Below are 57,671 nucleotides of genomic sequence, written 5' to 3' on the forward strand. Positions count from 1 at the left end.
CCGAGTCGCGGAGCGGAACCGTCTTCGTTGCTGCCAGACTTGCCGCCACGCCCTGCTCATGCGACACTGAAACCGATGACGTCCCTGGCCGCCTACCACCATCTACGCTCCCGTCTGCATCTCGCCCTTGCGTTGAACGCCGTCGTCATCGTCGGTGAATTCGCCGGAGGCTGGTTGTTGAACAGCATCGCCCTCATGAGCGACGCGGGCCACAATCTGGTCGACCAGGGATCGCTGTTTCTTGCATTGTATGCGCACCTCCTCACCTCGAGACCCGCCACTGAATCCCGGACCTTCGGCTACCACCGGGCCGGGATGATCGCCGCCTTCCTGAACTCGTTCATCCTGCTGTTGACCGCCGGTGGAATTCTGATCATTGGCATCACGCGTCTGTTCGAACCGGTCGTCGTCAACGGCGCCTGGATGATGGGCATCGCGACCGTCAGTTTCGCCGCCAATCTCGGCATCGCCCTGCTGCTCCAACAAGGCGCCAAGGACGATCTCAACATCCGTAGCGCGTTCTGGCACATGCTGGCCGACGCCTGGGTCTCGCTCGGCGTCATCGTGAGCGGCGGGGCCATCCTGCTCACGGGCTGGACCGTGCTCGATCCTCTCATCAGCATCTTCGTCGTAGCCGCCATCGTTCACGGATCCTGGCCGATCTTCAAGGAATCGCTTGAGGTCCTGCTGGAATCGACACCGCCCGGCATCAACGCCTCGAACGTCACCGCGACGATCGAATCCATCCCGGGTGTGGCGAACGTCCACGACCTTCACATTTGGGCCATCGAACCTCGGCTGATCATGCTCACGTGTCACATTCTGACCGAAGATTCCATGGACACCACGGCGCTGTTGAAGACGATCCGTGATCGGATCACAGGAGACTTTGGGATCAAACATATGACCATTCAGTTGGAGACCAGCTGCGCCCATCCGGATACGGTGCACTGCAATCTCAACACGTTGAGGGACCAGCATTCAGCCGTCGCCTCCGCGCACGTCCACCACTAATCCGATGCCATGACCTCTTCTCCTGTGCCGTTTTATCTGCTGTGCGGGTCCCTGGGAGCGGGCAAGACCACGCTTCTGATGCGGCTGCTCGAACATTGGAAGTCGGCCGGGAAACGGGCGGGTGTCCTCATGAACGAGGCCGGCGAGGTCAGTATCGACGGTCCGCGTGCCGGCACCATCGCCGAACAGGTGATGAACCTGGCGGGTGGATGCGTCTGCTGCGATACGAAGGAAGACCTCTCGTGGGGTATTGCGCAGCTGGTTCACGATCATGCATCGGACTTGATCGTCCTGGAATGCTCCGGTTTGGCGGATCCGGTCGAAGTCGTGGACGCCGTCACCGATCTGTACACGTCGCGGCTCGCCACGCTCGAACGGGTCATCGCGCTGCTCCATCCGGTCGCCGGAGAGGAAAGCCACTCCAGCCGATTCGTCACCACCCAGGCCATCCGGTGCGCGGACGAGTTGATTCTGAACAAGCGCGACCTGTATGTCCCCGGGCATTGGGAACAGTTCAAAGAATCGATCGTCCGGAACAATCCGTTCGCCCGGCTCTGGGAAACCAGCCATGCCCGAATCGATCCGGACGCGCTCCTGGCGCCCCGCACGTCCATCAAGCCGTCCCACACCAACGTAGTCTTCGGTACAGCACGGCCGCCTGGCGAACAGGTGCGTGCGCGCTATCATCCCATCGCGACCACCGTGCGTCTTCCCGGTCCCGTCAACCGCGGGCGCCTGTTGGATTGGGCGAAGACTCTGCCCAAGGACTTGGAGCGGGCGAAAGGATTCTTCCGCTTTCTCGGAGACCACAACCTGCAGGAATTACAGTATGCGCCGCCGGCGTCCGCCACCGTCACACCGATCATGTTGCTGGACGAACCAAATCACGCCGTCGTGATGATCGGACGCAACTACGACGTGGACCGCTGCGTCGACGGTCTCCTGGCCTGCATCGAACAGCCGGCAACGAGCTAACTCACTGTTTCGCGACAACACCGACGGAGGGGGTGGAAGGAAGCGGACGGCGGCGGAATCTCGGCCATTGAAGCAGCGCCCAAGCCGTCGCCGCCCCGAACAGGCCGCCCAACAGCCAGCCGCCCAGTACGTCCGTCAGGTAGTGGGCGCCGATGAAGACGCGGGCCAGCCCGATCACCGCCACAAGGGGCCAGCTGATCCAGGCCGATCGCGGGTATAGCACATGGAGGAAGGCGGCCGCCGCTGCGGTGTTGATTGCATGATTGGAGGGAAACCCGAAGGCTTTCCCGCAGGTCTCGATCTGGTGAATGTCCGGCAGCGCAACACAAGGCCGCGGCCGGGCCACCAACCCCTTAATACGGGCACCTAGAAAATCGGCGACCCCGATCACGCCGCCCAAGAGAGGAGCGGCGATGATCATTTCCTGCCGGGACAGCCACAGCCAGTACCCCCCCAGGATGACGGCAGGGCCCCAGAGGAGGTCGGGGGAGGACAGTGAGAGCGCCAGCCAGTCCAGGATACCTGACCGCCCGGCAAGGCCGTTGACGGCGCGGAAAAGAGCTTCATCCCAACTCACGCGGGCATCTTAACATGAGGCAGGACAATCGGCGATATCGGGAGCGCGCTCGTAATGAGGTGGTTCAAGCGGCTCGTTGGCAAGGCTGCCGCGAGCGAGAGCCCGAGGCGCACGGTTCCAGATACGTTGCGTGTTAGCGATACGATGCCGATGAACCACTCGAACCGCTTCAGCGGGTCCGAAAGTGAATACGGACCGTCAATTCGCCGTCGACAGGATCATCACCCTTCATCTGCGGATCGAATGTCCACTTGTTGAGTGCGGCGATGCCGGCCTGTGTCAGCTCCCGATGCTTGGCGGGCTCCAATACGATTACCGTGGTCTTGGCAGCCTTGGAAACCAACACCCGGGCTTTCATCCAGTCATCGAGAATGGTGCCTTCGAGCGCGGGAGGAATCCGGGGCCAGGGCGTGGATTTTGGCACCGGCCCAAGTTGCTGGTCCTTGTTGAGCGACAGCCCATGCACATGGACTTCCGGCAATTCCAACACGTCTTCCTGGTGATCGCTCTGATGGGTAGCCTCGTCACTGGCCACCGCGAACGCGGAGACTGGCAGTGTGCAGATGAGGAGGGCAACCACGTTAAGCATGGCGACACGAGTCAGAATTTTCATGATCCCTGCAGCCCGAATACGAATTTGTCATCATGCTCCACCAGATGCCCAACAAGGTCTTCCAGCAAGGCCGCAAGGAATCTGAACCACGAGGCGTACTCTTCGTTGTACGTCGAGTGATTCAGACGACTGAGAACGCCGCGGGAAGCCTTGTTCGGCATCTGCCTAGAAAAACCATTGGGCTCGGAAGAAGAACGACCTCGGCATGCCCGCATGGGCAATCCCGAGGCCGATGCTCCCCTCGCCGGAGTTATAGAAGTACTGCTCATTGAACACATTGATCAGATCGAACCCCAACAACATCTTCTGGTTGTCCCAGGGCAAGGGCACGACATGGGTGATCGAGGCATTATAGACGGTGTAGGACGGCTCATGCGATGAATTCGTCTTGGCTCCCTCCTCGGACGTCCTCAGACCGTACCCGTATAACATCTGGCCGGAGATCGTCGTCCGCTCCCACAGTCTGTAACTCAGCATGGCGTTGCTGGTCACGAACTGCGAGTGGTCGCAGAAGACGCCGCCTTTCGAATTGATGTCGTCGATCTCCGCCTGATCGAGCAAAAACTGCCCCGACTGCAGTCCATAGCCTTTACACTGTCCATAGGAGACGTTTCCGCGTCCCGTCAGATTCTCGCCGACCTGTACTTTCAATGCCCCGTCAATGCCCGCCTGCCATCCCCGTTCGAACGCGAAAAAATTCATCAAGGGGGTGGAGCCGAACTGCCCCGCATCCGACAGATATCGGGACAGCTTGTAGTATCCTGCAACCTGCAGCGTGGCATACTCATTGAGGGCGTGGTAGCTCCCGACCTCGAAATAGTGCGCCCGCTCGGATCTTGGCCGAAACCCGGTCGGATCATCCGGTGCCGCCGTGGTGTTCTGCGTGTTGAGATTGACAAAGGCAACCTGTTCGATATTCGGCGGGGTGAAGAGCCGGCCGTAATAGGCATGAAAGACGTTTGACGGGTTGTATTTGTACGTGACGCCGATACGCGGGCTGGCCTGACCTTCGTTATAGAATCCTTGAATCGCATCGCCGCGCAGACCCAGATTCAATGTCCAGTGCTCGTTTGGGCTCCACTGGTCCTGAAGCCAGAACTCCTGTCTGGTCTGAATATTCGTATTGGAAGCTTCCCGGGTGACGACCGGACCGGCCGGTGCGCCTCCGCTCGTGTCGAAGGCGAACAGCTGAGAGGAATTGTCCGCCCGGCTGTAGTCGATCTGAATCCCGCCTTTCACCAAATGCTGGCTGTTCGGAATCCAGGTATGGTCCAGACGTACACCACCCGAGTACGCCGTGCGTTTCTGGCTGGCCGTCTGCGCAGTATTGACGTCGTCTGCATAGGCCAGGGCATTCAACGCGTCGGTCTGAAAGTCCGCCACCCCGCGCCGGAAGTACAACCCCAGACCGAAGAAGTTGTTCGCATTCACGTCATGCCGCCAGACCAGCTGGCTGTACTGATTGTTCTCCTTCTGAAACTGATTGACGGACTGTGAGGCCGCCGGCGCAAATCCGGCCGGCAGTAACGCCAATACATCACCGTTCGCTTCAAGGCCGGGTATCGTCGGAATCTCATATTTCGCCACCGAACCGAGAAAAATCCAGCTGAAGTTGTTTCGATTATCGTGCTGATAGTCGCCGCGGAGATAGGTGTTATTCTTCTCGCTCTGGTTATGGTAGCTGGGCCGCCCTAATGTCGGCGGCTCGATTCCTCGGTTGGTCGTCACATAGCTGTTCAGGATATAAAACCTGGCCTTCTCGCCGAGGACTCCTCCGTATTCGAACGACGGGTTCACCGTTTCGTTGGACCCTCCGAACAGCTGCACCGACCCGAATCCCGGCTTCGTCCCGCTTTTGCTGGTGATGTCGAGGATGAGGGCGGTTTTGTTTCCATATTGGGCTTCCATGCCGCCCAAGATGAGGTCGGACCGCTCCCATGCCCGCGGGGGCACGATGTCGGCGAATGCACCGGTCACCGTATCCGGTATGGGAATGCCGTCGATACGGAACTGCTGGTTTGCGTGATCTTGACGGATGTGCGTTTGTTTCAGGGCTCCGTACGCGACACCGGGAATCGTCAATAACACTTCGTACACGTCGTTGTTGTTGCCGCGCGGCAACAGTTCCACCTCTTTCCGGCTCAATTGGTATGTCGTGCTCGACGCCTTGTACTGGATGGCCGGTAACGGAGACACGATTTCCAGTGCGATTTCCTGAGTCATCGAGAGGGTCAGCGTCACCGGAGCGGGCGGCTCGGCGCCGACCTTCACCACCATATACTCGCTCTTATAGGTGTCCTGCACGGCGCTGATCGAGAACAAGCCGTCTTCAGGCACCGTCAGGGAAAACTCTCCGGCCTGATTCGTGACGCCCTGCGTGACGACGGTTCCTTCTTGATCGCGCACCTGCACGATTGCCTGATCCACTCGACGCAGATCTTGATTCTGGACCGTACCGGTAATGATTCGAACAGGCGACAACTCTTCCGCATACAGTGATGCTGCAGACCAGGTACCCGAGACGACGCCCAACAGGGAAATTGCCAGACAGGCACGCCAACACGTATGAACGGGCGCAATGCGATGCATTGCCACCTCCTCATCCAACCGCCGATGAATGTGACTGAATCGAGCAACGCACCGGTGGCCCCCAGGAGCCAAACCAGAGCCCGTTGCGATGACCGGCGATTAGCTGCGAGGAGGTGCGCGAGAAGGACCGGCGGAGGAACACTCAGCGGACAGAAGAAGCGACTGCGGCGGGACCTCGTAGTGGCGGACTATTTCCCAAACGGTGAACACCGGCCCGCTGAAATCGAGTGATCCCGATGTATGGTGCTGCACCCATTGGCAGAGATCGGCATCCGAATGTTCATGTCCGTCGTCGTCCGCCGCTGCCAACTCATGGTGAACGTCCTGAGCGACGGCGAACGGCGCCATCGTGAGGAGTAGCAGCATGAGCCAGACGGACAGACCGCTGCGCCATACTTCGGATCGTCGGCCTTTGGGAAAAAGAGGATTCATGGAAGGCGGAGTCTCTAGCATAGTGCTCGGAACCCTGTCAAACCTATCGACTTTGTTGAGAATTATAGGCGTGACTTCAATAGTTTATACTGTGACTAGTAGACATTTCCCACACATTTCGTTATGCTGCGCCACCCACTGAACCTGGCGGAACCTACCACCATATCATGAACCGACCGCTCGATAATCAACACGTCATAGAAATCAAGGCGTTGCCTTCCCCTCGCGCCATCAAGACCAAGCTGCCCATTACCGATCACGCGGGAGCCTTGGTCGTCGAAACTCGCGAGGCGATCCGCCGAATTCTTCATGGCGCTGATCGCGACCGCCTCGTCGTGATCGTCGGGCCTTGCTCGATCCACGACCCTGATGCCGCCTATGAGTATGCCGACCGGTTGAAAGTGACGGCGGACTCCTTGCGCGATCGGCTGCTCATCGTCATGCGCACGTACTTCGAAAAGCCGAGGACGACCATCGGATGGAAAGGGCTGATCAACGATCCCCATCTGGATGGCACCTGCGATATTGCCGTCGGCATGGAATTGGCTCGAACGATCCTCCTCGAGATCAACCGGCGCGGACTTCCCTGCGCGACTGAGCTGCTTGATCCGATCAGCCCGCAATATATCGCCGACCTCATCAGCTGGACCGCGATCGGCGCGAGGACGACCGAGAGTCAGACCCACCGGGAAATGGCCAGTGGAGTCTCCATGCCGGTCGGCTTCAAGAACGGCACGGAAGGAAGCCTGCAGGTGGCGGTGAACGCGATGATCTCGGCGCGCACCCCCCATCATTTCCTGGGAATCAATGCCGACGGGCAGACCTCCATCATCAAGACGTTGGGCAACCCGGACCGGCACATCGTCCTTCGCGGCGGCGGTGGGAAAACGAACTATGACGCCGAGCATGTGGCAAAGGCCGAGACCGCGGTGGCCGGCGAAGGCATCGCGCGCCCCATCATGATCGACTGCTCGCACGACAACTCCAGCAAAGACCACCGGCGACAGGCCCTGGTCGCCCGTGAAGTGGTCCGGCAGTTTCAAGAAGGCCGCTCTTCCATCATGGGCCTGATGCTCGAGAGCAATCTGTTCCCCGGCAAGCAGACATGGCAACAGGGGAAAGCGCTCGCCCACGGTGTCTCCATTACCGACGCCTGTCTTGGATGGGGAGAGACGGAACAGCTGCTTGGGGAACTGGCCGACGCCATCGTGGCCAAGCCGGCCTAGCCGGCGCGGTCCCCACTCCCACCGACCCTGCCTGGAACCGCTCCATGCTCATCGATACCCACGTGCACCTCGACGACCCCCGTTTCGATGCGGATCGCGACGCGACGGTGGCCCGCGCGCGCGAAGCCGGTGTCGGAACCTTCGTCACCATCGGCTGCGACCTGGCGACCAGTCGGGCGGCGGTGGGCTTGGCAGGACATTATGAATCCGTCTACGCGTCGATCGGCGTCCATCCTCACGAGGTCAAGCACATCGACGACGGCTGGTACGATGAATTCCGCCGGCTCGCCGCGCATCCGAAGGTCGTGGCCTACGGCGAAATCGGGCTCGATTACCACTACAACCATTCATCCCCCCAGCAGCAACGCGATCGGTTTCGTGAGCAGGTGCGACTGGCGCGGGAATTACGTCTGCCGGTGATCATTCATACGAGGGAGGCGCAAGAAGACACCGTGAAGATCTTGCAGGAAGAAAGGGCCTCGGAGATCGGCGGAGTCTTCCACTGTTTCTCAGGAGACGCGTGGCTGGCCAAGGACGCGCTGGAGCTTGGATTTTATCTGTCGTTTTCCGGGATCCTGACCTTCAACAACGCGTCCATGCTGCGGGACATCGCCAAACAGACGCCGCTGGACCGCCTCTTGATCGAAACGGACTGCCCCTACCTTACCCCCGTACCGCACCGGGGGAAGCGAAACGAACCGGCCTATGTGTCGCTGGTCGCCAGACAACTGGCGGCGTTGCACGCCGAGCAGGCGGGCCTCACGCTCGAAGACATCGAACGAGTCACCACGGACAACGCCAAACGGCTGTTCAAAATCGCCTGAGCTGCCGCCCCCGCCGACGGGCCGACTTTGGCAGCTTCCTGGGGTTGCCCCGCTTCTCCGGACCGCGCCGCGGAGGCTCATCCCCCCTATCCAATTCTTTATGGACGATTGTCCTCACCGGAACGGACGAGAGTTTTCCGGCAAACTCGAGCGCCCCCATCACAAACGCTCCATGTCCCCGCGCATAGTCAGTGACCTCTCGATCGGAGCTGACGACGGCGCAATCGGATCCGAATTCCTGGGCAAGCCGCTGAATCACCTGGTCGGCTCGCTCCCCCCGCTTCGAATAGACGATCTGAATCCCCAGACGATCTTCCCGCCCCTCGAAGGGCTGCCCTGACTGCCAGCCGTCGAATACCACCGTCACCGCATGCCCTTTTCGGTGCCGGTAGGCCGACAGATCCCTCAGCAAACCGTCGCGGCCCGCCGCCAGCTGTGTCCCGTTGCGGCGATCCTGCCCGCCCATCGCGGCCAATAGATTGTACCCGTCGACGATGAGATGCATCGGCATCCGCAAACCCTACGCGCGGGGTCCCGGACTGTCAACCTCGACGGGCGCGCAAATCCCGCCGCACCCTTGACAAGCCGTTGGACTTCTGAGACATAGATGACATCCCCATTATGTCGAGCTTCGTCATGCCGTTGGCCCTCTGGCGCATTCTTGTCATCGCCGTTGCGATCAATTTGACCGGTCCGGGCTGCTACGATGCCCCCGGTCCCGCCACGGCGTCGGCCGAATCCACTCGTTCCGCCCCTGATCAACCGAGCGGATCCAAACGCAGCCGCAATTCGCGCATCAGCATGACGCCGACGACGCTCGGCATCACGACCATCCACAATCTCCGTACGACTGTTTCCCCAGACGTGACCCGGTTGGTCCTGGATTTGGATCATGCCACCCGTACCCCCGCCAAACCCGCTCTGCAGACGGAAGGCATCGTCATTGAGATCCCGCGCGCCGCGCTGGGAAAGTCAGCACAGGCCAAACTCACGCGAGGCTCGCTGGCCAAACCCTTCATCATCACCCAAGGCTCCGACAACTCCGTCTCCATCGCCCTGCCGGCCGGCACGTTTGAGTCCTACAGGCTGCTGTCCCTCTCGAATCCTCCCCGGCTGGTGGTTGACGTCGTGCCGTCGAAGCACATGGACATTTCGCCCGGTCCCGATCAGGTTGAGGTACCCCTGCCGTTCTCCCCGCCCGCCCAGCCGGTCCCGCCGCGCGCCAAACCGTTTACCACGGTCGTCATTGACCCCGGACACGGCGGCAAGGACCCGGGGGCGCACGGGCAGCGCGGGACGGAGGAGAAAGACATTACGCTCAAGGTAGCGCTCAAGGTGCGCGATCTTCTCGCCAAGGAGCCGGGGCTGCGCGTCCTCATGACCCGCGAGCGGGATGTTTTCGTGGAACTGGAAGACCGTGCAAAATTTGCCAACGGCAATGAAGCGGATCTCTTCGTCTCGATCCATGTCAATTCCCACCCCCAGCGTTCAGTGCGGGGCATCGAGATCTATCACTTCGGTGAAGCCAAGGATCAGCGGGCGCTTGAGGTGGCGGCGCGGGAAAACGGCACACCGCTGGGCAGCACGGGGGCCGGATGGGAATATCTGGTGGCGGACCTGCTCACGACGAGGAAGATCGAAGCATCCCTGGAACTCGCCTGGACCGCCAAGGAGGCGATGGTCTCGCACCTCAACGGCCACTATTCACTGGTCGATCACGGCGTCAAAACCGCGCCCTTTTACGTTCTGCGCTACACGAGCATGCCGAGCATCCTGGCGGAGATCGCCTATATTTCCAACTCGGCCGAGGAAGAGCTGCTTCGGAATCAGACATTCACCACCCGTGTCGCCGAATCGCTGCACGAGGGCGTGCGGGTATACCTGGCCGCATCGAAGCAGCCGCTTCGATAACCCGCGAATCACTTCTTCATTGATCTCATGGCCACCGTCAAACTGATCGTTGAATACGACGGCACCGCGTATGCCGGCTGGCAACGGCAGCCGGACCAGCCGACCATTCAAGAGGCGCTCGAAACGGCCGTACGAGGTCTGACGCAGATCGACGTGTCGATCGTGGGAGCGGGACGCACCGACGCCGGTGTCCACGCATTGGGACAGGTCGCCAGTTTTCGGATCGACAAGAACTGGACTCCGCGGGAGTGGATCAAGGGCATGAACGCCAGGTTGCCCGAGGACATCGCCGTCCGCTCCGCGGGCCTCATGCCCGACGACTTCCACGCGCGCTATGCGGCCAGCGGAAAATTGTACGAGTACCGCATTCTCAACCGGCCGGCTCGCTCGGCCGTCGATCGGCGTTACGTATGGCACCTTCACAAACCCTTGGACGCCGATGCGATGCAGCAAGCCGCCGCGTTGCTCCCCGGCTCGCGGGATTTCTCGTCGTTCGAAGGTTCGCTGACCGACAATGAAGACCCTATGTGCAACCTTCAACGGCTGTCGATCGATCGTGACGGCGAGTACCTTCTGATCCAAGCCTACGCCGACCGTTTCCTTAAACACATGGTTCGCGCCATGGTCGGGACCCTGGTAGAAGTGGGCCTCCGGCAACGAAGCGCCGAGGAAATACCGGTAATGCTTGCCGCCAAAGACCGCACCAAGGCCGGACGAACCGCACCAGCTCACGGTCTGTTTCTCCTACACGTCGATTACCACCAATAAATCTGCGCTGTTATACAGACAACCTCCAGGCGCTTTGTTATAGTTGCGCCGCCAATCATGCGTCCACATCGTCTCTGTACGGCGACCAATCCGTTGCAAGCCCGTCTCATGGTCGAAGACAGAACCAACGCGGACGCGTTCCGTGCCGTCCACCTACTCACAAAGGAGTGCCGCCGATGAAGATCACCGGTTTGATCGCGCTGTCCTGTTTCGTGGCTGCGTTGGGATTCGCTCCAGCAGCCGGAGCCGCCTCTGCGCAGCAGAACAAGATGAAAGCCTGCAACACGGCGGCCGACGAAAAGGGCTTGTCGGGAGAAGGCAAAGGAGAAGCGAGGCAAGCATTCATGAAAGAATGCCTGTCGGCTAAATCGGGCACGGGAGGGAAAACGGCTCAGCAGGAAAAGATGAAGACGTGCAACAAGGAGGCGGGAGAAAAAAAACTTGCGGGAGAAGAGCGGAAGCAGTTCATGAGCGGCTGTCTTTCAAGTTGAAACGACGGCACCGGGGGGCGCAGGTCTTCCTGTGCCCCCCGGCAGCAACGGCTCGAAGCAGGCCCGTCAATGGACAGTCTGTGCGGGATTACGATCGAGGAGGGACGACGTCGCGGTTTTCGAGCTTCTTGCGCAGTTGGATTATTTCCTGTTCGAGGGCCAGGAATCGATCGCTGATCGGATCGGGCAAATTGGTCTGGTCCATCGTCGCATCCGGCAGCCGGTCCCCCTGGCTCTTGATCACGCGGGCCGGTACCCCCACGACGGTCGAATTCGGAGACACGCTCTTGAGGACAACGGAATTGGCGCCGATTTTCACGTTGTCTCCGATGGTAATTCCTCCGAGGATCTTGGCGCCGGCTCCGACCAGGACGTGATTGCCCAAGGTCGGATGGCGCTTGCCGCGCTCTTTCCCGGTGCCTCCCAGCGTCACCCCTTGGAACAGCGTGACGTGATCACCGATTTCCGCCGTCTCGCCGATGACCACCCCCATACCGTGATCGATGAAAAATCCGGTTCCGATCTTGGCAGACGGATGGATCTCGATGCCGGTCGCCCATCGGGCAATCTGGGAAATCAGCCGGGGGATGAAGGGCACGTTGCGGACTTTCAGCCAATGCGCAACCCGGTAGGCCACCAACGCATGAAAGCCGGCGTAGGTGACGACGACCTCCATCCGGCCGGTAGCTGCCGGGTCTCGATCGAAGACCGCCTGCAGGTCCTGTCTGATGGCCTTGAACATCGAGTCAGTGTACGCCGTCACACCGGCTCAATCAAACAAACGGCGTGCGCCGTCATACCCTCCTCTTTCCCGACCGCATCCAGTCCTTCTCCGCTTTTCACCTTGACGTTGACGAGATCCTGGGCAATTCCGGAAACCTCGGCCAACTTCTTCTGCATGGCCGGCAAATGGGGCCCCAGACGGGGCGCCTGCGCAACGATCACCGTATCGATGTTGCCGATTCGATATCCTTTGCTTGTGAGCTTGGCGATGACGTCTTCCAGCAATTTCAGGCTGGAAATGCCCTTGTACTTGGGATCGGAGCTCGGATAGTGCCGTCCAAGATCACCCTCTCCCATTGCGCCCAACAAGGCATCGCACACGGCATGCACGAGCACATCGGAGTCCGAATGGCCCAGCAAGCCTTTGTTGTGGGGAATCTCTATGCCGCCCAGGATGAGCTTGCGCCCGGCCCCCAGGGGATGCACGTCATAGCCGTATCCGACTCGCCATCCTGATTGCTTCGACATACCGCTCCTTTAAATGGTGGACGAAAGGCGGGACGAGAGGATCGCCTCTCCGATGAACAAATCCTCCGGCCTCGTCACCTTGATATTTTCTCCGTTGCCTTCGACGACCGATACCGGCCGACCGAACCATTCGATGAGGTAGGCATCGTCGGTCGCCTGCACCCCTTCGAGCTGCGCTTTGCGATGGGCATCGGCGAGCCATGCCCGCCTGAACGCCTGTGGGGTTTGTGCCAGCCAGAGAGGGGTCCTGTCCACCGTCCGCTCGATGACCCGATCAGGGCCCACCTGTTTCACGGTATCCCGCATGGGAAGCGCGACGATGGCGGCACCCCCGGCTCGTGCGGCCGCCACCACCTCGTCGATCATCCCGACCGTGACGAACGGACGGACGGCATCATGGACGACCACGATCTCCGTCTCTGTTCCCACCCGGCTCAGCGCCAGACGGACCGAGTCTTGCCGTTCCTTGCCGCCGGCCACGACCTCGGTAACTTTGGTGAAGCCGTATGCGCGGACGATCTCCGACCGGCAGTAGTCGACATCGGCCTCCGGAACGGCGAGCACGATGGCGTCGATCACGGCGGCGGAATGGAAGGTGCGCAGGGAATGAACGATCAGAGGGAACCCGCCCAAAGCCAGGAACTGCTTGGGAACCGGTCCGCCCATCCGGAGTCCCCGGCCCGCGGCGGGAATCAGGGCGACGACGCGGCGATTATCCACGAGCGATCTGCAACTCCTCTCGCTCGGTATCCTCCTTGAGTCTCGTGAAGATCATACGACCAGCCGTGGTCTGGAGCACGCTGGTGACGACCACGTCGACGTTCTTGCCGATGTGCCGGCGGGCGTTGTCCACCACGATCATCGTGCCGTCGTCGAGATACGCGACCCCTTGCCCCGCCTCCTTGCCTTCCTTCAGGACGAAGACACGGATGGTTTCCCCGGGCAGTACGACCGGACGCAGGGCGTTGCACAGTTCGTTGATGTTGAGAACCCGCACTCCTTGCAGCTCGGCCACCTTGTTGAGATTCAGGTCGTTGGTGATGATCTTGGCGTTCATCTTTTTGGCTAACACGACCAACTTCGCATCGACTTCTTTGACCTGCGGAAAATCCTCGTCGATGATGCGCACGTCCACTTCCGGCATCTTCTGGACCTTGTTCAGGATATCCAGCCCGCGCCGGCCCCTGGCCCGCTTGAGGGAGTCGGAGGAGTCGGCGATATGCTGCAGCTCGTCCAGAATGAAGTGCGGCACCAGAAACGTGCCTTCGAGGAACCCCGTTTCACAGAGGTCCGCCACTCGCCCGTCGATGATCACACTGGTGTCGAGCACCTTGGGACACACCGTGTTTCCGGACAGCTCGAAGAATTTCTGCTCGGGACTCGGCAGTTTCTCTTTCCCGAAGCGGGCACCGATAACCAACCCCAGATAAGGCAATCCCAGCAGGAAGACCAATCCGCTGATGTGAAAGAGAAAGGTCTGGACGTCGAAAATCTCGCCGCCCACCCACTCCACCAAGCCTGTCAACAACAACCCTACCGCCAGCCCGGCCGTCCCTCCGATGATGATGCCGAATGACAGATTCCGCAGCGCATATTCCCCGGCGATAATCAGGCCTGCCGTGGCCATCCCGATCACGAATCCATACAACCAGTATGACGCATCAGCCCCCTCAGCCTTGACGAACAGGGCCGTACCGGCCAACGCGCTGAGAAGGACAAATATGGCTCTCGGTACCATACCCTCACCTCCCCCTTTGCAGGCCGTTGAAGAAGTCCGCCGGCAAGTGGCTCATCCCGCGGGCACTCACAACGTGCCGGCACGGCACACATCGTCTTACCCGCAATGTCGAAACCCCGCCTGACGGCCTTGTTGAACAACCAGCGTTCATATTTTCTTCGCGAACAACCCGCTACGGCTTGAGCGTAAGATAGATCGTCTGCCCCTTCCGCTTGAGCAGCACCAGCACCGATTGATCCTTGGCCAAACTGGCCGCCGCGCGTTCATAGGACTTGATGGAATTCACGGCTTTGCGATTGACCTCCAGGATGACGTCTCCTTCCCGCACGCCCGCTTGCTCGGCCGGGGTGTCGGGCTTCACACGAGTGACCACGAGGCCTCGTTCCGAGGGCTTGAGGCCGTACCGGCCCGCCAAGTCTTCATTCAACTCCCTGACATCTATATCCGAGAGGACCCCCGAGGGGGAAGCGGATTCTCCGCCGTCATCGGATCCCGGCAGGCTCATCGACTTCGGCTGCTCGACGATCGTCAAATCGAGCGTCTTGGGCTTCTTGTCCCGGATCAGCTTGACGGTGACTTTCCGCCCGATGGGGGTCTGCGCCACGGCATTTCGCAGATGCGTCGGAGAGTCCATCGGCTTGCCGTCGTACTCCACGATGACGTCGGCCCGTTCGAATCCCGCCTTCTTCGCCGGACTGTCCTCCATGACGTCGCTGACCAGCACACCCTTGGTGTCACCGATACCGAACTGCGAGGCCAGCTCCGGCGTGAGCTCCTGAATTGCGACACCCAGCCAACCCCGGACGACTTTGCCGCTCTTGAGCAGCTGATCCATGATCGATCGCGATAGATTGCTGGGCACGGCGAACCCGATGCCCATGTTGCCGCCGCTCTGGCTGAAGATCGCCGTGTTGATGCCCACGAGTTCGCCCCGGATGTTGACCAACGCCCCGCCGGAGTTTCCAGGATTGATCGCCGCATCCGTCTGAATAAAATCCTCGTACTCGGCGATCCCCATGCTGGCCCGGCCCACTGCGCTCACGATGCCCATGGTCACGCTTTGCGTCAGCCCGAACGGGCTTCCGACCGCCAACACAAATTCCCCCACTTCCAGCTGGTCCGAATCGGCGAAAGGAACCGCGGGCAACCCGGTGGCCTCGATCTTGACCACCGCGATGTCCGTCTTGGCGTCCGTGCCGATCAGCTTGCCTTTGAACTCGCGCTTATCGGACAGAAAGACCCGGATCTCGTCGGCCTTGCTGACCACATGATTGTTCGTAATGATGATCCCGTTGGTATCCACGATGACACCCGAGCCCTGCCCCCGCTCCTTGCGATCCCGCGGCGGCGTCTCGCGCTTGAAAAACTCATCGCCGAAAAACCGGCGGAAGAACGGATCATCGAATGGCGTGCCGTGGGGTCCGTCGCCGGGCTTTCCGTTTCGGGTGGCGGCAATGTTCACGACCGCCGGCTTCACCATCTTGGCGATCTCGACGAAATTCTTCGCGCTCGCGCCCGGCATGACCGGCTGAGGAGCCGTAGCGACCGGACGGACGATCGGATCAGGCGTAGGAGTCTGCTCCGGTCCCGCGCTTCCGTTCGGAAGCCACCCCAAGTCCGACGCGATCCCCACCCCGATCACGATCCCGACCGCCACCAACGCGAACGACAAGGCCCAAGACCGACTCAATTTCATGCGTGACCCTCTGAGAAAGACGATGACACCATGATCATCCTTACGAGCGCACTTCCGGAGGGAAGCTCAGTCTCCCGCCCTGCGTCCCTCCATGGCTCGAAGCACCTCGCCTGAGATCGGCTCCCATCGATGGGTTGCTATCGGACCTCTCCGGCGTAGATGCCCATGATCGTATGGAGAAACTTGACCGCGTCCGCCTTCGGCCGCTGGAACGAATTCCGCCCGATGATCGAACCGAATCCGCCGCCCTCCCGGATGGCGCGGGCCTCCTCGAAGACGTTTTGATCCTCTGCCTTCGCGCCGCCGGAAAAAATCACGATCCGGCGCCCGTCGAACGAGCTTTGGACGACATGCTTCACCCGTTCAGCCAGAGTCTTGATGGGAATCTGAGTCGACTCGTAGATTTTCTTGGCCGGCGCCTGTTCGAGATGGGCGCTGGGCAATTTCACCTTGATGACATGGGCGCCCAGTTGAGCCGCGATCTGCGCCGCATACGCCACCACGTCGATCGCCGTTTCCCCTTCCTTGCTGAGCACGGAACCGCGAGGATAGGACCACACCACCACCGCGAGGCCGTTGTCCTTCGCTTCCTCCGCGATGGCGCGCAACTGCTCGTACATCGCGTTGCAATGAGCCGATCCCGGATAGATCGTGAAGCCGACGGCCGCACAGCCCAACCGGAGCGCGTCTCTCACGCTGCCCGTGACGGAAGGCAGCGGATCCTTTTCGTCATGCAACACGTCATGATTGTTCAGCTTCAGAATCAACGGGATCTGACCGGCGAAATGGCTCGCTCCGGCTTCCAAGAACCCCAACGGAGCCGCATAGGCATTGCATCCGGCATCGATGGCCAATTGGAAATGATACAACGGATCATAGCCCGCAGGGTTTGGGGCGAAGCTCCGTGCCGGACCATGTTCGAAGCCCTGATCCACGGGAAGAATGACCAGCTTGCCCGTGCCGCCAAGTTTTCCACTCCGGAGCAGGCGCGCAATATTGGTCTTGGTGCCCGCATTGTCGCTGCCGTACCAGCTCAAAATCTCTTGAACTCTGTCAGCCATGTGTCCCTCCCAATCGGAGTGTTGAACAGTCTTTCAATTCATTACTTAATCCCAAGGACTCGGTATTGGCTCACGGGACCCGGGTCGAGGATTCTGCCGACTTCAGGCCGGCACCGGCTCGCGCCGCGTCGTCTCCCGGTGCTTAGGACTTGGCGAAAAAGGCTTCCGCCTCCCGGACGTCGTCCCGGCTCCCGATCAGGAGCGGCACCCGCTGATGCAATCGCTCCGGTTGGACGTCGAGGATCCGCTTCGTCCCCGTGCTCGCCAGACCGCCCGCTTGCTCGACGATCAGCGCCAGGGGGTTCGCCTCATAGAGCAACCGCAGTTTTCCCTCCGGCTTCTTGGCTTCGGCGGGGTACAGGTAAATGCCGCCGTTCAACAGGATGCGGTGCACGTCTGCGACCAGGCAGCCGGAGTACCGCCCGCTATAGGGGCGTCCAGTCCCCTTGTCGTCCATCTTGAGGTGATCGAAATACCGCTTCGTCCCTTCGGGCCACTTCTGATAGTTCCCTTCATTGGCAGCATAGATCCTGCCGCGAGTCGGGATGGTCATATTCTCGTGCGACAACAGATACTCGCCGAGTCCCGGATCGAGCGTAAACCCATGCACACCCTTTCCCGTCGCCACGACGAACATCGTGCTGGGGCCGAAAAGAAGATAGCCGGCTGCCAGTTGATCCGTGCCTTTCTGCAACAAATCCCGGTCGCCCGGAGGCCGGTCGTCCGGCTGATGGGTGACGATCGAAAAGATGGACCCGAGCGGCATGTTGACGTCGGTATTCGAGGAGCCGTCGAGGGGATCGAACAGGACCATGTAGGGCGCTTGTCGTCCCGGCTTCGATACGATCACCGGCTTTTCCATTTCCTCCGACGCCAGAGCGCACACGACGTCGCTCCGTTGGAAGACCTGCACGCAGGTTTCGTTGGCGATTTGATCCAGCTTTTTGACCGCTTCGTCTTGCACGTTCGTGTCTCCGCTCGTGCCGAGCACGTCGAGAAGACCGGCCAGACGAAGGTCGCGGGACAGGAGCTTGCCGACCAGTCCTACGTGCGACAAGAGGGTCGTGAAGGGGGGGCCCCCTCCAGGGACGGCGGTGTGGCTCCGATTAAAATATTGTTCAAGCGTCAGCGAATGAAGCGCCATGAATGCGCGGGACCCGTCCCGCAACCCCTAATATGAATGATGATGAACGATAATAACGAACGATTATAGCCTGTCTGCGACGGGACGGGCAACGAAACATGTCGCCTGTTTAGGGATGAGAATCCCCGCCGGGGAGCCCGCTCACCAGATCAGCCACAATGGAGCCGATGATCACTCGAGCCTTCATTCTGAGCGGGATCCGCCGGCCGTCGTTGGTCAGCCACACGCGGATGTTGCCCTGGTTCAAGAAGATCCCTTGAAACGGCATGATCACCAACAAACGGACCGCCTCCGCTTTTCCCCAGGTGCCTTTGATCGTCTCCAGCCCCTCCACCCGGACTTCCAGCTTATAATTTTTCTTGTCGTGGTGAACGCTGAGTGATTCCGTCGTCCCGGGAACGAACTGCGGAAGACTCCGCACGTAGTAGAGACAGGAGATCGCGTCGAATGTGCCCGGAGGAATGGGCAGCGTCTCCTCTACACCGTCTTTGACCGCGGTCACGCTCCCTTGATCATGATGAAAGGTGTAGTCGAAATCATTCTTGCGCTTGCCCTCCCGACGATGAAAGATCATGTGCTCAGAGAGAAACGTGTCGGGATTCACCCATGATTCCACTCGGTTATCCACCGGATAGAACCTGGTGATTTTGGGGCTCGACTGCGCCGTCATCACGAGCTTGAGCGAGGCCTGCGCGTTGCTGTTGCCTTCCGCGACTTCGAGCACGGCAGTCCCTGCGAGAATGTTGAGCCACGTCAGTTCATAGGTCAGTCGCTCGCCGACCTGCACGGCGGGAAGGAGCGGGCGGGTCTCCGCCCAGGTCAGGACCGTGGATCCCAGAAATGAGGCGAGGAGAAGGGCCGCGAGCAGCCACGGCCGTGGACACATTGAACCTGCTCGCGAAAGGAGAGACGGGACCAATGAGCTACTGTCCCAATGAGGTCTTCGCGTCGGCCAACTCATGCTCGACCGTGGTCCGGATCACGTCGAGCCGGGCCGGCGAGGTGGCCTCGAAGCGCAACACCAGCGCCGGTTGCGTGTTGGACGCGCGGATCAACCCCCATCCGTCGTCGAAAATCGCGCGCACCCCATCGATGGTGACCAGGTCGCGAAGCGGCAGGCGGTGCTGTCCGATCTCGTGCCGCGTCTTGAGATAGCCGGCAAAACGCTCGTGGACTCGTTTGACGACGTCGAACTTGACCGCATCCGGCATATCGACGCGGATTTCGGGGGTCACCGACGTTTGCGGAAGATCCGCCACGAGCGAGGAGAGCGGCCGCGGGCTCTTGGACAGAATCTCGATCAGCCGGCAGGAGGCATAGATCGCGTCATCGTAGCCGAAATAGCGATCGGCAAAAAACATGTGTCCCGACATCTCGCCGGCCAGTACGGCTTTTTCGCTTTTCATCTTGGACTTGATCAGCGAATGGCCGGTTTTCCACATGACCGGGCGACCGCCCTGCTTGGCGATATCGTCGTACAGACACTGGGAAGCCTTGACCTCCGAGATGATGGTGCTGCCCGGCTTCGCGGCGAGGATGTCGCGCGCATAGACCACGAGCAGACGATCGCCCCACAATACCTGCCCCTGTTCGTCGATGGCTCCGATTCGGTCGGCATCGCCGTCGTAACCGATTCCCACGTCCGCTTGATGTTGCTTGACCGCCGCCATCAAGTCCTGGAGATTCTCCAACACGGTCGGATCGGGATGATGATTCGGAAACCGCCCGTCCAGATCGCAGTAGAGTCCCGTCACGCGGCAGCCCAGCAGCTCCAACGCCTGTTTGGCCACCAGCGCCGCCACGCCGTTTCCGCAGTCGATGACGACATGGAGCCGCTTGCCGTTCACGTCCGGAAAGCTGCGTTTGATATAGGCGAGATAGTCGGGAATGATTGGGTGTTCGGACAATCGGCCCTGCCCGGACACGAACCGGCCGGCCTCCAAGATGCGTCGCAGATCCTGAATCGCCTCTCCATGAATGGCCTCCTTACCGACGCAGATCTTGAACCCGTTGTATTCGGCGGCGTTATGGCTGCCGGTGATCATGATGCCGCCCTCGATCGGCAGCGTAAACAGCGAGAAATAGACCAGCGGAGACGGACAGATGCCGACGTCCACGACGTTCATGCCGCCGGCGAGCAGCCCCCGCACCAAAGCCTGGAAAAGTCCGGGAGAGCTCAGCCGGCCGTCACGGCCGACGGAGATGGTCTTCACGCCCCGGTCATTGACGTAGGTGGCATAGGCCCGGCCCACCTGTTCGGCGATCGGTTCCGTCAGTTCTTTCCCGACGATGCCCCGAAGATCATATTCTCGAAAAAGACCCATGATATCTCCTGCTGCGGATCAGCCGTGCGCGGTCCGTCCGTACTCGTCCTTGAATCGGACGATGTCGTCCTCGCCCAAATACGGCCCGTTCTGAACTTCGATGATGTGCAACGTCTCCTGGCCGAAATTTTCCAAACGATGGCGCGTCTCGACCGGGATGGCGGTGCTCTGGCCGACCTGCAGATCGAAGACGTCGTCGCCACGCGTCACCCGTGCCGTGCCGGCGATGACGACCCAGTGTTCGCTCCTTCGGTGATGCATTTGCAGCGACAGTCTCCCGCCCGGCTTCACCGTCACCCGCTTTACCTTATACCCGTCGCCTTCTTCCAAGATGGTATAGGATCCCCAGGGCCGATGGACGGTGACGTGCTCGAGGTGCTCGGGAGCTCCCTGCTGCTTGAGAATGTCCACGACCTTCTTCACGTCCTGCGCCCGGTCCTTCGGACAAACCAACGTGGCATCGGGGGTATCGACCACGACCATGTCCGTCAAGCCGATCGTCGCCACGACACGCCGGTCTCCGTAGACGACGGATCTGCGGCTGCCGAGATCGACGACCCGCCCTCCCACGATATTGCCCGCCTTGTCCTTTGGAGCGACTTCGTCGAGGCTGCCCCAGCTCCCGACGTCCGACCACTCGAACGCGACCGGGACGACGGCCGATTTCGTGGATCGCTCCATGACCCCGGTATCGACGGACACGGGAGCCAACTTCTTGTATTCCTCGTCGATCGCTCCCCTCATCCCTCCCGCCTGCATCAATTCCCGGATCCGTTCGATCCCCTTGAACAGCGCCGGTTGATGATGCCGGATTTCCTCGAGAATCGTCGCGGCCCGCCAGACGAACATCCCGCTGTTCCAGTAGTAATCCTTCGCCTTCACGTACTGCGCGGCTTTGACGGCATTGGGCTTTTCCACGAAGCGGCTCACCGGATGGCCTTTGAGTTTGCCCTGTTTGCCGACCGTGATCCGTTTGTTCGGCTTGATATAACCGTAGCCGGTTTCGGGTCTGATCGGCTTGATCCCGAAGGTGACGAGATAGCCCTGGCCCGCCAGCTCAGCCGCAAGCTTCACCGCGGCGTCAAACTCCTTCTGTCCCTTGACGATGTGATCCGCAGGCACGACCAGCATCACCGCATCCGGGTCGCGGCGCACCAATTCCAGCGCGGCCAGCGCAATGGCGGGCGCCGTGTTCCTGCCTTCCGGCTCGAGCACGAAGTTGTCCTTGATCTCGTCCTTCCATTCCACGAGTTGGATACGGATCGATTCCGCTTGGGCGGGATTGGTCGAGATCAGGACCTGTTGCGCCGGCGCCCCGTGAACGACCCGCCTCATCGTCTGCTGGATCAGAGTCTCGTCGCCGATGATGCGCAACAGCTGTTTCGGAAACAGGTGCCGGCTCAACGGCCAGAATCTGGTGCCACTGCCCCCCGCCATGATGACGGGATATACCGCCGCTCGATTCTTCATTCGACTATCCCTCCACGAATCCGCTACGCGCATCAAGAATCAGATCGATGACTTCCCGAACGGCCCCCTCGCCACCCTTTTTACGGCAGACATAGTCCACCGCCGCGATCACCGGCCGGACTCCGTCAAGCGGAGTAGCCGAAAATCCTGCCGCCTTGAGAGTGGCGAGGTCGTTGATGTCGTCACCGATGTATGCCACCTGCTCCATCGTCAACCCGTGTCTGGCCGCCATCTCCCGAACCAACACCAGCTTGTCCATCACGCCCTGGTGCACTTCGGGAATCGCCAGCTTCTCGGCGCGTCTGGCGACCAGCTTGGTGCGCTCTTGGGTGACGATTGCGGTCACCAATCCCGCGCGCTGGAGCAGCTTGATGCCCATTCCGTCGCGCGTGTTGAATTTCTTCCACTCGTCTCCGGATTCGGCGTAGTACATGCCCCCGTCGGTCAGCACCCCGTCGACGTCGGTGGCGAACAGCCGAATCCCCTTGAGCTTGCCTGCGAGCCGCTTGCCGGCCGCCTTCTTCCCGCCGTGCGCGGCGGCTCGAGACGTAGCCATTGTCAAAGTAGTCCTTCCGGGTCGCTCACGTCGTCATCATACCGACTCGACGCGGCCCTGCAAACAAAAAACCATCGGCGCGACTCATACAGGTGCGGCCCCCGACGACGGTATCGTCGACGCGGATGAACGGATCTGTCTTGTGAAACGATCGAGCGCGTCGCGCCAGTCCGGCAGCGGCGCCCGCACCAGCCCCAGACGGCCGTACGCCAAGACGCTGTATGGAGGTCGTGTCGCCGGACGCTGGGATTGGGTGGTCGGGATCGGACGGACGACGGTGGCGCTGCCGATCAGCCTTACGATCGTGTCGGCGAATTCGTACCAGGTGCTGCTTCCGCTGTTCGTCACATGACAGATCCCCGTAAGCCGGCTTGGAATGAGATCGACCAGCGCCCGAGCCAGATCGTCGGCGAAGGTCGGACAGCCCCGCTGGTCCGCCACGACCTCCAGCACCGGCCGTTCACCGGCGAGTTGCATGATCGTTTTGACGAAATTCTTCCCGCCGTGTCCATAGAGCCATGCCGTGCGGACGACGAGGCAGTCCTCGCAATGTTCGGCGGCCGCCGCCTCCCCGTCCCGCTTCGATCGGCCGTACATGTTGAGGGGATTGGTGGGATCTTCTTCCGTGTAAGGCGTATCTTTCGCGCCGTCGAACACGTAGTCGGTCGAAATATAGATCAGCCTGCCGCCGACACGCTGGGCTGCGCGGGCCACGGCAGCGGTCCCCTCGACGTTGACCGCCCGGGCTCGATCCGGCTCCCGCTCCGCTCCATCGACGTTGGTATAGGCGGCGGCATGCACGACGACATGAGGCCTGGCTTGGACGATCTGCTCCTCGCACGACGCGGCGGTCAGATCGAACTCCGGCAAGTCCTTGAGGATCAGCGTCTCGGGGGGCAAGACCGACCGCAGCGCGCAGCCGAGCTGTCCCTGGGCGCCGGTGATGAGAATTCTCGTCTCAGGCATGAAGGGCTGAGTCCATTTCCATCCTAACCGGCTTCGTTCAGCCGCGTCCGATACTGCTCTTCATAGTAACGGCGGAACTCGCCGGACTTGATGGGACGCCACCAGGATTCATGCGTCCGGTACCATTCGACCGTGGCATTCAGACCGCCCTCGAACGACACCGACGGCCGCCATCCGAGCGCGTGAAGCTTGGTGCAATCCACCGCATAGCGCCGATCATGTCCCGGACGGTCCCGGACGAACCGGATAAGTTGTGCCGGTTTGCCCAGGCAAGCCAGCAACCGCTCCGCGACGACGAGATTTTCCCGCTCATTGCCGCCGCCGATATTATAGACCTGTCCCGGTTCGCCCCGGAGCAGGACGTGGTCGATCGCCGCACAATGATCCTCGACTGCCAGCCAATCCCTACACTGGCGCCCGTCCCCATACAGGGGAAGCGCTTGGTCGTCGATCGCGTTGGTGACGAATAGGGGAATGAATTTCTCTGGATACTGATTGGGGCCATACGTGTTGCTTCCGCGTGTGACCATCACCGGAAAGCCGAACGTCGTCCAATAGCTCAACACCAGGAGTTCCCCGCCGGCCTTGCTGGCCGAATAGGGACTGCGCGGAACGAGCGGCGCCTCTTCCGTCGAACTTCCGGTCTCAACGCTGCCGTAGACTTCGTCGGTGCTGACCTGCAGGAACCGGGAGACGCCGGCTCGCCTGGATTCCTCGAGCAGTACGCCGGTTCCAACGACGTCCGTCCGTGCAAAGGTTCCCGGATCCATGATCGACCGATCGACGTGGGTCTCGGCGGCGGCGTTGACGACGGCTTCGATTCGATGCTCCCGCAACACTCGCTCCACCAGCGGCTGATCGCCGATGTCCCCATGCACGAATCGATACCGCCGATCTCCCTCCAGATCCCGCAGGTTGGCAGGATTGCCTGAATATTTCAGCGCGTCCAAGTTGACGACTTCGTGACCGCCTCCCGTGACCAGGCGACGGACCAGATGCGATCCGATGAAGCCGGCGCCTCCGGTGACCAGAATTTTCATGCAACCACGAGAGCCGCTCGTTGATCCGGCAACGGATTCATGCCTCGATCCGTTCCATTTTATTCGCGCCTGTCCGGCTGACCAGTTGATGGGCCTGGTGAAGCGATTCGATCGTACCGGCATCCGTCCACCAGCCTTCGAGCACGTCCCAGGTCAGAGTCCCCGTCCGGATGTAGGCGTTGTTCACGTCCGTAATCTCCAATTCGCCGCGCCCCGACGGCTTCAGCGTCTTGATGATGTCGAACACCCCGGCGTCATAGAAATAAATACCCGTGACGGCGTAGGGCGACGAAGGACTGACCGGTTTCTCCTCGATCCTGAGGACACGCCTGCCCTCCAACACCGGCACGCCGAATCGTTGAGGGTCTTTCACTTCCTTCAGCAAGATCTTGGCGCCTTTCCGCTGCTCACGAAACGCCCGCGCCGCCGCGGCGATGTTCCCTTCGATGATGTTGTCGCCGAGAATCACGCACACCTCTTCCCCGTCGGCAAAATGTTCCGCCAGCCGAAGCGCATCGGCGATCCCGCCCTCGCCTTCCTGATACGTGTAGTTCAACCGTTTGAGGCCGAACTCCTTGCCGTTGCCCAACAACTTCAAAAAATCACCCGCGCTGTTGCCTCCGGTCACGAGCATGATCTCATCGATACCGGCATTCGCAAGCGTCTGAATGGGATAGTAGATCATCGGCCGGTTGAATACCGGCAGCAGATGCTTGTTCGTCACTTTGGTCAGCGGCAACAATCTCGTCCCCAATCCTCCCGCGAGCACCACGCCTCTCATGATCCCTCCCTCATCCGACAACTCGCCGACATTCCGCGCGAAGAATCCTGCCCATTTATCGGCTCTCGCCGGCGGCATGCCGGACGGCTCGGCTGCTTTTGCGTTGATCGACGCCGGCTGAACGGGCTTACGGAATGGGCTGGGGCTTCGGCGGAACGAGCGGCCTGTAAGTCGGGACGGCTTCCTGCAGCGCCCTGACCACCGTGTCGTCGTCGCCATGGGCGACCGCCGCTTCCAACCGTGCGACCATCCGATCGATTTCACTCTCCGCGCATGCGCGATCATTGACGGCTCGCCGGATCTTGACATGGGCGGTCGGTTCGACCCGCTCTCCGTCTTCGAACAACTCCTCATACAGTTTCTCGCCGGGCCGAAGCCCGACGTAGGTGATACGGATATCTTCCTCCGGCACGAACCCGGACAGCACGATCATGTTTCTCGCGAGATCGACGACTTTGATTTGATCGCCCATGTCCAGTACGAACACGTCCCCGCCCTGACCGAGTACGCTGGCTTGCAGGACCAGCTGCACGGCCTCCGGAATCGTCATGAAGAACCGGGTGATGTCCGGATGCGTGACGGTCACCGGTCCGCCCATGCGGATCTGTTCGGTGAACAAGGGCACCACGCTGCCGTTGCTCCCGAGGACGTTTCCGAACCGAACGACGGTGAACTTGGCCGTCCCCCTGAGGTTCAGCCGCTGGATCAGATCTTCCGCCACCCGTTTGGACGCCCCCATCACGCTCGTCGGATTCACGGCCTTGTCCGTCGAGATCAGCACGAAGCGCTCGACGCCCGCTTGCAAGGAAGCTTCCGCCACGGTCCTGGTCCCCAAGACATTGTTGCGGACGGCCTCCCTGGGATTCATTTCCATCAGGGGGACATGCTTGTGCGCCGCCGCATGAAACACCAGCTCGGGTCGGGTCTGTCCCATGACGTCCGCCACCCGTTCCGGCAAGGCGACGTCGCCCACGGCGGAGATGATCTTGACCCGGGGAAACCGCGCCCGGAGTTCGAGATCCAGCGCGTGCAGGCTGTTCTCGTACCGTTCGAACAGCACCAGCGACGACGGTCGATAATGCGCGATTTGCCGGCACAACTCGGATCCGATCGAACCGCCTGCTCCGGTGACCAGCACCCGCCTTCCTTCCAGGAGCGGATGCAATTCCTCCCGATCGGTCTGCACCGGCTCTCGCTGCAGCAAATCTTCCAGGCTCATCGGACGGACCTGCCTGAAGGCGGCCGGATCCGCCAGCAACTGCTTGACGCTCGGCAGAATCTTGATGGGAACCTTGCAGCCCTCGGCCGCAGCGAGGATCTTCTGCTTCACGGCATTCGACGCGGAGGGGATCGCTACGATGATTTCATGGACCACCAACCGTCTGGATACTTCGGGAATGTCCTGGATCCGGCCGGCCACCGAAATGCCGTGAATTTTCATCCGCTGTTTCACCGGATCGTCGTCGATCAATCCCACCGGGCGATAGTGGTAGCGGCCGTCGCTCAACATGTCCCGCACCAGCAACTCGCTCGCGTTCCCGGCGCCGACGACGAGGACCCGTCGGGTCATCGGGCTCCAGACCTGAATCCATTCCCGGAACCATCGAACCGCCAGGCGGATTCCGGCCAGGTACAACCCGCTCAGCAGCCCCGTGAGAATGATGACCGAGCGCGGGTACTCCACCAACCCGAACAGACCGTGCAGCACCGCGTACGAGGCAGCCACGCCGGCGACCGACGCCCAGAAGATGCGTCCCAGGTCGTGCAATCCCACGTACCGCCACAAACCGTGCTGAATACCGAACAAGAACAACCCCAGCCAATACACCGCCACGATGACCGGCAAGCCGCGAAGCAGCAGCGCGCTGTAAAAGGGGGAAATCTCCCCGTCGAAACGGAGCGCGAAGGCCGTCACGTTGGCCGCGACCACGAGGCCCGCCTGGCTCAGAACGACGATCACCGACCGGTAGCGGAGCAGGGCGTCGCCGTAGCGGCCGAGCAAGTGCTGAAAGATTCTCACGATGGTCAAACGCATAGACGTCAGCTCGAAACGGTTTCGTTTCCCTGGCTCTCCGGCGAAGGCAGCCAGAGCACGCTCATCCCCACCAATACCCAGAACAGGACGGCCAACGCTCCGACCAGCATTTGATCAAATTGCAGGCGAACAAACAATCCGCCCATGCTCCCGACGGTTCCCGCCAATACCGACCTCGAGAGTCCGTCCGCCGCGGCTCGATAGGCTTGTGCCGTCGTCCGCACCAGTGTGACGTAGAATCCGAGAAACAGGGCCATCCCCGCGATGCCCACGTGAAGAGCCAGATACAAGAGAATGTTATGGGCGCCTTGCGCCTTCACGGCCGCATGACCGGGAGCGACGGTCTCCGCATCATCGCCGTACAGCATCGCATAGGTCTGCCCGCCGTACCCCACGCCGACGAGCCAATGTTCGCCGATCTCCGACAGGGTGAACTTCCAGATGTCGAAGCGGTGGACGATGGAGGCCAGCCCGGTCTTGACCGGGATGGAAGTCTGGACCGCCGGTTGTTCTGCAACCGGAACCGGCGACTTGAGCCAAACCGCCAGGAGCACGACGAGCACCAGTCCAAGCGTGACCACTCCGGCCGTCCATTTGGCCAAGCTCGTACGTACAAGCCAGGCCATGACGACGAGCTCGGCCGCGAACGCGATCAGTCCGGCTCTGGATTGGGTGCTCAACAGACAGGCAGCGGCCAGCACCGACAGCGCCGCCCCCACGCCTGTCATGATAGGGGAATGATCGCCATAGGCGGCAGCCAGTGCGTACGGCAGGGTCATGACAAGAAACGTCGTCAGCCAAACCTCGGCCGGAAACGAGGAGATGATCGCCTGCGGATCGGCGACGTTGAACTGCGTCAGGCCGTATGCCGACACCAGGAACAATGACGTACCCAGGACGAGGAGCAGCACCGTTCTGCTTCCCAGATCCGTCAAGAACCACACCACGGCATAGAGTGTGGTCACGCCCTGGAGCAATTTCCCATATTCCTTGAAACTATACGAAGGGAAGGCCGCAAACGGGATCGTGAGCCCTACCCACAGGACGAACGCAAGGAGCCATACATCGTAGGGCGTCTTCCGGTAGAACAATCGCCTCCTCACCACGCACCAGATAACCAGCAAACCGAGCAGCACGATAAATGCGTGCCGCTCCACGAACAGCAACCGTTTGAAGGGCAAGGTCGCCACATAGACCAATAGCAGGAGTCGGATCGTCGCGTCGAAATACCAGGACAACGTGGCGAGCCATGGCGGCAACGAATTGCGACGTTCTTCTGTCACGTCATCTGCTCCCGAGATCCGCCCGCGATTCACGTCGGTGAACCGCCAAGGCCAGACCGGCAAAGACCGCCATCCATACGAACAGGATCACCATCCGCCATCGGTCGGTGGCGCCCCGATAGACAATCGCCAACCCTCCGCACCAGAGCATGAGGCCGTACTCCACAAGCACCGATCGCCGATGGCTCCAACCTGACAGAACCAGGCGTTGATAATAATGTTCGCGATGTCCCTCCCAGATTCGCGCGCCACGCCAGGCGCGGCGCACCACCGTCACCGTCGCGTCCAAGATGAACGGAGAAAAAATCAGGAGCGGCACCCAGATGTCGAAGAGCCGGTCCCGCACGCCAAGCAGCATGAGCGCGCCAGCCGTAAAACCTAATGGAATACTTCCGACATCTCCCATAAATATACGTGCCGGCGGAAAATTATGAATGAGAAACCCCGCTGCGCTTGCGGCCACCAGCGACGTGATCAGCAACATGAACGGATGCCCGGATCTCCAGCCAAAGAAGGCAAGAAATCCGAATCCGATGGCGGTCATGCCTCCCGCAAACCCATCCATGCCGTCCATGAAGTTGTAAAGGTTGGTCATCCAGACGAGAAACAGGACGCTCACCGGCGCGGCGAACCAGCCCAGTGCGACCGGCCCGACACCGGGAATCGGTACGGACGACACTCTGAGCCCCACGCCCCAGACGACGATCGCCGCCGCGGCCGCCTGCGCCCCGAAGCGAACCCACACCGGCAACCCGCCGCGATCGTCCAGAAATGACACGACGGTCACAAGGGCGATTGATCCGACGATCCAGAGACTGGCGGACGCAAATCCTTTCGGAAGAAATCCCTTCGATTGCGGCACCAGGGCGTACCCGATCGCGGCCAAGCCCAGCCCGATCAGAATGCTGACCAGGAGGGCGATACCTCCGGAACGGGGTGTCGGCGCGCTGTGCAAGGACCGTTCGTTGGGATGATCCAGCGAGCGAAGAAATGAGGCTTCGCGAGCCAAACGGCCGGTAATCCACCAGGCCAGCGTGCCCACGACCGCGAAAACCAAAAGCCCCATCATGGCCGTGACTGTCGATAGTGCGCAATGAGGTCCGGCACCGCCGCGTCGAACCTGTCGAACGGCCGGTATCCGGCCTCCCGCATCAACGCTTCGGAACTATACCAGGCCTGCCCGATGAGTTTCACAAGGGTCGCGGACGTCAGCGGCAAAGGCCGTCTGACACAGAGTTGGAGCAGATCACCACAGAGGCCGGTGACAGTCAGGATCGGGAGCGGAACGCGCCAAGACGGAGGCGGAAGGCCGAGTCCGCTCCGCAGCAGATCGTAAATGTCCGTCACGGAGTAAGGGACTTCGTCCGTGACGACGTAGCAAGGCCGCGCCACGGCTTTGGGTTGCAGCAGTGCGCGGACGGCGAGCACGAAATTCTTTACGCTGAGCAGGCTGCGGAGCGCCCGTACCCGGGGGAGCGGAGGAAAGCGGCCGCGATCGATCGCATCGATCATGCGATAGAGATTCCCCTTGGCGGTCCGACCATAGACGAGGGGCAGGCGCAACGAGACCGTGGCAAAGCGTCCCGGCACGGCGGAGGCCGCTACCGCCTGTTCGGCTTCCCATTTGGACCGCGCATACGGGGTTTGCGGATCGGGAGGGGTCCGCTCATCGGCGCAGCCGGCGGTCGTTTCGCCGAAGACTTTCACCGAACTTGCGAAGAGAAACCGGGAGACGCCGCCCGCGACGGCCGCGTCCAGCAAATGCCTGGTACCATCGACGTTGATCGACCGGTAGTCTGCTTCCCTCAGGGACTTGTCATCCGCCGCATGAACCAAGCCGGCCAGATGCACGACGGCATCGCAGCCGCGTGCCGCTTCTCCGGCGCAACGCGGATCGCGAATGTCACCGACGATGGTATCGACGCCGGGAACATCCTGCGGGAGCGCCGGCTGCCGGATGAGCGCCCGGACGCGATGGCCGGACCGTACCAGGTCCTCTGTGAGCGCGTGTCCGAGAAAGCCTCCCGCCCCCGTCACGAGCACTCTCGTCATGACACTCCCGGCGGCTTTCCGGCCAATAACTCCCGATACAGCCGGATCACCTGCTCCGTGACTGTCTCGACCGAGAACGACCGCACGACCAATTCGCGGGCTGCGACTCCCATCTCGGTCCGCAGCGCAGGATCGTCGAGCAGCGAATGAATCGCCGCAGCGAGCGCCGCGGAGTCTTTGGGGGGTACGAGCAGGCCCGTCACTCCGTGCACGAGAATCTCGCGACAACCGGGAACGTCGGTCGCCACCATGGGCTTGCCGCAAGCCGCAGCCTCCAGAAGACTCTTCGGAAGGCCCTCCCTGTAGGAGGGCAACACCGCGATCGTCGCCAGCGCCAGGGTGGCCGGCATGTCCTCCCGATGTCCCCACCACTCGACCAGACCTTCCTCTGCCCAGCTTCGAACCGTTTCTTCGAGAATGGCGGCGGGATTGTGTTCGTCGCAGCGGCCGACCAACACGAAGCGCGCCGACACGCCGTTGGACTTGAGGCGGCGAACGGCTTCGATGAACTCTCCGATGCCCTTGTCCCAAAGCATCCGTGACGCCAGCATGACGATCGGTCCCTCACCGGACGGCGGGCGAAGGGTGAACGTCGAGACGTCCACCCCCGATCCCGGAATGATCCGGCTCTGTTCCCGCGTCACCACCCGTTCCTTGATGAGGAGATCGCGATCGTCGTGATTCTGAAAGATCACGGTCGAGCGGACGGATGTCAGCACCGCACGCAACACGCGTCCCAACGTCTTGTTCAAGAATCGGCCCTGCCTGTCCTCGTCCGTGAACAGATAGCCCAACCCGGCGAAGGCGTTCACGACGGTCGGCACCGAGGCGAGCCGCGCGGCGATCGACCCATACAGAATCGGCTTCAGTCCCACATGATGGACGACGGCAGGCCGCTCACGCTTGTAGAGTCTCGTCAGCTCCGCGAGGGCCAGGAGCTCGGCCAGGGGATTTTTGCTGCGCCGGGACAATCGGATGGGAAACAGCCGGACCCCTTCCTTCAGAATCCGCGTCTCGTGGTCGGTCACGCGGGTCGCCAGGGCGACGTCGAACCCGGACGCGACCGCCGCGCGGGCGAGGTCCAGCCGATGAGACCAGAAATACCAGTCCTCAGTGATGAGATACAGCAGCCGCGGACGAGCGTTCATGTGCACTGAGCCACGCTTGGAACATCAGCACGTTCCAGAGCTGATATTGCCAGTTGCGCCGTCCCGAAAGATGCTCGGCCCATCGTTCGCGAATCGGCCCCGGATGGAGGAAGCCTTCGCGCCTGATCCGGGCCTCGCTCAACAGATCCTCCGCCCAGGCCCGCAAGGGGCCGCGCAGCCACTGGTCGATTGGAATCCCGAATCCCGTCTTCGGCCGGTCGATCAGAACCCGTGGCACGTACCGATACAGCACATGGCGAAGCAGCCATTTCCCCTCTCCTTCCCGCTTGATCTTCATGGAGAGCGGCAGACGCCATGCGAATTCGATCACCCGATGGTCGAGCAGCGGCACGCGGGCTTCGAGGCCGTTGCCCATGCTCGCCCGATCCACTTTCGTGAGGATGTCGTCCGGCAGATAGGTCATCAGATCGAGGTACATCATCTGCCCGGTAAAATCCGGCAATTCCGCGCGCCGACGGCCGTCCGACAGCAGCGTAAGAGGTTCCCGTCCTCCGATCACGAGTTCCGCCGGACGCTTCCATTGCGACACCATGTTCAGATACATGCCTGCCGGCGAATCGAAGCGCAGCATGTCCGCCAGTTTGTGAATCTTGTCTCCGGGCGTATGGGGCCAACCTTTCCACGGCATCATGGCCATGGCGATCTGCACCGTGCGATCCCACCCTTCCGCCGGCAGAGCAGTCATCAGCCGTGCGACGACATGACGAAGGGATTCGGGCATCCACTGAAACCGGTTCCAGATCCGCCTCCACCAAAAATAGCGGTTATATCCGGCGAAGAGTTCATCGCCGCCGTCCCCCGACAGACTCACCGTCACGGAGCGGCGGGCCAACTCCGACAGCAGGAAGGTGGGAATCTGCGAAGGATCGCCGAACGGCTCATCGTAGAGATGCGGCAACCGCGGGATCACCGCCATCGCCTGCTCGGATGAGATGTAGAGCTCGGTGTGGTCCGTCCCGAGCGCCTGGGCCACCCGTTTCGCGTGCGTGGCCTCATTATAGCGGGGGTCATCAAACCCGATGGTAAACGTACGGATCGGTTTCCTGCTTTGCTTCTGCATCAATGCGGAGACGAGCGACGAGTCCACGCCGCCAGAAAGAAAGGCCCCGAGCGGCACGTCCGAAATCATCCGCAAGCCGACGGCGTTCGTCAGCAGCTCGTCGAATTGATCGAGCGCCTCTTCGTCGGTTCCTTCAAACGGCCTCATGACTCCGGCCTCGGCGACGCACCGCGCGGACCAATAGCGAATCGGACGCCAGTCCGCCGCGGTTTCGTCCGGGTCCGGGCTGAACCCCCTTTGAGACGAAGTGCGCCCAGCCGGAACGGTCAGCAGACATCCGGGAGGCAGCTTGTAGATGGATCGATAGATGGAGAACGGCGTCGGCACATAGCTCAGGCGCATGAACGAGACGAGAGCGTCGCGGTTGATGTCGCCGCTGAATCCCGGTACCTGCTCGAATGCCTTCAGTTCAGAGCCGAAGGCAAACAGCGATCCCACCCAGCCATAGTACAGAGGTTTGATTCCGACCCGATCCCGCCCCAGATGCAGTTCGCGCCGCTCGAGATCCCACAAGGCGAAGGCGAACATTCCGACGAACCGTCCGACAGCGTTCTCGACGCCCCAGGTTTCGATCGCCGCCAGCATCACTTCCGTGTCCGAGTGTCCTCTGAAGGCTGCGCCGAGCCGCTCCAGCTCGGCTCTCAATTCCGTGAAGTTGTAGATCTCGCCGTTGTAGGACAGGAGATACCGTCCACCGGCCGATCGCATCGGCTGATGGCCTTCCGACGACAGATCCAGAATGGAGAGCCGCGCGTGTCCGAGCGCGACGCCTACTTCAGGATCGACCCAATTTCCGGCATCGTCGGGCCCTCGATACCGTATGGACCGCACCATCAACCCGATCACGAGCCGGAGATCCAGATCTTTGCCTCCCAGCAGTCCCGCTATTCCACACATGGCCAGGCTCTCGATACTCCTCGGCTAATCCGTCAGCACGTCAGCTGCGGAATCATCCCCGATCGACAGATCAGGCGATCGAGTGCGCCGGCCATCTCGGCATGTCCCGCTTCGTTCGTGTGGGGATCCCGAGGCCAGAGGTAGAATCGGCCGGGATCATTCGTCTGCTCGAATATCGGCGTCATGTCGACGAACGGAATGCGGAGGCGCCGGCAGGCATCGAGCAGGATGTGATTGATCTGTTGCACGTCCGGATGGTGCAGCTGCGACACGTCCGGTATCAACATGAGCACGAGTGCAGCCTGCGCGGCATCGGCACGCTCCTTCACTCTGGCGAGATGGCGGCCCAGCAGATCGATATACTGTCGCCGCTCTTCCGTGTCGCCCGTACTCATCAAGTAGTTGGAGCGTTTGGACCATTCTTCCCGGCGAACATCCAGGTCGTGCAGGTACCCCACCCTCGCCGGTCTGTTTTTCTCCCGCACGAGGTGGCTGAGCGACTTCATGAAATTGAACAGGCGGGAACGGTGGAGGACGCCCCCTTTGTATTGCAGGCCTTGCTGATACTGAAGATCAGGCGGCAGCCGATCCTGGAGCGGTCCGTTCAGGTCGTCGACGAAATAGGCCAGCACGATCAGATTGGGAGCCAGCTGCGGCTCCATCGACGTGAGATAGATATAATATTGATTGAGTCCCCATCCCGGGACCCCGGTATTGATCGTCTCGATTTGCCGTCCCGTGCGATCCGCAAGCAGCCGTTCAAGCCGTCGAAGAAACGTCCGGTCTTCAGGGACGCCCCACCCGAACAGGAAGGAATCGCCAAGCCCCAGGATCCGCACCGTGTCCGCCGGCTTACGCGGCGCGTGTTCTCCGTCGCGGAACCCCTGTTCATTGATCCGTATCGGTACGTTGAGCGGACCGAATCCCTCGAACCCCGGCACCAGTTCGTGACCGAACTTGTCGGAAGGCCGATACCAGGCGGCATAGTCGATATGGGCTTTGGAGAGCGGATGATCCGAAACCCGCAGCATCGCCTCCGCCGCGACCCCGGCTCCCACGAGCGAGCCGCAGACGAGGGCCGCTTCACGCCACTTGCCCGCCGATGCCAAGGCCGTCAGGCCCGTCACCAACAGTCCGATAACCGGAAACTCCATGGTGGTTGAATGAAGTCGAAGCCCTCCGATATCGAGCGATACTCCGGAGCCGAACACCACAAGAGTCAAGTCGACGGCGCACAGCAAGAATGCCGTCATCAGCACGGCCCTGAGCAGCCTCAACAGAACTTGCATGCGTATTGATCCCGGTGCTGCACTTCCGCTCCAGAAGTCTCCTCGGCCCGATGACTTAACGACCGGAAGCGCGGGCGCTGAGACGATCGGGATGTCTGCGGTCAAAGGAGGCGACAACCTGGTGCAGGAACATGTCAGTTTGAGCGGCGCGGGCGTCCCATGAATGCTCTCGACGAATCAGGTCAAGCCCTCGACGTCCCATCTCTGCGGCTGCGGCGGGACTTCTTGCGAGATCTGACACGGCTTGCGCCAGCGCCTTTCCGTCGTCGGCGGGAAATACCAGCCCGCAGTGATTCGATCGGACCAGTTCCGCCTGATAAGGAAAGTCGCTGACGATCGCCGGGATGCCGCAAGCCAGTGTTTCGAACAACTTCAGCGGAGCAAGACCCGTCATGGACCGACCGCCGGGATTTGATATCGGGACAAGTCCGGCCAGCGCGCCGGCGACGACGGATCCGACCTCCGCATAGGGTCGTCGTCCCAGCAACACCAGTTTCTTATTGTCCCGCGCCGCCTGCTCCAACGTACTCGTCCCGCTCCCGTCGCCGACGATCACGAGAGAGACGTCTGCAGGCCAGGAGGCGTCACCCGTCGCCGCAACCAAGGTGGAGATGCCATGCCAGTGGGCCAACCCGCCGAAAAAGACGACATAGCGGCCGGGCAACCCCTCATACCGTTCCCGTTCCGGGCTAAAGAGTCTCGTGTTCGCGCCGTTCGGGATGACAGACAAGGGTTGATGCCCCCCCGATTCCTGTTTTACCCACCCCGCAAGCTGCGGCGTCACCGTAATCAGCCCGGCTGCGTGACGGTACTGCGTTCGCCATAGGCGAGTCACCAGACTCCGCCATCTGGCCGCCGTGGGATACCCGACAAAAATGTCCTCATAGATACCGTTGACTTCGTGAACGACGGGAACCTGAAAGATCCGAGCGGCCCGAGCCGCCAGGGCGGCCATCGGATGCGCTCGAACGTAGATCAACTGATACTGTCGTACGCGAGAGGCCAGCCGAAGTTGAATCAACAGATGTTCCCAGAGCCGGCCTGCAAGAGATGGTCGGATCCAGCGATCGCTGTAAGAGGGAGCGAACAACTCCACCACATGGCCTCTTCTCCTCAGGCCCTCGATAATTTCGACCACGTGTACATAAGACGCTTGTCCTTCGCGAGGAGCCTCCAGCGCCAGATAGGCGATTCTCATCTTCCGGTCCCGCTCATCTTGATATGAGCATCGCTTGGCTTCCCATCCCGATCATCGCTCATGCGCGCATGGCAAACGTTCTCATCCAGATTCCAAAACTGATAAGGCGCCAAATAACGAACGAAAACGACCGCCTTCCCGTAACAATCTTTTCGAACAAGCCGGCCGCATCCGATCCCAGGATGCCGGATGAAAGATCTATCGCGTTGTGCACGGCACGGCGGAACAGATCGGGATCTTCTTCCCTCATCCACACTTCTTCCGGCGTCGCAAATCCGAGCTTGTCCCGGCGCGTGCGCACGCGTTCGGGCAGCGTCGCGCGCAGTCCCTCTCGCATCACTCGTTTCGTCATCCCGTTTCCGATCTTGTATTCATCGGGCAAACCCAGCACGAACTCGACCAGACGGTAGTCGAGAAAGGGAACGCGGGCTTCGATGGAGTGCGCCATGGAATTGCGATCCTCCCAATGAAGGAGCATCGGCAGCGACGTCGCCCCGACCTGTGCCCGGGACATCGCTTGAACCGTGCGCGCTTTGGCAGCTCCCGCCGCGGCAAACGGATCCAGAGGAACCGCTCCGAGCCGTTTCATATCCAACCACGATGCATCCCTTCCCGACTTCCCTGCCCATAACCGCAACCGCTGACGGGCAGCCTCCGGCAGCACGTTGTCCATCACCTGTTTGGCACCCCAGGATATCGGATACCCGTGAATCGTGTTGAGTTCGCGTAATTCCGTTAATAAGGTCGACCACCGCATTTCCCTCAAGAGCCGGCCCAGATAGGGAGAAAAATATGCATGATAGCCCGCGAGTTGCTCATCGGCTCCCTGCCCGTCCAGCATCACTTTCACACGGTGTTCCGCGGCCAGTCCAAACACATGCCATTGAGCATAAATGCTGGTCGAACCGAACGGCTCGTCCTGCGTCCACGTCAAACGGTCCGCCGTCTGAAACAGGTCGACGAGACGGGGATACACAGAATGTCCCTCAGCTCCCGTGTGTCGGACCACTTCGTCGATATACAGTCGTTCGTCGAATCGATCGATTGTTGAACAGGAAGAAAAGGTTTTCTGCCGTACAGCCGCTCCGTTGCCGCGGAGAAGTTCGTTCATCACGCAGACAATCGCCGAAGAATCGAGACCGCCGGACAAACAGGAGCCGACCGGAACATCGGATCGGAGACGGAGCCGAACGGCATCCGTAAAAAGTGAAAGAAACCGCTCCGCCGCGGTCTTCATGTCGCCGTCGAACGGCTGCGGACTCAAGTGGTACCACCGTTTGATCGGCGGGCCGGCCAGTAGTTCCTCTATAGAGCAATGGAGCGATTCACCGCCCCGCAGTTGACGGACTCTCTCGAACAGGGTCTCATCCGTATGGTCCATCAACCCCCAGTTGAGAAAGTCGTACGCGCGCTGGCCGTTGACGGAAGGCGACCACTCCGGCAACACGGTGAACTGCTTGATCTCCGAGGCCATCGCCATCAGTCCCTGCCCCGAACACCACAGATACAGCGGCTTGACGCCGAATCGGTCGCGCGCGGCAAAGACCCGTCCGGCTTCTCGATCCACGAGCACGAACGCGAACATGCCGTTAAAGCGCTGCAGGCACTCCTCTCCCCATGCCCGGTAGGAAGCAAGGATGACCTCGGTGTCGGTATGCGAGACGAAGGAATGTCCCAGAGATTCCAGTTCGGCGCGAAGCTCGAGGTAGTTGTAGATCTCCCCGTTGTGAATGACCCAGAAGCGGCCGTCGGCCGTGCACATCGGTTGATGACCGGCTGCACTCACGTCGAGAATCGACAGCCGCCGGTGGCCCAGCGCCGCGATCACGTCGCGGTGAAATCCGTTCTGCCGGACCGGGGCGTAGGAGACCGCCATCTCGTATACCGCCTGCGGAGTATCGATCCCTCCCGAAGCAGCCGCCTTCATCGTGCCGGCCGAGAACGCCACGACCCCTTCATCATCCGGACCACGATGGCGGACGGCGTCGGTCATGGCACGAACCAGCGGTTCCAACGGAGCGGGGGTTGAGGCAAAGATCGCTGCGATGCCGCACATGTCTATGCAAAGTCCTGACGAACCGTCGCCGTTTCGGCAGCTCGGCCGCCATGAGATTGGTTGATGAGATTCTGGTAGGTCGATTTGAGGTGGGAGGCGATACGGGCGGGATCGTGCCAGACTTCGGCGTACCGCCTGGAGCGCATACCCAGTTCGCCGAGTTCATGACGCCGGACCGTCAGCAATTCGCGCAGCACGCGGGTAATGGAATCGGGTGTGGCGTTGACCACCGGCAACTCCGCACGCATGGCGGGCGGAATGAAATGGAGATCTCGGTCCCGGATATAGGCGACGACCGGCTTGCCGAGGGCCATCAGTTCCACGGCCAGTCCTCCGTACCAGCCGACCAACAGCTGATCGATCAGGAGGTCGGCGCCGGCATACAGTCTCATCGCTTCGACATGAGATAACCCTTCTACCAACACGAATTCGAATGGCACGCCTTCGGACTTGAGCCGATTGACGGCGTCGAGGACGAACCTGGTTCCCTTGACCCCTCGATGGCTCGGCGCGTGCAGGACCATCGGCACAGCACGAGTCGTCCCACCGGGTGGCGTAATCGCCGCCACGTCCAGATGTGCATACGGCATGAACCGGGCGCGGGCGGGCAGGACGTGAAGCAGGTCGGGATTCACCGCAAACACGGCATCCGCATAGCGTCCGACCGTTTCAATTCGCGCTCTCTTCAGGCGGTCCGATTCGGCCGTGTAATACCCCGCTTCATCCGCCGGATGGATTTCACAGTGCGCGCGAAGGAAGTCGCCCTGTCGGGCATCATCCCCCTGATACGTCATGACGATGGACTTCCCGTTGAGCTTCAGAAGCCGCAGATCTGCCAGCTCGAGCGGCGCGGCGTACAGATTGTACAGGCGCCGAGTCCATGACGGGAGATTGCGCTTCGAAGCGGCATCCAGTGGAAGCCGCTGAGGCATGGCGGATTGGCCGAAGTTGAAATGGATGACGTCGTAGTGCCGCAAGGCCATGGCGAGGAGTCGCCAGCGCGCCAGTTGAAGAGCCGCTTCACCGCCTGACGACAGCACCCGGTCTGCGGGATAGCCGAAGGGATGCGGTTGCAAGGCCACGCATTGGCTCTTCAAACCTATGGCCCGTTCGGCCTTGGCAAGTTGGTAGGGTTGGCCTCCGACGAGATCCGGGCAATGCAACACTCGTATGGGAGCCGGCGCGATCTCCATTCAGCAGGCGACTAGCCGGACCTGCCGCGCATGGTGATGCCGTAGAAGTCAACGTGCTCGTGGAGCACGCGCAAACCGGCGCGGTCAAACCAGGCCCGTATTTCCTCCACCGTGTGCCGTGAACAGAGTTGCGGATGGTACCATTCGTAGTTGATGACGGCGTTGTCGTGAAAACTCAGCTCCGGATTCCAAAAACACTTCATGAAAAAATGATAGAGAAATCGTTGCAGGTCATAACGCCCCGCCGGGATTCCCAGCGCCTCGACTGCGGGAACGTCGACGTCCGTGCGAAGTTCGGACAGCACCTTCCCCAGGGCGGTTATCTGCTCCGCCGTCTTCATCGCGTCCTCATACGACAGCCCGGAAATACGGGCCCGTACGAAGTCATCCACAAACTCACGAACCGGGGCTTTCTGCTTATACACGTACACAGCGATCTCCCCTCCCGGCTCGAGCAGAGAGCAAAGATTGCGGAACGCCTTCTCCGGATCAGAAGTATGATGGAGCACTTCCTGACAGTAGATGAAATCGAACCGTCCCAACCCCGACAGATCTCCCAGCAGATCCGCCTCCCTGACGTCGATTCGTTCGTATCCGGCCAGGTTGCGTCGTGCGACGTCGGCCGCGACGAGATCGAACGCCACGATGTCCGTGTGGTCGACCGGTGAGCAGGACCGCAGCAACGCCGTGACCCGGCCGTTGCCGCACCCTGCATCCAAAATACGGCGCTTCGTCGCCAGATAGGCCGCGAGCTCGGCCTTGCTCGCGAATCCGTTTCGCGTCAGGATCCATCGATTGATATCGCTGCCTTCTTCGAGCGTCTGATCGAGCGCCAGATGGGGATTGTTCTCCCATTTGTCTTTGAAGCTATGTCGGGTGTTGTCCGCCATTGAACCCTTTAGAGATGGTGGGAGCCGCCGTGGGATCCCTTCAGCGTCCGCTCCAGTCCGTCGGAGAAGCTCACGGTGGGAGCGGCCAGTAACCGGCACATCTTCGTGATATCGCCGCTGAGATGCCTCGGGGACGCGGCGTGGTCGACATGGAACACGGGATCGCGTCCGACCGCTTTCCCGATAAGGCTCGCGATGTCGCGCATATGCATGACTTCGGGACCCGCGACATTGATAATATGGCTGCCCGATAACTCGAGTGCCCGAGACACGGCCAGGGACGCATCCTCGACGAAAATGGGATTGAGCCGGATACCCTCTTCCCCCTGAAGCGTGACCGGCCTCCCCTCCTTGATGGAATCGATCAGCCTCGGAATGAGCATCGACTTCTTCTGGCCGGGACCAAAGACGAAGAAGAATCGGAGGATCACCACCGAAAAGCACTCGGAATAGCTCGCCGCCACGAGTTCCGAACACTGTTTCGAGGCCAAGTAAAAGCCGAGAGGTCCACCCGGCCCCACCTTGTCGTCCTCCCGAAATGAATTCTCCCCGTGCCCGTACACCCCGCCCGATGAGGCAAGGATGAACCGCTGGACGCCGGAAACCCTCGCCCAGTCCAGCATCCGCTGGACATTGGCGACGTTGACTTCAAAAATGTTCCGGGCCTGCTCAGGAAAATCCCGAAAGTGATCGGATTGAGCGAGATAGATGACTGTCGATACATCCTTCGGCAACACCGGCAGAATGGAATCGGACAGATCGTGCGCAATCCATTGGACGCCGGACACCTCAGGCTCGTGGCGTCCAACTGCTACAACCTCGGCATGAGCGGACATTCGTGCGAGTAGGCTTCTGCCGATCAATCCGGAACCGCCAGTCGCAAGTATCCGAGCCATCTGCTTCGACCTACTTCTCCACCGGCGTGCCGGTCGGCGGGACAATGGCGGCGAGCGTCTCACGGAACAAACCTCCCCGCCACATCAAGAATATGGGAATGATCATGACAAGTACCTTGACAAGGACTGTCCGAAGCCCGGTATCGAAGCCGTTCAGCGTCCAAGCGACGGGAACCGACAACAGCCCGACGACAAAGACCGACAGTAACTGAGTCCAGTTTAACGGCAATGGATGTACCCGCTGCGTCCAGTATAGATAGCTTCCGCTGAGAGCGAAGTAGGTCACGGTCGTGGCCAGCGCTGCACCGAGCGCGCCCAATCTAGGGATCAATACAAGGTTCAGTGCGACGTTGAGCGCTGCTCCGACCCAAGCCGAAACAGCAAAGATGCGGGTTCGTTTTTCCAACGAGATGCCCACGGCGGTAATTTGCGTGGTTCCGAGAAATACCACTCCCAACACCGCGACGATCAGAATGTTCGCCGCCGGCCAATATCGTTCCGGCGTCGTGAGGATCAGAAGTTCCTTGGCGAACAACGACAGGGCGCATCCAGCGAGGGTGAGGAGCAAGAACCATATGGAGAACACTTCGCTGTAGACTTTCCGATAGTCAGGCCGGTCTGCCCGAACCTTCATCGCCCATGGACTCCACGCTTGTCCGAAGGCCGTATTCAGGAACATGACGACCGCGGCGAATTTAAACGCGATCCCATACAGTCCTACCTCATCCATGTTGCTGAACTGAGCAATCATCCAGCGATCGATCGAGCCCAACGCCCAATAGGCTAGTCCGCTGAAAATAAATGGGTAGCCGAACTGAAACAGTGTCTGCGCGACGCCGGAATTGAAGTCGAATTCCAGATCCTTGCCGATCAACCAAAGGCCTACCGGAACCGCCAGCAAGCCGGCGACGGCCGTTCCCATGAAGATTCCCGTCACGCCGAAACCGAATGCCAGGATGAGGACCAGTCCCGCTCCCACGCCCACCGCGTTCTTGAGAAAGGCGACGCAGGCATAGCGCCATGGAACGAACTGGAGCCGGAGCACGTCAAGAACGTACTGCAGCGCGACCGAAGGGACGAGGCCCGCGAGTGCAAACAGGATAAGCGGCCAGGACATCCCGTACTGCTCTTCAATCGGCTGTCTGACCGCATAGAGGCAGATTGCTGCCGCCGCGACGACAGCGATTGTCGAACCTGACTGGAACAGCAAGCCGGTGGACACAAGCCGCCGTTTGCCCTCCTCCGTCAGGTCGGAATCCCAATAGTATCGTTGCACAGCGTTGTTCAGCCCCAGACTGCAGCAGATCGTCAGCAGCATCGAAAACGCCGTCACCAATTCAATCACTCCGAAGTCGCGCACCGAGAACGTATAGGCATAAATCGGGAACACGGAGAAGGCCAGTACTTTGAACAACAGATCGCTGGCTCCGTAGAGAACGACGTCCTTACCGAGGCTCGTAAGCATTTTCAAAATATCTGCGGGGTATGCGGTTGTCGACCAGAGGATGTTTGACCATGGCTCTTTCGCGGCAGTAGGCCGATTTGAGGGGATGATACAGGTTCATTAGGTCTACGGCTTCACCTGCAAACTTCTTATAGATGGCGCCGAAGAGATATTGTGCCGTCGCATAAGAGTGATACTTCTCCACGTAGGCCCTGCCGGCCGTCCCTAATTCCGATCGTAGCGACCGGTTCGTGACAAGCACGCGCAAGACCTCAGCGATGGTGGCGGGAGTCGCGGAAACGACAGGGCACTCATCGAGAAATGAGTAGCGCCGGAAGATCTCCGTCGCGGCGCGGTCATCGAGGTTGGCGACGACCGGCAACCCGCTGGCCATGCCTTCGATCGCGTTGAGCCCGTATCCCGGCAGGATCAACTGATCGGCGAGAATATCCACCTCCTGCATGAGCTGCCTGACCTGATCGTTGGAAATGCGCTCCGCGAGCACCAGTTCTACCGGCAACCCCTCCGTCTTCAATCGATCGACCGCCGTGAGAATGTATTCCGTCCCCTTGACCCCACGATGATTTGGCGCATGCAGAATACGAACCGGCCTATCGGATGTTGCCTCCGATGTCCGCCGCGTCTGACTCCAGTTATTGGTATCAATACACACCATGTTGCCGCTGGGAACATCCCACCGTCCGACACCGTCCATGGTAAACCCCATGACGATGGCATCAGCATGCTCGGTCCAGTAGCGAACCGACCTTTCCACCCGTGCTTCCCGTCTTGCCGCATCAGGATAGGAGAGCAACAAGGCGTGGCGGACCATGGGATCGATCACTTTCGAATACCGGTAGATATCCGCGCCGTATGGAAGAACCACCGTCCGAACACCGGCCAGACGATAGAGACGGGCTTCCCACTTCCATAAGAATACGGTCCTGCCCAGAGGCCCTCCGGAGAAAGGAATGTGTACGACTTTGGCGTGTCGAACGATGTACAAATGCGCGACGTAGGCCCCCAGCGCTTCCGCCAGACTTCCGAGCCACCGGATCTTGAATAAATCCTCGTAATAGATATCGTAATCGCTGCGCTGGTTGATCGACGAGTAATAGGTCGACATCAGCGTACGGGAGTCCCAACCGGCCCGACGCATGGCTTCCGACCAATATTTGTTGTTGATGATCGGGATAGGCCCCCAGATGAGGAGCCGCTGGCCTCCCCGTAATGTAAGGCTTGCGAGCACAAGCCACGGGAGACAAGCCAGATCGAAGAGGAGAGCCACGCCCCTGGCCAACCCTCGCAACACAGGCGACACATCCGTCATGATGACGTCATCGCCACTGAAGCCTCGGAGTCATCAGCGACGGCGAGCCCAATGCCTTCCCGGCCGAATCCATTGCCGTTGTAGAACATGTACAATTTGTTTTCGTGATGAATGACGTGAGGATAACAGATCATTTCGCTGTCGAATCCTTCATCAGAGACGTCAAAGCCGACTCCCTCGTCAATCCTGGTCCATCGAGTGCCATCGTCTGATTCAGCATATCCGATGCGATAGGGACGGACAGGCAACCGCGCGGTCGAATACCACATACGATACGCGCCGCCGAATTTGAGCACGCTTGAACGGGCGATATTGGTTTCATCCTTGGAAGCGAAATCTATCGCGACGGTTCCGTCCCGGGTCCAAGAAATCCCGTCCCGAGACTCCGCATATTTGATGTGATACACGGATTTCAGGCCTCCGTCCGCAGATTCCTCCCAGCGGATGCCTGATACGTAAGTCATTCTCCACAGATCGTTGTCGATGAATACGTTCGGAGAGGTCACCAGACAGGGATCGTGTTCGCTTCGCGCCATAATCGGCGATCGAAACAATCTTTCGAACGAGCGCCCTCCGTCTTCACTGACAGCCAGTCCGATTGAAGCATAGAAGAGTGGCTGACGGCACCCTCGATTCCAGCCGATAAAGTAAAGGTATTTCTTGTTCCCAACCGTTACAATTGACGACGGATAGACACCGTGTTCATCAAAGTGTCCCGTCGGCCCAGGCGACAAGATCGGCTGCACGGTAGAGCCGAGGACTTTTACGGGTTCGTGAAGATCGATCTCGATGCAGCCGATGTGAGAGCGTTGCAACTCGTCGCGGCTGGCAAAATACACTCGGTACCGTGACCCATCGAGTTGGTCCGCGACGGGCAATTGGCAATGTGACTTCATCCACGCCACTCTCGCGTCCGGCCGATAGATCAACCCCTTTTTTTCCCATCGAGGCCGGGAGAATCTCATGGCTGCGCCGCTGTGCATGCTCGGGTACACGCACGGCATCCGATCCCGACAAAGTTCTCCCTGTCTCTGCTGATCAACCGACGTCGCATCCCGAGGAAGTCAATGCAGGAGGTTACTTTCGCACCGTGATCGTCCATTCAAATAGGGGATAATCGTGCAGCAACGACACCCGACGGGAATATCGTCGCTTGCAGTAGTCAAAGAAATACAACGGATCGCCATAATAGAGCTGCGGCTCCCGGTAGTCGACATATGTGGAAAGCAGATTGAATGCAAATCCCCGAGAAGAGTGTTGAAACAGGTTGTCGAGCGTCCGCTCGATATGACCGAGCCAATTTGCTTCATCCTCCTGGAGTCGCACGTTGAAAATGCCGCTGGCGAACGAATAGTCCGCTGTTTCATCGAGGACACTGCTCTTTCGGAAGTCGCCGTGAGGCACACGGACTTTGGCCTGCGCGAGCATTTTGTCGCTGATGTCGTATCCGCGAAACAGGGAGACCTCAATGCCCCTTGAGATCAGATAGTCGTGCAATGCGCCGTACCCGCACCCAAGATCGTTGATGCTTGACCGCCCCTCCGCATCGATGACCGAGGCTAGCTTGTCGAATCTAAGCCGGTGAGAGTCTTCATCGCGCCAACCCACCCCCAGAGGCTTGAGCCCATGTTGTTCCAGACTCTCTTCGTAGAGTCTGGCAATCGGCTGTAGATCAGCCTTATCGTCAGTCATCGCAAAAACTTGCTGCTGTCCTTGGGAAGTTTTTTGGCACGTTCGGCGACATGGACTTCGCCGTCGGACGTAGACTTCTGAATGAGCGCGCCCGGCCCAATGATGTTATCGTTGCCGACGACCACGCTGTCCGTAATCGTCGCGTTCACACCGATAAAGCATCGGTCCCCGACTGTGCAATGCCCGGAAACGACCACATGGCTTGAAATGAAGCAACTCGGCCCAATGGAGCTATGGTGACCGATGTGATTTCCACTCCACAAGATCGCTCCATTTCCGATTTTCACAAAAGGTTGAATCGTATTATCTTCAAATATGAAAACATTATCTCCCAACATCGTGTCACCCCAATGTGTCGCCTTTGAGGAGAGATAGGTAAGCAGCTTGTACCCCTTCGTTCTCGCCGCTGAACAGTACTGCTCCCGTAACCGGTTCAGGTGCCTATAGCCAACGGCCACAAACATCTCGTACGTGTCCGGAGGAAACCGGGTTTCCACTTCCTCGAAGGCAACGAGCGGCCGACCGAGAAACTGCGGTTGACCGACAAAATCGCCTGTCGCGGTGAATGCGGCAACACGATACGGGCTGTCATGCGCGAGGTAAAAATCGATGACCTCCGCCAAGCTCCCGGTGCCGAAGATGACGGCTTGCTTCGTCATGGGCTACGTCGCAGCAGTCAGACTGTGAAAGGGGACGACAAAGAAATCCGGATAGGCGGAAAGGATCTCCGACTTCGATCGTTTCAGAATATCCGGCCCGTTTAACTGCGTGAAATACCGGTAGGATGCATCCTTTGCACCCCATTTTCGCTTGAAGCGCAGGACGCCGTCCTGGCTGAGCCATGTCCCGCCCCAGTTCCAGCGAAGAAATCCCTGCCTGGCGGCATCGACCATGGCCTTTGCCAAAATGAGCGCCATCGGCTGACTCTCGCGGTTTTTCGAAACGGTAACAGGGGTGAAATATTCCACCGTCCTGTTGAAATAAAATAGCAAGAGACCCGAAATCAATATCCCGTTCTGCTCGGCCACATAAATACGATAGTCGGTCCCAGCATTGAAATGGGTGCGCACCTTTGAGAAAAACTCATGACTCTTCGCCTTGCCTGAGATTTCCGCCATGTTTTCGGTGTGCACGGTCTCGATGAAGGAGAGTTGATCGTTGTCGATTCGCACCGTCACGCCGCTCGATTCAGCCTTGCGTATATTACGTCTAGCCGAGCCGTCTATGGCGCCGAGCAGGGCCGACTCCGGATCATGTCCCTCCCACAACAGCGACGTCCACTGTGCAATCCGTTCGTCGATCACCGTGTGCGCGGGGGTGACCGAAGGGGCATGAAACGGATGACAGATCCACGTTGCCGCCGCGACATCGGGTTTCGAGACCAGTTCGTCATACTTCGCCGTGAGTGCGAATGCGACGTCTTGGTCGGTCGCCAAGACCCCGCCGTTGCTGCCATAGTAAGGAAGCGAGTTGATGACTTTTCCGTATGGTCCGTCACGCCACATGATCGGCAGTACGCCCGAAATCAACTCGTCCTTCCAAGCAATCCAATACTGGGCTTCGCACCGCAGCAAGGCCTGGAGAAACACCTTGTACCGCAGTGAAGAGTAGAGCAGAGACTCCTCGACACCGAGCAGAAAGGTTTCATAGGCGGCCTCGTCATCCGGCCCTAGAACCGAAAGTCTGGGCGTCAATGCAGTGTCTCGCGTTCCCGCGCCCCGCCGTCGAGAAAGATCCGGCACCATTCCTCAAAATAGACGAGCGACCAGATCAGGAGCCGGCGGTTCTGTCGTCCGTCCAAATGTTCGTCGACCAACCGCTGTATAGCCTCTCGATCGAAAAATTCATAGATCCGCGGAGACCCCTTAAATAGGAGCTTGCGAACATAGTCGATACTTTCCCCTCGAAACCAGCTGGCATCGGGCGCCGAGAATCCCTGCTTTTCAGCCTGAGTGATGGAATCGGGTATATAGTTCTGCATCGCCTTCCGGAGGAGCAGCTTCCCGTCCCTGGTTCGCTCAAAGTACTTGCGCGTCTTGGCGCCGGGTTCGTTTTCATTGAGCTTCACGACTTCGTCCAGATTGCCGAGCTTGAATCGGACGGGCAGACGCTGGGCAAAATCAGCCAGATCGTTATCCAGAAAGGGCACTCTTGTTTCGAGACTATGGGCCATGGATAGCTTGTCTTCTACGACCAACAATCCGTGCAGGAACGTCCGGGCTTCGAAATAGAGCGAATGACTGACGTAGTCTTCCGGCCTCGTAAACGTCTCTGCATGTTTCTGAAAGACATCGCGGAAAATGTCCCGTGTCCAGACCTTTGACACGTCGTTCCAGACGGGCTTGAATACCTGCTGAATCGCCTTGTTGGGGATGAGTCGTTGCCAGAAAAGATAGTATTTATCGATGTAGTGTTCGAAATCATCGTTGACGACCGCTCGGTAATACCGCCAAGGATATCCGCCGAACAATTCGTCTCCTCCGGCTCCGGACAGCACGACCTTTACAAATTTGCTGGCCAGTTTGGCGGCAAAAAAGTTCGGATAGCTCTGTCCCACCCTTGGTTCTTCCAGGTGATATACGAGCCGAGCCATGATGCGTTCCATGTCGCCGGCCTTGAGGACCATTTCATAATGTTCGGTCTTGAATAGATAGGACATATGTTCGGCCCGGGAGCGTTCGTCGTAGCCAAGCTCGACGCCGGACACCGAACTGAGGTCGAATCCGGTTGTGAATGTCTTGATGTAGGGCAACTGCGACGCGGCGACTGCGGTGATGGATCCGGAATCCATTCCTCCGCTGAGATATGAACCGACATCCACGTCGCTGATCAGTTGGCGGCCGACGGCCTGCCGGAACAGACGGCTGAGTTCTTCGACATATTCCCTCTCATCGCCCGACGAGTCGGGTTCGACAAAGCGATAATCCCAGTATCGTGTGCTGGTCAGATCACCGTGCCCGGGACGGATGGTCGCGTAGGTTCCGGCGGGCAGCAGCTTGACGCCCCGAAAGAGCGTTCTGTCTGTGAAGAAATTCTGAAAGGTGAAGTATTCGAGCAGCGCCTCGCGATCGAGACCGGTTTCGTACGCCGGATGTGCAAGGATCGCTTTGATCTCCGAACCAAAGAGCAACGTGTTCCCGACCGCCGCATAGTACATGGGCTTGATGCCATACCGGTCTCGGGCCAAGACCAGAGCCTGTTCCTTTTCGTCCCACAGGGCAAAGGCAAACATCCCGTTGAGCCGCTCGAGCGCCTTGACTCCCCATTCGGCGAGGGCATAGAGCAGTACTTCCGAGTCGGTTTTTGACCGGAACCGGTAGCGAAGACTCTCTAACTCCGCTCGAATCTCTTGGAAATTGTAAATCTCCCCGTTGTAGGTGAGAACATATCGCCCATCCGGCGTCATCATGGGTTGATGGCCGGCAACGGACAGATCGATGATGGCCAAGCGTCGATGACCCAACGCCACATTGTTTCGTACCCACTGCCCTTCCCCGTCCGGTCCGCGGTGGGCAATGGCGTCGGTCATGCGCTTCAGCAACACCGGCGATGCCGGGGCGCCGTCGAGATGGACTATGCCTGCGATACCGCACATACCCGGGTCGCGTCCTTTCGGCTCAGCACCGGATCAGGATGGGAAAATCTCGAACATCAAAGCCGGCTGAGAGCCTGAACGATATACGAAAGATCGTCATCGCTCATCCGATTGTGCAACGGAATGGCCATGGTATTCCGATCGCAATCGCGGGCGCCGGGAAAATCGTCCGGCTTCAAGCCGAACCGCTGTCGGTAGTACTTGAGCATGTGCACCGCGTGGGTTCCCGGCCTGGTCGAGATGCCCTGTTGCTGCAGGAACTCCATGATCTCGTTACGTGAGCGAGGAGCCGCGTTCGGATTCACATAAGTCACGAAGGCCTGCCATGCATGCCGTCCCTTCGGCGGTTCTTCCGGCATGCGAAGCCACCTCACACCGGCCAATTCTTTGCGGTATCGGGCGGCCAAGTCGGCCCGTTCATCGATGAATGTGTCCAGCTTCTTCAGCTGTACCAGACCGACCGCGCCTTGCAGATCGGTCATCCGATAATTGAACCCCAGCAGCTCGAACTCCGGGAGCAAGTAGGGGCGCGGGCCATGATGTCGTTCTTCTTCCGATACCGATGCCCCGTGGTTGCGCAGCTTCCTTACCCGGTCGGCCAACCCGTCGTCGTTGGTCGTCACCATGCCGCCTTCGCCGGTCGTGATGGACTTGCGCGGGTGGAAGGAGAACACCCCGAGATCTCCCAGTGCGCCGGCGGGCCGGCCTTCCCAGCTTGCCCCCGCGGCGCAAGCCGCATCCTCGATGATCTTGATATCGGGGCGGAGGACCTTGCGCAACGCGGCCATGTCGGCGCAGAGGCCGAACAAATGAACGGGGATGACGGCCTTGGTCTTGGGAGTCAGCCGGCGGGCCACGTCCTTCGGATCGATGTTGTAGGTGACGCGGTCGACATCGGCAAAGACCGGAGTGGCCCCGCAGTAGAGGACGACGTTGGCCGTCGCCACCCAGGTAAACGCCGGCACGATTACTTCATCTCCCGGTCCGATTCCCAGAGCGGCAAGCGCCAAGTGAAGACCCGTGGTGGCGGAGGTGGCGGCCACGGCATGTTTGACCTCATGCCGCGCGGCGAAGGCGTTCTCGAATGCCGCGACTTTCGGCCCTTGCGTCAGCCAACCGGTTTCGATCGGTTCGCGCAAGGCCTGCCATTCCTCTTCTCCAAGGCTCGGCGTAGCGATCTGAATTTGGCGACGTTCGGTCATGAGCGTTTTTATCCCCCTGCCGCGGCGCGCCGAGCGGCGACTTCTTCCTTATGTGCCGCTCTCCAGGCGATCAGTCGGGTCAATCCCTCTTTCAATTCGACCTTCGCCGTGAATCCGATCTCCTCGCTCGCGCGTTTTGCGGACCCGATCCTGTTCCGCACCAAGGTGGCCTGGCTGCGCGGAGCGTACTTGATCGGCGCCTTGCAGCCGGTGAGATCGATCACCATCTCGGCCAACTGTTTCAGGGACGTCCTCTTGCCGGTTCCCACGTTGTAGAATCGATCGGTCGTCTCGGCCTTCATCGCGCACACGTTGGCTCTTCCGCAATCGGCGACCGCGACGAAGTCGAAGGCTTCGCTTCCGTCGCCGAGGATCGTGGGCCCCTCCCCCCGGTCGATCGCATCGAGCATTTTCATGATTACCGCGATATAGGCTCCCCGGTAATCCTGCCGCGGACCGTACACGTTCATGTACCGCAATCCCACGAAATCGAGCCCATAGCGGTAATGGAAGGAGCGGGCCATCGCTTCGCCGCAAATTTTCGTCGCGCCGTAGAAATTCTTGTTATTGAACGGATGGTCTTCCGTCATCGGTTCTTCGACGGCGTCCCCGTACACCGACGCCGATGACGAGTAGACGAGCCGCTTGATCTTGTTGGCCACGCAGGCCTCGAGCACGTTAAAGGTTCCCCGCACGTTCACGTCGAAGGCGGAGCGCGGATATTCGTGGCATTGGAGCAACCAGAGCGCCGCGAAATGGAAGACCGCATCCATGCCCTTCATCCCGGCGTCGAGGATATCGGTCTGGCAGATGTCGCCCCCGACCTCGTAGATTTTTACGCGCGGATCTTTCAAGGCTTCATGGAGATTCTCCTGTCTCCCCCGCACGAAGTTGTCATAGATTCGAATTTCCGAGACGTCTTCCTTGATCAATTCATCCACGGCATGGGATCCTATGAGTCCGGCTCCGCCGATGACGATGACCTTCTTTCCCATCAGATCCACGTGATGGCTCCTCTCGTCGGACAGTCTGAACCGTTTCTGGTGCTCTCTTGATCTCCGCGGTACTCGACCACTAAAAATCCCTTCCTTATAGCCTAGTTATCAGAGTAATTCCCAGAAAAGGCTGGAATGATCCGCATACAGCTCCGCCCTCTCACTTACAGGGGCCATTCCTGGCAGGCCACGACCCCCATTGGAGGCGCAGTGTACACGGCTCAGCAGAATGTTGGAAGTGACTGGGAAGGCTGGGATCTTCCGGCCGGAGGCGGTCTACTCTGTCTTGAGAAATAGTAAGAAGAACCGGTCAGGCTGCGGCCGAATCGTTGCTGATGTCGGCATAAAATGCCTGATAGGCATTGATCACGCTGGTGAGGGAATACCGGGACTGGATACGGGCCCTGGCGGCGGTTCCCAAGGCAATCCGGGAAGCCGCGTCCCGGTCGATCAAGTTGATGACGGCGCAGGCCAGCGCCTCCGGATCCCTGGGCGGCACCACCAAGCCGGTATTGTCCACGATCGTTCTGGCGTCACCGACGTCCGTCGTGACGCAGGGGACGCCGCAGGCCATGGCCTCGCCCAGAACGTTGGAGAAACCTTCGCCGAACGCGGAGCTGAGACAGGCTACGTCGGCTCCGGCAAACAAGCGATCGATGTCGTGCCGCAATCCGAGCAGATGGACCTGTTTCTCCAACCCGGCCAGACTCACAGCGGGCTCGAGCATGTGCGTGTATTTGCCTGCTAACAGGAAGTGCACCTTGGGACGAAGCAGGACGATCCTCTTGGCTGCATCGAGAAATGTGGTGTGATCCTTCATCGGATCGCATCGCGCGATGAGCGCCACGAGTCTCACGTCGTTGGGAACGCCCAATTCTTCGCGCAGCTTGCGCGCCGCCACCGGATCGGGTCGGAACCGGTTGGTGTCGAACCCGTTCGGAATATAGGCCCAGCGCCGCGGCCGGTAACCGAACATCTCGTGGATTCGTCTGCCGGCCTCGCTGTTCGTGACGATGGCCACCGGAATTCGGGAACACCAGCAGAGCATCTGGCGCACGCAACGGGTCTGAAACGGATAGTATTTCAGTTGCATGTCCGAGCAGCGGATGTTCCACACGAGCCTGGTCGATTTAATGAAGCGGGCCGCAAGAAGGCTGATTAAATCAGCGTGGTAGAGCCAGCTTTGCACGATGGTGGGCTGCGCGTCCCGCAACGACCGGATCAGCTTGGGCAGCGAGGCCATGTCGGGACGGCCGCGCTTCATGCCCAGCGAATGCACTGCAATACCGCTCGATTCGATCCGATCCGCCAGCTGACCCCGATCCGTCAGGGAGATGACAGTATTGTGGAATCGGCCCCTGTCCATCCCCGTGACCAGCTGGGCGAGCATCATCTCGGCCCCGCCGACCTCGAGATTGGAAATGATGTGGACAATGCGAATCATGCAAAAATTACGATAGCGGTTGCGTAGGAGAGGCATCACTGGGGGGATCCCTTGACTCACCCGGTTTTCATCCGAGCGCAAGACCCGGCATGGCCCGTCATGATTTTGCGGGTTTACACAATTTGCACGAGAACTGGGAGAATCCCTCGCAAGGGATTTCCACAGGAGCAGCCCATCCTGTCCGGATTGTCCGGAGTCGGGCACAGACGAAGAAGCACTACGCGGGTCTTTCTTACTTGAACGAACCGGCGAGCGTGAGGGCGCTGAACGAGGCTTCGACCAACCTGTCCAATCCGAAATGCCGGACGATCCTATCCCTGGCCGCATGCCCCACATTCGCGCGTTCTGAGCAGCTGAAGGACAGGAGTTTTTCCCATGCGGCCACGACTTCGTCGCTCCGGTCGGGCGTCACGATGCAGCCCGTCTCTCCGACGATCCGGCCGGCGTCCCCCACGTCGGTCACGACGCAAGGACACCCGCACGCCATCGCCTCGGCGACCACGTTCGAGAATCCTTCACCATAGGACGAACAGGATGTCAGCAGATCCAAACCGTTGTAGACCTCTTCGATCGGATCATGCTCGTCCAGCCAGGTCACCAGGCCGGCGACCCCGAGCCGTTCGGACTGCGCGCGCAGTTCTTTCTTTCGTCGTGCTTCTCCATTTCCGACACACACGAAGCGGGCGTTCCCTCCGGCGGCGATCAACGCAGCGGCGGCCTCAAGGAACGTGCGATGCCCCTTCATCGGATCGATGCGCCCGACCAGCCCGATCAGAGGAATATCCTCCCCGACGCGCTGTCTGCGCCGGAAACGGCGGCCGGCTTCGGCATCCGGCTTGAACCGCTCCGTATCGATGCCATTGGGAATGCACAGCATCTTTTCCGCGGGAAATCCCTGCGCGACGGCGTACTCCCATCCTCGTTCGGAATTCACGATGATGAGATCGGAGAATCGTGAAAGGCGCGACTCGAGCCGATAGAGCGTCCGATCCAGCCACCCGTAGCGCCGCAAATCCATGTTGCTGGCGCGAATCCCCCACACGACCGTGACGGAAGGCGCCGCAATTTTAGCCAGCAGCGCCAAGATGTTGGCTGTACCAAGATATCCATGCACCACCATGGGACGCATCCGGCGCACGAGCTTCACCAAACGGGCGAGGCAGCGCACCAGGTCCCATCGCGTCTGTTTGGCAAGCGAAAACACCGGCGCGGCGGTTCCCTGGAGCTCGGCGCGCATGGGACCGCCGTCATAGAGTGTGGCCACCGCGACCGGAGCATTCCGTTGCGCCAGGCTCCGCACCAACTCGACCAGCTGACGCTGGCTGCCCCCACAAGTCAGGGACCTGGTGAGAAAAAGCCATTGCACCGGCCGCTCGACGGCCTGCGGGAGCATGGTCGGCCCGGATCGGCGGGCGTCACACGCTAGACCGCCGACAGTGCCCGATCTCGACTCTTGCGAAGCCATAATTCCAGGATGAGGAGAGGCCACACCCGATAGATGGAAAAACAGCCGGGAAACCGCTGCCGTTCAACCAATCGGCGCAGGGCCGCCCGATCCGTATGCCGGCTGAGCTGTCCCGACGATGAGAGGATAAGATCGCCCGCCAGGCTCAGCATTTCGTCCCGGGACCAGGCGCTCGCGGGCAGGCCGAATCCCATTTTCTTCCTCATGACCCATTGTTCGGGTATATAGCGTGCGGCCAGCCGCTTCAGAATGTGCTTGGTATCTTGCGGGGCGCGCCAGCAATCGGCGGCAGACAGGGACTGAGCGAACTGCGCCACTTGGCGATCGAGCAACGGGCAACGCACCTCCAGCGATACCTGCATGCTCATCCGATCGACTTTTCCCAAGACCGCACCGGGCAGATAGGTCGCCACGTCGAGGTTGCGCATCCGATGGATCAAGGGCCGGCCCGAGTCATTCAGCTGGTCCCGCCAGGCTTGAATCTGTTGCCACAGCAGGGGCGAGAGTCCGCCAAGCAGATCCGCCACCTCCTCTGGTTGGAACATCAGCCACCGGGGCGATAGATACGCATCGGCCGGCCTGCTCCAGCGGCGCGCGCGGACGCTCCACCGAAGGCGGCCGAGCCAGTCCGCAGCGTCCAGCAACGTGTCGCGGTATCGTCCGTACCCGCCGAACATTTCGTCACCTCCGTCCCCGGACACGGCGACCGTGACGAATTGCCTCGTGTAGCGGCACAGGAGATAGGTCGGCAGACAGCTCGTGTCGCCGTTCGGCTCATCCAGCATGGACGCGACGTCGTCGATCAACGTGACCGCGTCGGGACTCACGAGCTGCTCGTGATGATCGGTCCCAAGATGCTCGGCAATTTGTCTGGCAAAGACGTGTTCCGTTTCCTCGGTGCCTTCGAAGCCGATGGAAAAGGTCTGAATCGGTCGGCCGAGTTCCCGGGTGATCATCGCAACGACCAAGGATGAATCGACGCCTCCGGACAGAAACGCTCCCAACGGCACATCGCTGATCAAGCGCTTGTCCACCGCCTCCAGAATCAGACGCCGCAGAACCGCCTCGCGGTCTTCGGGCGCCCGCGGCAGCAAGGTCGGCGCTTCGCGCGCGTCGAACGTCGTATAGGGCTGCACAAGGGGTTCGGGAGTCGAACGGCCCGAAAAATCCGCGATCAGATACGAGCCAGGCGGCAGTTTCCTGACGTTCCGATAGATGGTCCAGGGAGCGGGGATGTATTGCAGGAGCAGATACAGGGCGAGCGCGTCCTCGTCGACGGTGTCATCGAATCCCGGCACGCAGCGCAATGCGTGCAGTTCCGACGCGAACGCGAACCACCCTGTTCCCGTTGCATAATACAGCGGCTTTTTTCCGAACGGATCCCGGGCCAGCAAGAGCCGGCGCTGCGCGCGGTGCCAGCAGCCGAAGGCGAACATCCCGTCCAACTCGGCGAGCCGCCGCGGATCCAGCCCTTCGAACAGATGAGGCAGCACCTCCGTGTCGGTCCGGGAATGAAACCGGCGGCCCTGACGCTCGAGCGATGCTCGGATGGACTGATAGTTGTAGATTTCCCCATTGAACGTGACGACGACCGACCCCTCCGGATCGGACATCGGCTGCCGGCCTTCCTCGCTCAAATCCAGGATCGAGAGCCGCCGGTGCGCCAGGGCAGAGGATCCATCCGTCTCGATCCACAGACCCGCGTCATCCGGCCCCCGGTGGACCATCGTATCCCGCATTGCGGTCACGACCTCCCGCAGCCGATGCGGCCCGAATCCGGCTCCATGATCGATCAGACCGGCTATGCCGCACATGAGCATTCTCCATCCGCCATGACCGTTCGATCCATTGTCATCACGGTCATGCGGACCGTCGCCGGCCAAAGAGCGCGCGCCAGCATCGTACGGCCAGCCGCAACAGTCTCGGATAGCGTCCCAGACGCAGGGCGACGCGGTACTCAAGACTCTGTTGGATTCCCGTGATGACTCTCCCCTGTTCGGCAATCCGCCGCTGGTACTCGGACGTCTCGTGCCGGTGCTGGACGATCGTCTGCTCCTGTTCCTGCACCAACGCGCTCGACCGGGCCAGCATTCCTTCCAACACACGCACCGACGCCTCGCTTTGCCTGGTCAACTCCTGGCAGTCGCCGATCGTCTGTTCCTGTTCCAGCAAGCGGCGATCCTTCTCAGCGATCCACTGCTGCGACGCATGGGACTCTTTCAGCGCGTGCCGGAGCGCGATGTCGCTGAACAGGCCCTGGAGCGTCAGGTCCTCGACGCGCCGTTCCTTTTCCACCAGCACGGCTTCCACCGCCTCGGAAGACCAGGGCGGCGGCGAGGCGTCGCGACGGACCAGATAGATGCTCGCCAATTCCGTCGAGCGTATGTCGTAGATCGGCGCGAAAGAATTCGCGAACCGGAGCGGTTCAAAACTCGGCCGGACGAGGTCGTGGAAACGGTAGCCGTGCTTCCAGAACTCGCGCACCCAGTTTTCGATCGGCAACGCGCCGTCTCTCGCGACGCCCGCTTCGCCCGGCGGGGTCGAACAGAACAGGACCGTGTCACTGCAGGCGACGCAGGATGCGACCAGATCCCGGCAGGACGTTTCGGTGAGGTCGTGCTCGTCCGTGATGAAGAGGCACAGGTCCATGCGGAGATTCGGACGATAGACCGATCGGTAATCGAACGCCTCCCAACGAATCGGCCCGGTACCGGGGGAAACCGGCTGAGCTTCCGTGCCGACGCCGATCAACTGCCCGGCTCCCCAGCGACCGAACTGTGCCAGCAACCCGCCGTGATCGGACCCGAGACAGAGGACGGAGGACGGCCTGCAGAGGTTATGGACGACGGCGGCGAGTTGCTCCGTAAACCCCGGCTGTTCCAACAGGTCCGAACCGGCCTGGCGCACGGTCGCCGTGGGAGCGGATCGAGTCGAACGGTCGGATGCCTGTTCGATCACGCCGATCGCCTCGTAGAGGTCGGCATAGCGTCCGTGACGGAAGATCATGCCCGGCGTCTCGGCCAAGAACTGAAAGACGGC

General features: G+C 60.3%; 51 protein-coding genes (1 of these 51 cut by a window edge). 7 read left to right on the forward strand and 44 right to left on the reverse strand.

What is annotated here, in order from left to right:
- Positions 1 to 75 precede the first annotated feature (75 nt).
- Together NSJP_RS18745 and NSJP_RS18750 are read left to right on the forward strand one after the other, a co-directional pair.
- Complete coding sequence (locus tag NSJP_RS18745; RefSeq protein WP_172834475.1) at positions 76 to 1,014, forward strand: cation diffusion facilitator family transporter; 939 nt, start codon at positions 76 to 78, stop codon at positions 1,012 to 1,014.
- A gap of 9 nt (positions 1,015 to 1,023) precedes the next feature.
- Positions 1,024 to 1,989, forward strand: a complete 966-nt coding sequence (locus tag NSJP_RS18750) for a CobW family GTP-binding protein (protein ID WP_080888392.1) — start codon at positions 1,024 to 1,026, stop codon at positions 1,987 to 1,989.
- Between the two features lies 1 nt (position 1,990).
- Here NSJP_RS18750 and NSJP_RS18755 read toward each other — a convergent pair whose 3' ends face one another.
- The 4 genes from NSJP_RS18755 to NSJP_RS18770 form a co-directional block, all read right to left on the reverse strand.
- A complete protein-coding gene (locus tag NSJP_RS18755; protein WP_080888393.1) occupies positions 1,991 to 2,566 on the reverse strand; it encodes a phosphatase PAP2 family protein in 576 nt (191 codons plus the stop codon).
- 169 nt (positions 2,567 to 2,735) lie between these two features.
- Complete coding sequence (locus NSJP_RS18760) at positions 2,736 to 3,179, reverse strand: energy transducer TonB family protein (protein WP_080888394.1); 444 nt, start codon at positions 3,177 to 3,179, stop codon at positions 2,736 to 2,738.
- A gap of 165 nt (positions 3,180 to 3,344) precedes the next feature.
- On the reverse strand, positions 3,345 to 5,768 hold the full coding sequence (locus NSJP_RS18765; protein WP_080888395.1) for a TonB-dependent receptor: 2,424 nt from the start codon (positions 5,766 to 5,768) through the stop codon (positions 3,345 to 3,347).
- Between the two features lie 99 nt (positions 5,769 to 5,867).
- A complete protein-coding gene (locus NSJP_RS18770; RefSeq protein ID WP_080888396.1) occupies positions 5,868 to 6,200 on the reverse strand; it encodes a hypothetical protein in 333 nt (110 codons plus the stop codon).
- Between the two features lie 167 nt (positions 6,201 to 6,367).
- Between NSJP_RS18770 and NSJP_RS18775 the strand changes: the two genes are divergently transcribed.
- Together NSJP_RS18775 and NSJP_RS18780 are read left to right on the forward strand one after the other, a co-directional pair.
- The gene (locus NSJP_RS18775; protein WP_080888397.1) at positions 6,368 to 7,426 is read left to right on the forward strand and encodes a 3-deoxy-7-phosphoheptulonate synthase; all 1,059 of its coding nucleotides are present in this window, start codon (positions 6,368 to 6,370) and stop codon (positions 7,424 to 7,426) included.
- Between the two features lie 44 nt (positions 7,427 to 7,470).
- Complete coding sequence (locus NSJP_RS18780; protein WP_080888398.1) at positions 7,471 to 8,250, forward strand: TatD family hydrolase; 780 nt, start codon at positions 7,471 to 7,473, stop codon at positions 8,248 to 8,250.
- Here the strand turns inward: NSJP_RS18780 and NSJP_RS18785 are convergent.
- Positions 8,237 to 8,755, reverse strand: a complete 519-nt coding sequence (locus NSJP_RS18785; protein ID WP_172834476.1) for an NYN domain-containing protein — start codon at positions 8,753 to 8,755, stop codon at positions 8,237 to 8,239. The genes NSJP_RS18780 and NSJP_RS18785 overlap by 14 nt on opposite strands.
- 116 nt (positions 8,756 to 8,871) lie before the next feature.
- Between NSJP_RS18785 and NSJP_RS18790 the strand changes: the two genes are divergently transcribed.
- From NSJP_RS18790 to NSJP_RS18800, 3 genes are all read left to right on the forward strand, one after another.
- Positions 8,872 to 10,161 carry an N-acetylmuramoyl-L-alanine amidase family protein gene (locus NSJP_RS18790; RefSeq protein WP_080888400.1) on the forward strand — a complete coding sequence of 430 codons (1,290 nt, stop codon included), beginning with the start codon at positions 8,872 to 8,874 and terminating at the stop codon, positions 10,159 to 10,161.
- A 27-nt stretch (positions 10,162 to 10,188) separates the two neighbouring features.
- Positions 10,189 to 10,929, forward strand: coding sequence for a tRNA pseudouridine(38-40) synthase TruA (truA, locus tag NSJP_RS18795; RefSeq protein ID WP_080888401.1), 741 nt, complete (start codon positions 10,189 to 10,191; stop codon positions 10,927 to 10,929).
- Positions 10,930 to 11,105: 176 nt separating this feature from the next.
- Positions 11,106 to 11,420 carry a PsiF family protein gene (locus tag NSJP_RS18800; RefSeq protein WP_080888402.1) on the forward strand — a complete coding sequence of 105 codons (315 nt, stop codon included), beginning with the start codon at positions 11,106 to 11,108 and terminating at the stop codon, positions 11,418 to 11,420.
- Positions 11,421 to 11,508: 88 nt separating this feature from the next.
- Here NSJP_RS18800 and cysE read toward each other — a convergent pair whose 3' ends face one another.
- From cysE to NSJP_RS18995, 39 genes are all read right to left on the reverse strand, one after another.
- Positions 11,509 to 12,162, reverse strand: coding sequence for a serine O-acetyltransferase (gene cysE / locus NSJP_RS18805; RefSeq protein WP_080888403.1), 654 nt, complete (start codon positions 12,160 to 12,162; stop codon positions 11,509 to 11,511).
- 17 nt (positions 12,163 to 12,179) lie between these two features.
- Complete coding sequence (ispF, locus tag NSJP_RS18810) at positions 12,180 to 12,671, reverse strand: 2-C-methyl-D-erythritol 2,4-cyclodiphosphate synthase (RefSeq protein ID WP_080888404.1); 492 nt, start codon at positions 12,669 to 12,671, stop codon at positions 12,180 to 12,182.
- 9 nt (positions 12,672 to 12,680) lie between these two features.
- Positions 12,681 to 13,391, reverse strand: a complete 711-nt coding sequence (gene ispD / locus NSJP_RS18815) for a 2-C-methyl-D-erythritol 4-phosphate cytidylyltransferase (RefSeq protein ID WP_197685449.1) — start codon at positions 13,389 to 13,391, stop codon at positions 12,681 to 12,683.
- Positions 13,384 to 14,409 carry a PIN/TRAM domain-containing protein gene (locus NSJP_RS18820; RefSeq protein WP_080888405.1) on the reverse strand — a complete coding sequence of 342 codons (1,026 nt, stop codon included), beginning with the start codon at positions 14,407 to 14,409 and terminating at the stop codon, positions 13,384 to 13,386. The genes ispD and NSJP_RS18820 overlap by 8 nt, the downstream gene beginning before the upstream one ends.
- 172 nt (positions 14,410 to 14,581) lie before the next feature.
- On the reverse strand, positions 14,582 to 16,105 hold the full coding sequence (locus NSJP_RS18825) for a DegQ family serine endoprotease (RefSeq protein WP_080888406.1): 1,524 nt from the start codon (positions 16,103 to 16,105) through the stop codon (positions 14,582 to 14,584).
- A gap of 137 nt (positions 16,106 to 16,242) precedes the next feature.
- Positions 16,243 to 17,166 (reverse strand): class I fructose-bisphosphate aldolase, encoded by a 924-nt coding sequence (locus NSJP_RS18830; RefSeq protein WP_080888407.1) that lies wholly within the window; start codon positions 17,164 to 17,166, stop codon positions 16,243 to 16,245.
- Between the two features lie 142 nt (positions 17,167 to 17,308).
- On the reverse strand, positions 17,309 to 18,310 hold the full coding sequence (gene fbp / locus NSJP_RS18835; protein ID WP_080888408.1) for a class 1 fructose-bisphosphatase: 1,002 nt from the start codon (positions 18,308 to 18,310) through the stop codon (positions 17,309 to 17,311).
- Positions 18,311 to 18,419: 109 nt separating this feature from the next.
- Positions 18,420 to 19,196: a DUF3108 domain-containing protein gene (locus tag NSJP_RS18840; RefSeq protein WP_172834477.1), complete on the reverse strand. Its 777-nt coding sequence runs from the start codon at positions 19,194 to 19,196 to the stop codon at positions 18,420 to 18,422.
- A gap of 37 nt (positions 19,197 to 19,233) precedes the next feature.
- Positions 19,234 to 20,634: a phosphomannomutase/phosphoglucomutase gene (locus tag NSJP_RS18845; protein ID WP_080888410.1), complete on the reverse strand. Its 1,401-nt coding sequence runs from the start codon at positions 20,632 to 20,634 to the stop codon at positions 19,234 to 19,236.
- Positions 20,635 to 20,652: 18 nt separating this feature from the next.
- Positions 20,653 to 22,104 (reverse strand): mannose-1-phosphate guanylyltransferase/mannose-6-phosphate isomerase, encoded by a 1,452-nt coding sequence (locus NSJP_RS18850; RefSeq protein ID WP_080888411.1) that lies wholly within the window; start codon positions 22,102 to 22,104, stop codon positions 20,653 to 20,655.
- A 4-nt stretch (positions 22,105 to 22,108) separates the two neighbouring features.
- Positions 22,109 to 22,660 (reverse strand): KdsC family phosphatase, encoded by a 552-nt coding sequence (locus tag NSJP_RS18855; RefSeq protein ID WP_231989438.1) that lies wholly within the window; start codon positions 22,658 to 22,660, stop codon positions 22,109 to 22,111.
- A gap of 84 nt (positions 22,661 to 22,744) precedes the next feature.
- Entirely contained in the window at positions 22,745 to 23,626 is an 882-nt protein-coding gene (gene rfbD, locus NSJP_RS18860) for a dTDP-4-dehydrorhamnose reductase (RefSeq protein ID WP_080888412.1), read from the reverse strand.
- 23 nt (positions 23,627 to 23,649) lie between these two features.
- Positions 23,650 to 24,666: a dTDP-glucose 4,6-dehydratase gene (gene rfbB, locus NSJP_RS18865; RefSeq protein ID WP_080888413.1), complete on the reverse strand. Its 1,017-nt coding sequence runs from the start codon at positions 24,664 to 24,666 to the stop codon at positions 23,650 to 23,652.
- Between the two features lie 37 nt (positions 24,667 to 24,703).
- Positions 24,704 to 25,447, reverse strand: a complete 744-nt coding sequence (locus NSJP_RS18870; RefSeq protein ID WP_080888670.1) for a sugar phosphate nucleotidyltransferase — start codon at positions 25,445 to 25,447, stop codon at positions 24,704 to 24,706.
- Between the two features lie 127 nt (positions 25,448 to 25,574).
- Complete coding sequence (locus NSJP_RS18875; protein ID WP_080888414.1) at positions 25,575 to 27,482, reverse strand: polysaccharide biosynthesis protein; 1,908 nt, start codon at positions 27,480 to 27,482, stop codon at positions 25,575 to 25,577.
- A 5-nt stretch (positions 27,483 to 27,487) separates the two neighbouring features.
- Positions 27,488 to 28,765, reverse strand: coding sequence for an O-antigen ligase family protein (locus tag NSJP_RS18880; RefSeq protein WP_080888415.1), 1,278 nt, complete (start codon positions 28,763 to 28,765; stop codon positions 27,488 to 27,490).
- Between the two features lies 1 nt (position 28,766).
- A complete protein-coding gene (locus NSJP_RS18885; RefSeq protein ID WP_155970498.1) occupies positions 28,767 to 29,834 on the reverse strand; it encodes a glycosyltransferase family 4 protein in 1,068 nt (355 codons plus the stop codon).
- A complete protein-coding gene (locus NSJP_RS18890) occupies positions 29,831 to 30,817 on the reverse strand; it encodes an NAD-dependent epimerase/dehydratase family protein (RefSeq protein ID WP_080888417.1) in 987 nt (328 codons plus the stop codon). The genes NSJP_RS18885 and NSJP_RS18890 overlap by 4 nt, the downstream gene beginning before the upstream one ends.
- On the reverse strand, positions 30,814 to 31,965 hold the full coding sequence (locus NSJP_RS18895) for a glycosyltransferase family 4 protein (protein WP_080888418.1): 1,152 nt from the start codon (positions 31,963 to 31,965) through the stop codon (positions 30,814 to 30,816). The genes NSJP_RS18890 and NSJP_RS18895 overlap by 4 nt, the downstream gene beginning before the upstream one ends.
- Positions 31,928 to 33,943: an asparagine synthase (glutamine-hydrolyzing) gene (asnB, locus tag NSJP_RS18900; protein ID WP_080888419.1), complete on the reverse strand. Its 2,016-nt coding sequence runs from the start codon at positions 33,941 to 33,943 to the stop codon at positions 31,928 to 31,930. Before asnB (NSJP_RS18900) ends, NSJP_RS18895 begins: the two co-directional genes overlap by 38 nt.
- 32 nt (positions 33,944 to 33,975) lie before the next feature.
- Positions 33,976 to 35,232, reverse strand: a complete 1,257-nt coding sequence (locus NSJP_RS18905) for an SGNH/GDSL hydrolase family protein (RefSeq protein ID WP_080888420.1) — start codon at positions 35,230 to 35,232, stop codon at positions 33,976 to 33,978.
- A gap of 55 nt (positions 35,233 to 35,287) precedes the next feature.
- Positions 35,288 to 36,430 carry a glycosyltransferase family 4 protein gene (locus tag NSJP_RS18910; protein ID WP_080888421.1) on the reverse strand — a complete coding sequence of 381 codons (1,143 nt, stop codon included), beginning with the start codon at positions 36,428 to 36,430 and terminating at the stop codon, positions 35,288 to 35,290.
- 58 nt (positions 36,431 to 36,488) lie between these two features.
- Positions 36,489 to 38,486, reverse strand: a complete 1,998-nt coding sequence (gene asnB, locus NSJP_RS18915) for an asparagine synthase (glutamine-hydrolyzing) (RefSeq protein ID WP_080888422.1) — start codon at positions 38,484 to 38,486, stop codon at positions 36,489 to 36,491.
- 2 nt (positions 38,487 to 38,488) lie between these two features.
- A complete protein-coding gene (locus NSJP_RS18920) occupies positions 38,489 to 39,679 on the reverse strand; it encodes a glycosyltransferase family protein (protein ID WP_080888423.1) in 1,191 nt (396 codons plus the stop codon).
- An 11-nt stretch (positions 39,680 to 39,690) separates the two neighbouring features.
- Entirely contained in the window at positions 39,691 to 40,569 is an 879-nt protein-coding gene (locus tag NSJP_RS18925) for a class I SAM-dependent methyltransferase (RefSeq protein ID WP_080888424.1), read from the reverse strand.
- A gap of 8 nt (positions 40,570 to 40,577) precedes the next feature.
- Positions 40,578 to 41,465: an NAD-dependent epimerase/dehydratase family protein gene (locus NSJP_RS18930; protein WP_080888425.1), complete on the reverse strand. Its 888-nt coding sequence runs from the start codon at positions 41,463 to 41,465 to the stop codon at positions 40,578 to 40,580.
- A 10-nt stretch (positions 41,466 to 41,475) separates the two neighbouring features.
- Positions 41,476 to 42,930, reverse strand: a complete 1,455-nt coding sequence (locus tag NSJP_RS18935) for a flippase (protein WP_080888426.1) — start codon at positions 42,928 to 42,930, stop codon at positions 41,476 to 41,478.
- Entirely contained in the window at positions 42,911 to 44,239 is a 1,329-nt protein-coding gene (locus NSJP_RS18940; RefSeq protein WP_080888427.1) for a glycosyltransferase family protein, read from the reverse strand. Before NSJP_RS18940 ends, NSJP_RS18935 begins: the two co-directional genes overlap by 20 nt.
- Entirely contained in the window at positions 44,236 to 45,234 is a 999-nt protein-coding gene (locus tag NSJP_RS18945; RefSeq protein ID WP_172834478.1) for a glycoside hydrolase family protein, read from the reverse strand. Before NSJP_RS18945 ends, NSJP_RS18940 begins: the two co-directional genes overlap by 4 nt.
- Before the next feature lie 82 nt (positions 45,235 to 45,316).
- A complete protein-coding gene (locus NSJP_RS18950; protein WP_080888429.1) occupies positions 45,317 to 45,931 on the reverse strand; it encodes a class I SAM-dependent methyltransferase in 615 nt (204 codons plus the stop codon).
- Complete coding sequence (locus NSJP_RS18955; RefSeq protein WP_080888430.1) at positions 45,928 to 46,590, reverse strand: acetyltransferase; 663 nt, start codon at positions 46,588 to 46,590, stop codon at positions 45,928 to 45,930. Before NSJP_RS18955 ends, NSJP_RS18950 begins: the two co-directional genes overlap by 4 nt.
- Positions 46,591 to 46,593: 3 nt before the next feature.
- Positions 46,594 to 47,625 (reverse strand): peptidoglycan bridge formation glycyltransferase FemA/FemB family protein, encoded by a 1,032-nt coding sequence (locus NSJP_RS18960; RefSeq protein WP_172834479.1) that lies wholly within the window; start codon positions 47,623 to 47,625, stop codon positions 46,594 to 46,596.
- Positions 47,622 to 49,526, reverse strand: coding sequence for an asparagine synthase (glutamine-hydrolyzing) (gene asnB, locus NSJP_RS18965; RefSeq protein WP_080888432.1), 1,905 nt, complete (start codon positions 49,524 to 49,526; stop codon positions 47,622 to 47,624). Before asnB (NSJP_RS18965) ends, NSJP_RS18960 begins: the two co-directional genes overlap by 4 nt.
- 56 nt (positions 49,527 to 49,582) lie before the next feature.
- Entirely contained in the window at positions 49,583 to 50,728 is a 1,146-nt protein-coding gene (locus NSJP_RS18970; protein WP_080888433.1) for a DegT/DnrJ/EryC1/StrS family aminotransferase, read from the reverse strand.
- An 8-nt stretch (positions 50,729 to 50,736) separates the two neighbouring features.
- On the reverse strand, positions 50,737 to 51,732 hold the full coding sequence (locus NSJP_RS18975; protein ID WP_155970504.1) for an NAD-dependent epimerase/dehydratase family protein: 996 nt from the start codon (positions 51,730 to 51,732) through the stop codon (positions 50,737 to 50,739).
- A 301-nt stretch (positions 51,733 to 52,033) separates the two neighbouring features.
- Entirely contained in the window at positions 52,034 to 53,167 is a 1,134-nt protein-coding gene (locus NSJP_RS18980) for a glycosyltransferase family 4 protein (protein WP_172834480.1), read from the reverse strand.
- 232 nt (positions 53,168 to 53,399) lie between these two features.
- Positions 53,400 to 54,560, reverse strand: coding sequence for a glycosyltransferase (locus tag NSJP_RS18985; protein ID WP_172834481.1), 1,161 nt, complete (start codon positions 54,558 to 54,560; stop codon positions 53,400 to 53,402).
- A gap of 29 nt (positions 54,561 to 54,589) precedes the next feature.
- Positions 54,590 to 56,446 carry an asparagine synthase (glutamine-hydrolyzing) gene (gene asnB / locus NSJP_RS18990; RefSeq protein WP_172834482.1) on the reverse strand — a complete coding sequence of 619 codons (1,857 nt, stop codon included), beginning with the start codon at positions 56,444 to 56,446 and terminating at the stop codon, positions 54,590 to 54,592.
- A 46-nt stretch (positions 56,447 to 56,492) separates the two neighbouring features.
- Positions 56,493 to 57,671: the 3' portion of an O-methyltransferase gene (locus NSJP_RS18995; protein WP_172834483.1), read on the reverse strand. 630 nt of this gene lie beyond the right edge of the window; the window shows 1,179 of its 1,809 coding nt (coding positions 631-1,809); its start codon lies off the right edge, out of view; its stop codon occupies positions 56,493 to 56,495.

The sequence above is a fragment of the Nitrospira japonica genome (genome assembly GCF_900169565.1).
Lineage (GTDB): Bacteria > Nitrospirota > Nitrospiria > Nitrospirales > Nitrospiraceae > Nitrospira_C > Nitrospira_C japonica_A.

Bases quoted from the DNA above. Each gene is read 5' to 3' on its own strand.
- rfbB (WP_080888413.1), bottom strand. From the start codon at position 24,666: ATGAAAATTCTGGTCACCGGAGGCGCCGGCTTCATCGGATCGCATCTG.
- asnB (WP_172834482.1), bottom strand. From the start codon at position 56,446: ATGTGCGGCATAGCCGGTCTGATCGATCATGGAGCCGGATTCGGGCCG.
- NSJP_RS18950 (WP_080888429.1), bottom strand. From the start codon at position 45,931: ATGACTGACGATAAGGCTGATCTACAGCCGATTGCCAGACTCTACGAA.
- cysE (WP_080888403.1), bottom strand. From the start codon at position 12,162: ATGTTCAAGGCCATCAGACAGGACCTGCAGGCGGTCTTCGATCGAGAC.
- NSJP_RS18970 (WP_080888433.1), bottom strand. From the start codon at position 50,728: ATGACCGAACGTCGCCAAATTCAGATCGCTACGCCGAGCCTTGGAGAA.
- NSJP_RS18980 (WP_172834480.1), bottom strand. From the start codon at position 53,167: ATGATTCGCATTGTCCACATCATTTCCAATCTCGAGGTCGGCGGGGCC.
- NSJP_RS18790 (WP_080888400.1), top strand. From the start codon at position 8,872: ATGTCGAGCTTCGTCATGCCGTTGGCCCTCTGGCGCATTCTTGTCATC.
- NSJP_RS18925 (WP_080888424.1), bottom strand. From the start codon at position 40,569: ATGGCGGACAACACCCGACATAGCTTCAAAGACAAATGGGAGAACAAT.
- NSJP_RS18885 (WP_155970498.1), bottom strand. From the start codon at position 29,834: ATGATGGGGCTTTTGGTTTTCGCGGTCGTGGGCACGCTGGCCTGGTGG.
- NSJP_RS18840 (WP_172834477.1), bottom strand. From the start codon at position 19,196: ATGTGTCCACGGCCGTGGCTGCTCGCGGCCCTTCTCCTCGCCTCATTT.
- NSJP_RS18935 (WP_080888426.1), bottom strand. From the start codon at position 42,930: ATGCTTACGAGCCTCGGTAAGGACGTCGTTCTCTACGGAGCCAGCGAT.
- asnB (WP_080888422.1), bottom strand. From the start codon at position 38,486: ATGTGCGGCATCGCAGCGATCTTTGCCTCAACCCCCGCTCCGTTGGAA.
- fbp (WP_080888408.1), bottom strand. From the start codon at position 18,310: ATGGCGCTTCATTCGCTGACGCTTGAACAATATTTTAATCGGAGCCAC.
- NSJP_RS18745 (WP_172834475.1), top strand. From the start codon at position 76: ATGACGTCCCTGGCCGCCTACCACCATCTACGCTCCCGTCTGCATCTC.
- NSJP_RS18855 (WP_231989438.1), bottom strand. From the start codon at position 22,660: ATGGCTACGTCTCGAGCCGCCGCGCACGGCGGGAAGAAGGCGGCCGGC.
- NSJP_RS18750 (WP_080888392.1), top strand. From the start codon at position 1,024: ATGACCTCTTCTCCTGTGCCGTTTTATCTGCTGTGCGGGTCCCTGGGA.
- NSJP_RS18985 (WP_172834481.1), bottom strand. From the start codon at position 54,560: ATGCTCCCGCAGGCCGTCGAGCGGCCGGTGCAATGGCTTTTTCTCACC.
- NSJP_RS18955 (WP_080888430.1), bottom strand. From the start codon at position 46,590: ATGACGAAGCAAGCCGTCATCTTCGGCACCGGGAGCTTGGCGGAGGTC.
- ispF (WP_080888404.1), bottom strand. From the start codon at position 12,671: ATGTCGAAGCAATCAGGATGGCGAGTCGGATACGGCTATGACGTGCAT.
- NSJP_RS18760 (WP_080888394.1), bottom strand. From the start codon at position 3,179: ATGAAAATTCTGACTCGTGTCGCCATGCTTAACGTGGTTGCCCTCCTC.
- NSJP_RS18765 (WP_080888395.1), bottom strand. From the start codon at position 5,768: ATGCATCGCATTGCGCCCGTTCATACGTGTTGGCGTGCCTGTCTGGCA.
- NSJP_RS18905 (WP_080888420.1), bottom strand. From the start codon at position 35,232: ATGCAAGTTCTGTTGAGGCTGCTCAGGGCCGTGCTGATGACGGCATTC.
- truA (WP_080888401.1), top strand. From the start codon at position 10,189: ATGGCCACCGTCAAACTGATCGTTGAATACGACGGCACCGCGTATGCC.
- NSJP_RS18830 (WP_080888407.1), bottom strand. From the start codon at position 17,166: ATGGCTGACAGAGTTCAAGAGATTTTGAGCTGGTACGGCAGCGACAAT.
- NSJP_RS18875 (WP_080888414.1), bottom strand. From the start codon at position 27,482: ATGCGTTTGACCATCGTGAGAATCTTTCAGCACTTGCTCGGCCGCTAC.
- asnB (WP_080888419.1), bottom strand. From the start codon at position 33,943: ATGTGTGGAATAGCGGGACTGCTGGGAGGCAAAGATCTGGATCTCCGG.
- NSJP_RS18770 (WP_080888396.1), bottom strand. From the start codon at position 6,200: ATGAATCCTCTTTTTCCCAAAGGCCGACGATCCGAAGTATGGCGCAGC.
- NSJP_RS18870 (WP_080888670.1), bottom strand. From the start codon at position 25,447: ATGAGAGGCGTGGTGCTCGCGGGAGGATTGGGGACGAGATTGTTGCCG.
- rfbD (WP_080888412.1), bottom strand. From the start codon at position 23,626: ATGCCTGAGACGAGAATTCTCATCACCGGCGCCCAGGGACAGCTCGGC.
- NSJP_RS18775 (WP_080888397.1), top strand. From the start codon at position 6,368: ATGAACCGACCGCTCGATAATCAACACGTCATAGAAATCAAGGCGTTG.
- NSJP_RS18930 (WP_080888425.1), bottom strand. From the start codon at position 41,465: ATGGCTCGGATACTTGCGACTGGCGGTTCCGGATTGATCGGCAGAAGC.
- NSJP_RS18845 (WP_080888410.1), bottom strand. From the start codon at position 20,634: ATGGGTCTTTTTCGAGAATATGATCTTCGGGGCATCGTCGGGAAAGAA.
- NSJP_RS18785 (WP_172834476.1), bottom strand. From the start codon at position 8,755: ATGCATCTCATCGTCGACGGGTACAATCTATTGGCCGCGATGGGCGGG.
- NSJP_RS18825 (WP_080888406.1), bottom strand. From the start codon at position 16,105: ATGAAATTGAGTCGGTCTTGGGCCTTGTCGTTCGCGTTGGTGGCGGTC.
- NSJP_RS18920 (WP_080888423.1), bottom strand. From the start codon at position 39,679: ATGGAGATCGCGCCGGCTCCCATACGAGTGTTGCATTGCCCGGATCTC.
- NSJP_RS18780 (WP_080888398.1), top strand. From the start codon at position 7,471: ATGCTCATCGATACCCACGTGCACCTCGACGACCCCCGTTTCGATGCG.
- asnB (WP_080888432.1), bottom strand. From the start codon at position 49,526: ATGTGCGGTATCGCAGGCATAGTCCATCTCGACGGCGCCCCGGCATCG.
- NSJP_RS18895 (WP_080888418.1), bottom strand. From the start codon at position 31,965: ATGAACGCTCGTCCGCGGCTGCTGTATCTCATCACTGAGGACTGGTAT.
- NSJP_RS18850 (WP_080888411.1), bottom strand. From the start codon at position 22,104: ATGAAGAATCGAGCGGCGGTATATCCCGTCATCATGGCGGGGGGCAGT.
- NSJP_RS18800 (WP_080888402.1), top strand. From the start codon at position 11,106: ATGAAGATCACCGGTTTGATCGCGCTGTCCTGTTTCGTGGCTGCGTTG.
- NSJP_RS18910 (WP_080888421.1), bottom strand. From the start codon at position 36,430: ATGAGAATCGCCTATCTGGCGCTGGAGGCTCCTCGCGAAGGACAAGCG.
- NSJP_RS18820 (WP_080888405.1), bottom strand. From the start codon at position 14,409: ATGGTACCGAGAGCCATATTTGTCCTTCTCAGCGCGTTGGCCGGTACG.
- NSJP_RS18940 (WP_080888427.1), bottom strand. From the start codon at position 44,239: ATGACGGATGTGTCGCCTGTGTTGCGAGGGTTGGCCAGGGGCGTGGCT.
- NSJP_RS18890 (WP_080888417.1), bottom strand. From the start codon at position 30,817: ATGACGAGAGTGCTCGTGACGGGGGCGGGAGGCTTTCTCGGACACGCG.